The organism is Aquimarina addita (genome assembly GCF_039539305.1).
In the GTDB taxonomy this organism is placed as follows: domain Bacteria; phylum Bacteroidota; class Bacteroidia; order Flavobacteriales; family Flavobacteriaceae; genus Aquimarina; species Aquimarina addita.
This window is the reverse complement of sequence record NZ_BAABCW010000015.1, coordinates 1-57,671: the sequence shown is the minus strand read 5'-3', so window position 1 is coordinate 57,671 and position 57,671 is coordinate 1. Positions and strand designations below refer to the sequence as shown.

General features: G+C 30.7%; 52 protein-coding genes (1 of these 52 running past the window's edge). 29 read left to right on the top strand and 23 right to left on the bottom strand.

Annotated features, from left to right (window positions below):
- Positions 1-409, bottom strand: the 5' portion of a protein-coding gene (locus tag ABD816_RS16315; RefSeq protein WP_344929204.1) for a CIA30 family protein. The gene continues 116 nt to the left of window position 1, outside the view; the window shows 409 of its 525 coding nt (coding positions 1-409); the start codon lies at positions 407-409; its stop codon lies beyond the left edge, outside the window.
- Between the two features lie 268 nt (positions 410-677).
- Between ABD816_RS16315 and ABD816_RS16310 the strand changes: the two genes are divergently transcribed.
- Complete coding sequence (locus ABD816_RS16310) at positions 678-2,312, top strand: ABC-F family ATP-binding cassette domain-containing protein (RefSeq protein ID WP_344929202.1); 1,635 nt, start codon at positions 678-680, stop codon at positions 2,310-2,312.
- A gap of 91 nt (positions 2,313-2,403) precedes the next feature.
- On the opposite strand, the gene ABD816_RS16305 is transcribed toward ABD816_RS16310, so the two are convergent.
- The 12 genes from ABD816_RS16305 to ABD816_RS16250 all read right to left on the bottom strand — a co-directional run bounded on the left by ABD816_RS16305 (position 2,404) and on the right by ABD816_RS16250 (position 17,341).
- A complete protein-coding gene (locus ABD816_RS16305; protein WP_344929199.1) occupies positions 2,404-3,012 on the bottom strand; it encodes a fasciclin domain-containing protein in 609 nt (202 codons plus the stop codon).
- 155 nt (positions 3,013-3,167) lie between these two features.
- On the bottom strand, positions 3,168-4,787 hold the full coding sequence (locus ABD816_RS16300) for a M1 family metallopeptidase (protein WP_344929197.1): 1,620 nt from the start codon (positions 4,785-4,787) through the stop codon (positions 3,168-3,170).
- 114 nt (positions 4,788-4,901) lie between these two features.
- Positions 4,902-7,133 carry a VCBS domain-containing protein gene (locus ABD816_RS16295; RefSeq protein ID WP_344929196.1) on the bottom strand — a complete coding sequence of 744 codons (2,232 nt, stop codon included), beginning with the start codon at positions 7,131-7,133 and terminating at the stop codon, positions 4,902-4,904.
- Positions 7,134-7,553: 420 nt separating this feature from the next.
- Positions 7,554-8,894, bottom strand: a complete 1,341-nt coding sequence (locus tag ABD816_RS16290) for a M28 family peptidase (RefSeq protein ID WP_344929195.1) — start codon at positions 8,892-8,894, stop codon at positions 7,554-7,556.
- 292 nt (positions 8,895-9,186) lie between these two features.
- Positions 9,187-10,497, bottom strand: coding sequence for a short-chain dehydrogenase (locus ABD816_RS16285; protein WP_344929194.1), 1,311 nt, complete (start codon positions 10,495-10,497; stop codon positions 9,187-9,189).
- Positions 10,498-10,864: 367 nt separating this feature from the next.
- Positions 10,865-11,776 carry a hypothetical protein gene (locus ABD816_RS16280; protein WP_344929193.1) on the bottom strand — a complete coding sequence of 304 codons (912 nt, stop codon included), beginning with the start codon at positions 11,774-11,776 and terminating at the stop codon, positions 10,865-10,867.
- 283 nt (positions 11,777-12,059) lie between these two features.
- Complete coding sequence (locus ABD816_RS16275; protein ID WP_344929192.1) at positions 12,060-12,455, bottom strand: hypothetical protein; 396 nt, start codon at positions 12,453-12,455, stop codon at positions 12,060-12,062.
- A 904-nt stretch (positions 12,456-13,359) separates the two neighbouring features.
- The gene (gene tssD, locus ABD816_RS16270; protein WP_344929190.1) at positions 13,360-13,755 is read right to left on the bottom strand and encodes a type VI secretion system tube protein TssD; all 396 of its coding nucleotides are present in this window, start codon (positions 13,753-13,755) and stop codon (positions 13,360-13,362) included.
- A gap of 157 nt (positions 13,756-13,912) precedes the next feature.
- Positions 13,913-14,299, bottom strand: coding sequence for a type VI secretion system tube protein TssD (tssD, locus tag ABD816_RS16265; protein ID WP_344929189.1), 387 nt, complete (start codon positions 14,297-14,299; stop codon positions 13,913-13,915).
- Between the two features lie 561 nt (positions 14,300-14,860).
- A complete protein-coding gene (locus ABD816_RS16260) occupies positions 14,861-15,733 on the bottom strand; it encodes a TssN family type VI secretion system protein (protein ID WP_344929187.1) in 873 nt (290 codons plus the stop codon).
- On the bottom strand, positions 15,730-16,656 hold the full coding sequence (locus tag ABD816_RS16255) for a hypothetical protein (RefSeq protein ID WP_344929185.1): 927 nt from the start codon (positions 16,654-16,656) through the stop codon (positions 15,730-15,732). Before ABD816_RS16255 ends, ABD816_RS16260 begins: the two co-directional genes overlap by 4 nt.
- Before the next feature lie 37 nt (positions 16,657-16,693).
- Positions 16,694-17,341, bottom strand: coding sequence for a C40 family peptidase (locus ABD816_RS16250; protein WP_344929184.1), 648 nt, complete (start codon positions 17,339-17,341; stop codon positions 16,694-16,696).
- 199 nt (positions 17,342-17,540) lie between these two features.
- Here ABD816_RS16250 and ABD816_RS16245 point away from each other — a divergent pair, with 199 nt between their 5' ends.
- The 7 genes from ABD816_RS16245 (at position 17,541) to ABD816_RS16215 (ending at position 25,131) form a co-directional block, all read left to right on the top strand.
- Positions 17,541-17,972: a GPW/gp25 family protein gene (locus ABD816_RS16245; RefSeq protein ID WP_344929182.1), complete on the top strand. Its 432-nt coding sequence runs from the start codon at positions 17,541-17,543 to the stop codon at positions 17,970-17,972.
- 8 nt (positions 17,973-17,980) lie between these two features.
- Positions 17,981-19,816: a type VI secretion system baseplate subunit TssF gene (locus ABD816_RS16240; protein WP_344929179.1), complete on the top strand. Its 1,836-nt coding sequence runs from the start codon at positions 17,981-17,983 to the stop codon at positions 19,814-19,816.
- A 24-nt stretch (positions 19,817-19,840) separates the two neighbouring features.
- Positions 19,841-20,866 (top strand): PKD domain-containing protein, encoded by a 1,026-nt coding sequence (locus ABD816_RS16235; RefSeq protein WP_344929178.1) that lies wholly within the window; start codon positions 19,841-19,843, stop codon positions 20,864-20,866.
- Between the two features lie 125 nt (positions 20,867-20,991).
- A complete protein-coding gene (locus tag ABD816_RS16230; protein ID WP_344929176.1) occupies positions 20,992-22,017 on the top strand; it encodes a PKD domain-containing protein in 1,026 nt (341 codons plus the stop codon).
- A 1-nt stretch (position 22,018) separates the two neighbouring features.
- On the top strand, positions 22,019-23,176 hold the full coding sequence (locus tag ABD816_RS16225) for a hypothetical protein (protein WP_344929175.1): 1,158 nt from the start codon (positions 22,019-22,021) through the stop codon (positions 23,174-23,176).
- A 27-nt stretch (positions 23,177-23,203) separates the two neighbouring features.
- Positions 23,204-23,716 carry a type VI secretion system TssO gene (gene tssO / locus ABD816_RS16220; RefSeq protein WP_344929173.1) on the top strand — a complete coding sequence of 171 codons (513 nt, stop codon included), beginning with the start codon at positions 23,204-23,206 and terminating at the stop codon, positions 23,714-23,716.
- A 239-nt stretch (positions 23,717-23,955) separates the two neighbouring features.
- A complete protein-coding gene (locus tag ABD816_RS16215; protein WP_344929171.1) occupies positions 23,956-25,131 on the top strand; it encodes a DUF4861 family protein in 1,176 nt (391 codons plus the stop codon).
- 61 nt (positions 25,132-25,192) lie between these two features.
- Here ABD816_RS16215 and ABD816_RS16210 read toward each other — a convergent pair whose 3' ends face one another.
- Together ABD816_RS16210 and ABD816_RS16205 are read right to left on the bottom strand one after the other, a co-directional pair.
- Positions 25,193-26,083, bottom strand: a complete 891-nt coding sequence (locus ABD816_RS16210) for a dienelactone hydrolase family protein (RefSeq protein WP_344929169.1) — start codon at positions 26,081-26,083, stop codon at positions 25,193-25,195.
- A 214-nt stretch (positions 26,084-26,297) separates the two neighbouring features.
- Entirely contained in the window at positions 26,298-26,693 is a 396-nt protein-coding gene (locus tag ABD816_RS16205; protein ID WP_344929167.1) for a ribosomal maturation YjgA family protein, read from the bottom strand.
- 355 nt (positions 26,694-27,048) lie between these two features.
- Between ABD816_RS16205 and ABD816_RS16200 the strand changes: the two genes are divergently transcribed.
- From ABD816_RS16200 to ABD816_RS16175, 6 genes are all read left to right on the top strand, one after another.
- A complete protein-coding gene (locus ABD816_RS16200; RefSeq protein ID WP_344929165.1) occupies positions 27,049-27,216 on the top strand; it encodes a Lacal_2735 family protein in 168 nt (55 codons plus the stop codon).
- Between the two features lie 3 nt (positions 27,217-27,219).
- Positions 27,220-27,849 (top strand): flavin reductase family protein, encoded by a 630-nt coding sequence (locus ABD816_RS16195; RefSeq protein ID WP_344929163.1) that lies wholly within the window; start codon positions 27,220-27,222, stop codon positions 27,847-27,849.
- 5 nt (positions 27,850-27,854) lie between these two features.
- Positions 27,855-28,274, top strand: a complete 420-nt coding sequence (locus ABD816_RS16190) for a hypothetical protein (protein WP_344929162.1) — start codon at positions 27,855-27,857, stop codon at positions 28,272-28,274.
- A gap of 100 nt (positions 28,275-28,374) precedes the next feature.
- Positions 28,375-29,859 carry a cryptochrome/deoxyribodipyrimidine photo-lyase family protein gene (locus tag ABD816_RS16185; protein WP_344929161.1) on the top strand — a complete coding sequence of 495 codons (1,485 nt, stop codon included), beginning with the start codon at positions 28,375-28,377 and terminating at the stop codon, positions 29,857-29,859.
- A gap of 1 nt (position 29,860) precedes the next feature.
- On the top strand, positions 29,861-30,142 hold the full coding sequence (locus tag ABD816_RS16180) for a TIGR03643 family protein (RefSeq protein ID WP_344929159.1): 282 nt from the start codon (positions 29,861-29,863) through the stop codon (positions 30,140-30,142).
- Positions 30,142-30,543, top strand: coding sequence for a DUF2452 domain-containing protein (locus ABD816_RS16175; protein ID WP_344929157.1), 402 nt, complete (start codon positions 30,142-30,144; stop codon positions 30,541-30,543). The genes ABD816_RS16180 and ABD816_RS16175 overlap by 1 nt, the downstream gene beginning before the upstream one ends.
- A 62-nt stretch (positions 30,544-30,605) precedes the next feature.
- Here the strand turns inward: ABD816_RS16175 and ABD816_RS16170 are convergent, their stop codons facing one another.
- Positions 30,606-31,694 carry a DUF748 domain-containing protein gene (locus tag ABD816_RS16170; RefSeq protein ID WP_344929155.1) on the bottom strand — a complete coding sequence of 363 codons (1,089 nt, stop codon included), beginning with the start codon at positions 31,692-31,694 and terminating at the stop codon, positions 30,606-30,608.
- 3 nt (positions 31,695-31,697) lie between these two features.
- Positions 31,698-33,266 (bottom strand): DUF748 domain-containing protein, encoded by a 1,569-nt coding sequence (locus ABD816_RS16165; protein ID WP_344929152.1) that lies wholly within the window; start codon positions 33,264-33,266, stop codon positions 31,698-31,700.
- A 243-nt stretch (positions 33,267-33,509) separates the two neighbouring features.
- Between ABD816_RS16165 and ABD816_RS16160 the strand changes: the two genes are divergently transcribed.
- From ABD816_RS16160 to ABD816_RS16150, 3 genes are all read left to right on the top strand, one after another.
- Positions 33,510-34,424 (top strand): serine hydrolase, encoded by a 915-nt coding sequence (locus ABD816_RS16160; RefSeq protein ID WP_344929150.1) that lies wholly within the window; start codon positions 33,510-33,512, stop codon positions 34,422-34,424.
- 13 nt (positions 34,425-34,437) lie between these two features.
- Positions 34,438-37,290: an Npt1/Npt2 family nucleotide transporter gene (locus ABD816_RS16155; RefSeq protein ID WP_344929148.1), complete on the top strand. Its 2,853-nt coding sequence runs from the start codon at positions 34,438-34,440 to the stop codon at positions 37,288-37,290.
- 153 nt (positions 37,291-37,443) lie between these two features.
- A complete protein-coding gene (locus ABD816_RS16150; RefSeq protein WP_344929146.1) occupies positions 37,444-37,611 on the top strand; it encodes a lmo0937 family membrane protein in 168 nt (55 codons plus the stop codon).
- Positions 37,612-37,737: 126 nt separating this feature from the next.
- On the opposite strand, the gene ABD816_RS16145 is transcribed toward ABD816_RS16150, so the two are convergent.
- Positions 37,738-38,286 carry a mechanosensitive ion channel domain-containing protein gene (locus ABD816_RS16145; protein ID WP_344929145.1) on the bottom strand — a complete coding sequence of 183 codons (549 nt, stop codon included), beginning with the start codon at positions 38,284-38,286 and terminating at the stop codon, positions 37,738-37,740.
- Between the two features lie 404 nt (positions 38,287-38,690).
- On the opposite strand from ABD816_RS16145, the gene ABD816_RS16140 reads away from it, so the two are divergent.
- Positions 38,691-39,653: an ROK family protein gene (locus ABD816_RS16140; RefSeq protein WP_344929143.1), complete on the top strand. Its 963-nt coding sequence runs from the start codon at positions 38,691-38,693 to the stop codon at positions 39,651-39,653.
- A 123-nt stretch (positions 39,654-39,776) separates the two neighbouring features.
- On the opposite strand, the gene ABD816_RS16135 is transcribed toward ABD816_RS16140, so the two are convergent.
- The 3 genes from ABD816_RS16135 to ABD816_RS16125 form a co-directional block, all read right to left on the bottom strand.
- Positions 39,777-41,036, bottom strand: coding sequence for a serine hydrolase (locus tag ABD816_RS16135; RefSeq protein ID WP_344929141.1), 1,260 nt, complete (start codon positions 41,034-41,036; stop codon positions 39,777-39,779).
- Positions 41,037-41,040: 4 nt separating this feature from the next.
- Entirely contained in the window at positions 41,041-43,950 is a 2,910-nt protein-coding gene (locus ABD816_RS16130; protein ID WP_344929138.1) for a PEP/pyruvate-binding domain-containing protein, read from the bottom strand.
- A gap of 243 nt (positions 43,951-44,193) precedes the next feature.
- Positions 44,194-44,625 carry a PepSY-like domain-containing protein gene (locus ABD816_RS16125; RefSeq protein ID WP_344929137.1) on the bottom strand — a complete coding sequence of 144 codons (432 nt, stop codon included), beginning with the start codon at positions 44,623-44,625 and terminating at the stop codon, positions 44,194-44,196.
- Between the two features lie 369 nt (positions 44,626-44,994).
- Here ABD816_RS16125 and ABD816_RS16120 point away from each other — a divergent pair, with 369 nt between their 5' ends.
- Positions 44,995-46,281 (top strand): MFS transporter, encoded by a 1,287-nt coding sequence (locus tag ABD816_RS16120; protein ID WP_344929136.1) that lies wholly within the window; start codon positions 44,995-44,997, stop codon positions 46,279-46,281.
- A 267-nt stretch (positions 46,282-46,548) separates the two neighbouring features.
- Positions 46,549-47,079, top strand: a complete 531-nt coding sequence (locus ABD816_RS16115) for a DUF421 domain-containing protein (protein ID WP_344929135.1) — start codon at positions 46,549-46,551, stop codon at positions 47,077-47,079.
- A 359-nt stretch (positions 47,080-47,438) separates the two neighbouring features.
- Here ABD816_RS16115 and ABD816_RS16110 read toward each other — a convergent pair whose 3' ends face one another.
- Entirely contained in the window at positions 47,439-47,822 is a 384-nt protein-coding gene (locus ABD816_RS16110) for a hypothetical protein (RefSeq protein WP_344929134.1), read from the bottom strand.
- A gap of 947 nt (positions 47,823-48,769) precedes the next feature.
- Between ABD816_RS16110 and ABD816_RS16105 the strand changes: the two genes are divergently transcribed.
- The 9 genes from ABD816_RS16105 (at position 48,770) to ABD816_RS16065 (ending at position 55,773) form a co-directional block, all read left to right on the top strand.
- The gene (locus ABD816_RS16105) at positions 48,770-49,105 is read left to right on the top strand and encodes a single-stranded DNA-binding protein (protein ID WP_344929132.1); all 336 of its coding nucleotides are present in this window, start codon (positions 48,770-48,772) and stop codon (positions 49,103-49,105) included.
- 73 nt (positions 49,106-49,178) lie between these two features.
- Entirely contained in the window at positions 49,179-49,628 is a 450-nt protein-coding gene (locus ABD816_RS16100; protein ID WP_344929131.1) for a JAB domain-containing protein, read from the top strand.
- A gap of 3 nt (positions 49,629-49,631) precedes the next feature.
- Positions 49,632-49,829, top strand: a complete 198-nt coding sequence (locus ABD816_RS16095) for a hypothetical protein (RefSeq protein WP_344929130.1) — start codon at positions 49,632-49,634, stop codon at positions 49,827-49,829.
- 50 nt (positions 49,830-49,879) lie between these two features.
- Positions 49,880-50,116 carry a hypothetical protein gene (locus ABD816_RS16090; protein ID WP_344929128.1) on the top strand — a complete coding sequence of 79 codons (237 nt, stop codon included), beginning with the start codon at positions 49,880-49,882 and terminating at the stop codon, positions 50,114-50,116.
- Positions 50,117-50,271: 155 nt separating this feature from the next.
- Positions 50,272-50,670: a BfmA/BtgA family mobilization protein gene (locus ABD816_RS16085; RefSeq protein ID WP_344929126.1), complete on the top strand. Its 399-nt coding sequence runs from the start codon at positions 50,272-50,274 to the stop codon at positions 50,668-50,670.
- A gap of 10 nt (positions 50,671-50,680) precedes the next feature.
- Entirely contained in the window at positions 50,681-51,709 is a 1,029-nt protein-coding gene (gene mobB / locus ABD816_RS16080) for a MobB family relaxase (RefSeq protein WP_344929124.1), read from the top strand.
- The gene (locus ABD816_RS16075; protein ID WP_344929122.1) at positions 51,706-53,145 is read left to right on the top strand and encodes a type IV secretory system conjugative DNA transfer family protein; all 1,440 of its coding nucleotides are present in this window, start codon (positions 51,706-51,708) and stop codon (positions 53,143-53,145) included. The genes mobB and ABD816_RS16075 overlap by 4 nt, the downstream gene beginning before the upstream one ends.
- A gap of 66 nt (positions 53,146-53,211) precedes the next feature.
- Positions 53,212-54,654 carry a hypothetical protein gene (locus ABD816_RS16070; protein ID WP_344929119.1) on the top strand — a complete coding sequence of 481 codons (1,443 nt, stop codon included), beginning with the start codon at positions 53,212-53,214 and terminating at the stop codon, positions 54,652-54,654.
- Positions 54,655-54,798: 144 nt separating this feature from the next.
- The gene (locus ABD816_RS16065; protein ID WP_344929117.1) at positions 54,799-55,773 is read left to right on the top strand and encodes a hypothetical protein; all 975 of its coding nucleotides are present in this window, start codon (positions 54,799-54,801) and stop codon (positions 55,771-55,773) included.
- Between the two features lie 210 nt (positions 55,774-55,983).
- On the opposite strand, the gene ABD816_RS16060 is transcribed toward ABD816_RS16065, so the two are convergent.
- Positions 55,984-57,015, bottom strand: a complete 1,032-nt coding sequence (locus ABD816_RS16060; protein ID WP_344929116.1) for a bestrophin family protein — start codon at positions 57,013-57,015, stop codon at positions 55,984-55,986.
- Positions 57,016-57,671 lie beyond the last annotated feature (656 nt).

Genomic DNA, 57,671 nt, shown 5'->3' with positions numbered 1-57,671 from the left:
GTCCTCTAAATGTAGGATACATAGCATGCAAGCTGATTTCTATGGTTTGCCATTCTCCGGTAGTCTCAAAATATGTGATATATGCGTGACGGTCAGATTGAAATGTCTTTGTTCTAAACTGATATCTATTGCCATCACCTTTTAAACGAATGTTTATTTTATCATACGTATTTGTTTTTAGCGTTTGGAAGCGATGTCTAACAGAGGTAAAGCCCCCACTATTTTCTAGTGATACAAAACCTGTAAATGTTGCATGCCCTTCTTGATTAATATAAAATTCACCCTGAGACCTACCTCCCATAACGCCATCATTAACCACATTCCAATCTGAAAGTGTACTCTGTTTAGTAAAATTAATAAGTGGAAGGGTGTTAATCATCACAAAAAAGTAAATTAGAATACTATGCATCTTATCGTATTTTTTAAAATAATAAGGTGTCGAATCTATCACAAGGTAAAACAATTCTATGTAATCTAAGCCATCTTCATATAGTTCTTTTGCTAAAATAAATTAGTTGCAAATTTATTATTTATCATAGGTGGAGCTTGGCAAATACTGCCAAAAAGAAAAAGCAATATTTTCTAATATCTCACAATAATTAGCATTGTAATATAAAGAAGTATTCCTTTGAAGAATGATGCTTTTTTTTAGTTTTGCATCATATAAAATATAAAGTATGATTTCTGTAGATGGAATTGCAGTAGAGTTTAGTGGTGAAACCTTGTTTAGCAACGTTTCTTTTGTCATAAATGAAAATGATAAGATTGCATTAATGGGTAAGAATGGAGCTGGTAAATCTACAATGATGAAGATTATTGCAGGAGTACAGAAGGCAAATCAAGGTAATGTTAGGGCTCCTAAAGAGACTGTAATAGCATATCTCCCTCAGCATTTGCTAACAGATGATGACTGTACTGTCTTTGAGGAAGCATCCAAAGCTTTTAATCAGATTTCGGATATGCAGAATGAAATGGATCGCTTGAATAAGGAGCTGGAAACCCGAACAGATTATGAATCTGATGAGTATATGGCGATTATACAAAAGGTAACGGATCTCGGAGAAAAATTTTATGCAATAGAAGAGGTTAATTATGATGCAGAAATAGAGAAGGCATTACAAGGATTAGGTTTCAAAAGAGAAGATTTTGCAAGACCCACAAGTGAGTTCAGTGGCGGATGGAGAATGCGTATTGAACTTGTTAAAATTTTATTGCAAAAACCAGATTTAATTCTATTGGATGAGCCAACTAATCATGTAGATATAGAATCTGTAATTTGGTTAGAAGATTTTTTACTTACTAAGGCAAAAGCGGTTATTGTTATTTCTCATGATAAAACATTTATAGACAATATTACCAATAGAACCATAGAAGTAACTATGGGTAGAATTTATGATTATAAAGCAAACTATTCTCATTATCTCCAATTACGTGAAGAACGAAGAGCGCATCAAATAAAGGCATATCAGGAACAGCAAAAATATATTGCAGATAATCAAGCATTTATTGATCGATTTAAAGGAACTTTTTCTAAAACTAATCAAGTAGCCTCTCGTGAGCGTATGCTGGAAAAATTACAGATCATAGAGATTGACGAGATTGATAATTCATCTCTAAAACTTAGATTTCCACCATCAATAAGATCAGGAGATTATCCTGTAATTGCAAAAGATTTATCTAAAAGTTATGGTGATCATATCGTATTTAAAGAAGCCAATTTATCTATATCCAGAGGAGAAAAAGTTTCTTTTGTAGGTAGAAACGGAGAAGGAAAATCTACGATGATTAAGGCTATTATGAATGAAATTACGTATGAAGGACAATGCGATCTCGGGCATAATGCTAAAGTAGGTTATTTTGCACAAAATCAAGCTTCTCTATTAGATCCTGACTTGACGATTTTTCAAACTGTAGACGAAGTAGCAACCGGAGATGTACGAACACAAATTAAAAATATTTTAGGTCAGTTTATGTTTGGAGGAGATGATATTGACAAAAAAGTTAGTGTATTATCTGGTGGAGAGAAGACCCGATTAGCAATGGTTAAATTATTGTTGGAACCCGTAAACCTATTAATTTTAGATGAGCCTACTAATCATTTAGATTTAAAATCAAAAGGTGTGTTAAAAGAAGCATTACTAGCTTTTGACGGAACCTTGATACTGGTTTCTCACGATCGTGACTTTTTACAGGGATTATCAGAAAAGGTTTTTGAGTTTAAAAATCAACGAGTGATCGAACATTTTGAAACCATAGATGCATTTCTCGAACGAAACAGAATAGAAAATCTTAAAGAAATTGATCTAATATGATTTTGATCAAGCTTTAGTTTACAAAAAAAAAGCTGCTACCTATCAAGGTAACAACTTTTCATAGCATTACTAAACAGTCTTTACTTATGTTTTAGGGCATCACAACGGTATCGATAGCGTGAATTACTCCATTTGATGCTGCCACATCAGTCATTATTATTTTAGAAGTACCACCTTTGGCGTCCGTTAATATTACATTTTCTCCATCTAAAGAAGCTGTTATACTACTTCCCTGAACTGTAGGAATTACAAATGAACCATTGTTGTCACTTATAGCTTTTACTACATCAGCTGCTACAAACTTACCGGAAACCACGTGATAGGTAAGAATACCAGTTAATTGTTCTTTACTTTCAGGCTTTAGTAAACCATCTACAGTACCTTCAGGCAATTTTTCAAAAGCGGCATTTACCGGAGCAAATACAGTGAAGGGCCCTGTGCCATTTAAAGTTTCTACTAATCCAGCTGCTTTTACAGCTGCCACTAAGGTCGTGAAATTTTCGTTTCCTGCAGCTACACCTACAATCGTGCCTAATTCTTTTTCTTGGCTTACAACCTCTTCTTTAATATCCGGGGCTACTTGAGATATTTCTTCTGTTTCTACCTCTGTTTTTGCCTTTTCTTTTTTTCCATTGGATCCACAAGCTACAGTAGTCGTTAAACCAATGATAGCTAGCATCATAAAAATCGTATTTTTCATAATTATTTTAGTTTTTTCAAAGATATGGCAAGGATTTTTAGTTTTTAATGTAACATTGTTTAAACTTTAGTTAAAAATGATAAACAAAATAAAATTGAGCAGATTTTTTAATGCAAAACTTGCATCTTTTCTGAATGAATAAGTATGGCTACCTATTAAAGAGATTGTACTTTAATATAAAAATTAGGGTCAATATTAATCTCTTTAGCTTTTAATGTGGTTGTTTGCCAGGTAGCGTTTGGTGTAATCCATTGATCTTTTCCATCCACTTTTAAACGAATCGGCATATCAAAATTTTTAACAATATCTACATACCTGTATTTTAAACCAGTCTCATTAAATTCATACTCTAAGGTAGGGATTTTTGTATCTCTAAGGTATTGATTAAAAAAAGCTGTAAGATCAATATTAGTATGTTTACTTATATAATCTTCAATCTGTTTTGTAGTTACAGTTTGATGATAAAAATCTTTATTTAATCCTCGTAAAATGATTCTCCATTTTTCATCATCTTCTATGAGTTGACGCAAGGTATGTAGCATATTAGCACCTTTATAATACATATCTCCTGATCCTTCGTGATTCACATGATAAGTACCTATAATGGGTCTGTCATTTTTGATACCTTTACGTGTACCAATAATGTATTCTGAAGCTGCCGTTTTGCCATAATAATAATCAAGGAATAAACTTTCAGAATATGCAGTAAAACTTTCATGAATCCACATATCTGCAGCATCTTTATAAGTTATATTATTAGCAAACCATTCATGACCGGATTCGTGAATGATGATGAAATCAAACTTTAATCCCCATCCGGTACCAGAAAGATCATTACCTAAATATCCATTCATATATTTATTACCATACGTTACAGAACTTTGGTGTTCCATACCCAGATAAGGAACTTCTACTAATTTAAAACTATCTTCATAAAAAGGATATGGGCCAAACCAATGTTCAAAAGCTTTCATCATTTTTGGAGCATCTTTAAATTGCTTTTTAGCAGCATCTAAGTTATTCCGCAGTACATAATAATCCATATCAAGAATTCCTTTTTCTCCTTGATATTTTTCCCCAAAATGGACATAATCTCCAATATTAATATTCACTCCATAATTATTGATAGGATTGCTCACAAACCAATGAAATGTCTTGGTGTCATTATCATGTTCTTCTACTTTTTGAAGTCTGCCATTAGAAATATTCATTAGTTTTTTTGGGACATTAACACTTACTAACATGCTATCCACCTCATCATACATATGGTCTTTATTAGGCCACCAAACACTGGCTCCCAATCCTTGACATGAAGATGCAATAAAGGGATTTCCGTTTTCATCTTTTTTCCACGAAATACCTCCATCCCAAGGTGCACGAACAGCTTCTCTGGGTTTTCCACCGTAGAATACTTCGATGGTATTTATGCTACCTTTCTTCTGTTTTTCAATTAAGGTGATAAAATGAGCATTTCCATCCGTTCTTATTTTTAGCTCTTTATCGTTTTGAGTTACCTTATTAATAATTAATGGCGATTGTAGGTCGATTTGTAATACTTGATGATTTTCTAAAACTTTATAGTGGATTGTATTTTTTCCTGTAATAGATTTAGTATCGGGATGAACCGCGATATCCAAGTGGTAATAAGTAAGGTCCCACCACGCTCTTTCTTCAGTAATAGAACCTCTCAGTGTATCTTGATGCGTAAATTGTTGTTTTTGCGCATAGGAAGAGATACTCAAACAAAACATTAAGAAGAAAAGAAATTTATTCATTTTTGATTTTTTTTTAATTTTAAAAGTAAATAAATTAATTGAGTATATGTACCAAAAAACAGATCCTTCTTTTATAAAAGAAGGATCTGTGAAAATAGTATTGTATTCGTATTTCTAATTTTTAATCAGTTTCTGTATTCCGATACCCTTTTCTGTTTCAATAGAAACAAAATAGATTCCTGAAGCTAAGGATGCTACATTAAAAGTATTTCTATGTGTTTCCATTACTTTTTTTCCTAAATAATTATGCAAAATCACTTTTTTCACAGTAGTATTGATATTTAAAATTCCTGAAGTAGGATTAGGAAATATATGTATTGAAGATAGCTCCGTGTCAAGATCGTCAACACTTAGAGCTTGGTCATCAACTCCGTGAATAGTTATTACAACAGTTTCTGTGGTAACATTATCTGCATTTGTTGTCGTAAATGAGTCGATTATAGTGTCTCCAGTGTTCAGCTCTTGTATGGCGTTCTGACTATTAACCGCATTATACTCCCAATCACCGTTTATAGTAATACTTAAAGTTCCATAAATACCTGTAAGAGTCTCTGGTATAAATTCATCTTCTCCAGCATCTCCGCCCACAGCATCTAAATCTCCTGTGCTGATTAACATGGGGGCTTCATCTTCTGTTACAGATCCTTCTGTGTCACCTGTAATTATTGGTATATCATCTTCCTCAGCAACTATAAAATTTGCTGTGGTACCTATGGTCAATCCTCCTTCATCTTCTGCTGTAAATGTAATAGTTTCTGTACCACTAAAGTTGGGAATACTTGAGATGGTTGCAATACCATTAGCATCAATAGATATTCCTATATTAGTATTTCCTGAGACGCTATATATTAAATCGTCATCATCTGTTTCTGCATCGTCAAACAAATTGGTAAGATCAATGGTGTAGTTGGTAAAATCTTCAATGAGATTTTGATCACCTAAACCGCTTGTAGTTGGGGGATCATTATCTGCAGCAACTATAAAATCTGCCGATGTATCTACGGTCAATCCTCCTTCGTCTTCTGCTGTAAATGTGATAGTTTCTGTACCATTAAAGTTTAGAGTGCTTGATATAGTTGCAATACCATTAGCATCAATAGATATTCCTATGTTAGTGTTTCCTGAGACGGTATATATTAAATCATCATCATCTGTTTCTGCATCATCAAACAAATTGTTCAGATCGATGGTGTAGTTCGTAAAATCTTCTATTAGGTTTTGATCCGCTAACCCAGTTGTTGTTGGAGTAGTATCATCATCTATAATAGTATATGTAAGTTGTTGTGTACCGTTTTCGAATCCGTTTATAACTCCAATAATATCAATAATAACTGTCTCATCTACCTCGTCTAAGGTATCAGGAGTGTTCTTAAGGTTACTATTATTAGAAAGTGATCCTGCACTAATTATAATTGATGATGCACTGGATGTGTAATCAGATATATTCAATGCTGTACCACCAAAACTAAGATCAATAGTAGTATCTTCTCCGTAAGCATTAGATAATGTAGCAGTGATTGTATTATTAGAAAGTATTGATTCAAGATTACTTGAATCAGCAATTGAAAGAATAACGGTAGGAATTGGAGTAACATTTAGAGTTGCAGTATATGCAGTGTCACTATAATCAAATCCATCATTTACCTCAAAATTAAAAGATGAATTTGTTGAAACAGAGGTAATATATTGAAGATTACCTGCGTCTAAGTTCATTTTAGATACAACAGTCCCATCTAATAACTCTTCACCTGTATCAAATGTATCATTATCGTTAGCGTCTACATACAGAGTCCCCGTTGCTGGTATATCAGTAATTCTTATATTATTTAAAACATCTCCATCTCCATCAGAATATCCAAAATCTGTAGTACTAAAAGTATAGGTTAAACCTTGAAATAGGGTATTCATTACTATAAATGAAGAAGCCGTTGGTAGGTGCAACGTACTTTGAACATCTCCACTAAGTGCAGTTATAGTATTATTGCAAGCACTCAAGGTTTTTACCCAACTGCCTAAGGATAGACTTGGTGGATTAGGAGAAGATGCAGAAGAATTTGTATACAAGAAAACCTGATAGGTAGCACCATTATCATTACTTAATAGCACCTCCCAGTTACTGGTAGCATCATTCCATATTATTCTATAACCACAATTTCCGAAGGTACATCCAGCAGGGGATGAGGTATAGATGTTTCTTATGATTCCACCATCATTAGTAGTTCCTGTTTGAAATAACGTTGTACTGCCTGGTGTAATTGCATTTTCGCAACCTGTAAAATTAATTTGCGCATCAGCAAAATTATTTCCTAAAAGGAAAATAAAAGTAATTAGTATAATTTTTCTCATAAAAATAATTTAAGCTCAATGTAAATACTTAATTTAAAATAGGATACCAGATGACAATTCAATCATATGTGATCCACACTTTTTTAGTTATAGAATATCTAACTAAAAAGAAGTGATTTATTTAAATTTAAAGCTTCAGTTTTTAATAATACAACATTTTTATAGTGTTTAATAAGTTTACAAAACCACAACTTCTCACGTATTTACTGGGCTAAAGATACAAAATTATTTTTTTTAACAATAAATTAGGAAAATATTGAAAGGTTTAGAAAGATTTAGGTAAGTTTTTATTCTTAAATGAAGTTAGTATTCTGTTATTCAGTGTCTTGAATTAATATTCTTATAAAGAACTATTAATACATAGTAAAAATCAGATTGAAAATTTGAATTGTTTTATAGTTCTATTATATATATTGAACCTTATTCCTTAAAAATATCAGACGGAAATGCAATAATGCTTTCATGTCCATTTTTGCCTACAGTTGCCATACCAAAAAAATAATTATCAATGACAATACCTTCTAATACAAAATTGTCTACATCTCCTATAAAACGACTATAGTCCCATGTTGGAGAAGTGGTATCTCTCCAATAAATTTTATACCCCTTCACATCAGGGTGATTACTTTTATTCCATTTAAATTTTGCTGATGGTTCTACGATACCACCGATTTTCATTTCAGTGGGAGGAGGAGGTGACCAAGCCAGACTTGCTAAGTTAATAGCATTAACAGCCGTTAATTTTGCTGCATATTCAAAATTAACATGTTCAACTACGTCTCCATATTGAATTCCATTTTCTTCTCTAATATTTTGATGCTGTTGTGTATAGTTTTCATGGGTTTCCATAATCCGAATTCCTGCAAATCCTAAATCATTAAAAGGTTTATGATGACCCCCACGACCAAAACGATCCAGACGATAAATCATCATCGGGTTCATTTCTGGCATATAAGTTTGTACTGTTTTATGTACATATCGGGCAAGCTGTCTTGAGACTCCATCAACCTCTCCGCCATAATAGCGTCTTCTATTAATTTGTTTTTCTGTATCAATAGGGTTAGTAGGTTCTGAGAATATTCTGAAAGATCTGTTGTCTATAACACCGTCTACTCCTTTGATATTACCAATCATATCATTATTAAGTACTCCAATAATATCCCAACCTTTTTCTTTAGCATATGTTGCTAATCCTTTGCCTCCAAATAGTCCTTGTTCTTCTCCAGACAGCCCAACATATATGATACTATTATCAAAAGAGTATTTTGATAATACTCTTGCTGCTTCTAGAGTACCAGCCATACCACTTGCGTTATCGTTAGCTCCAGGAGCATCTGTGGTAAAGTCCATAGTGTCACTGGCGCGAGAATCAATATCTCCACTCATTATGATATATCGATTGGGGTGCTTCGTTCCTTTCTGTATAGCAACTACATTCACAACCCAAGCATCTTTAGGTACACGAGCCCCCATTTCCTTAGTAACAAAGTCTTTCTGATAAAAGGTTTGTAAACAGTTATCACAAGTTTTCGAAATACTATCAAACTCAGATTTTATCCATCTTCTGGCAGCTCCAATTCCACGGGTATCAGAAATAGTATCACTAAAGGTATTACGAGTTCCAAAACCTGCTAATTTTTTAATATCCCTTTCTATATGATCAGCAGAGACTGCATTGATAATATCATAAATTCTAGAATCTGTCTGAGCACCTAAAACGATAGATGTTAAGAGTAGGGCAGTGGTAAGCAGTCTTGTCATAAGAAAAAGTTTGATCGTCTAATGTAAAAAAAAGCAATCAACACTTGTTTCATCTTAACATATTTATAAGACGATAAAGTGCATTAATACCATTACTATTTATAAATTGAAGGAATTTTATTTTTCTTACTAAAAATTAACGTTGAAAAAAGTCTCTATTTAGTCAATAAAATTCCATGAGGTTTTGCCTCGAGTATTGTGAATATAATCAGGGTTAAGAGATCTCGTTTTCTGATTCTTGTAATTAAGCGATCTTGTTTTTGGTACCCCATACCCTTAGATCGAGGTTAGTTTATTTAATCACATCTTTTGCTTTTTCCCAAAGTTTGGTTCCTTCTTTTTGCAACTCTTTTCCGGTTTCTTTGATGGCATCTCCACTCGTATAGGTATCCATATTTTTCATAAACTCATCAAAAGCGTCAATACTACCAAATATCTCTTCAGTATGTGGTACATTTTGATCTTTCATTATTTTTTCCCAATTAATTTTTGAAAGGATAGAAAATATATATTTTGAAGCTATTTTGGTCAAAAAATATTTGTCATAAAACCCATTTAAGACTTTATCAGGTCGTCTGTCTTCAAGGTATTTAATAGATTCTTCTATTCCTTTCTTTTCATCAAGAGAGAGTAAGGGGCTTGTTTTTAATTTTGATAATGCTACAATAGCCTTTTCATTATCTTCTTTTTTCAAATATAAAAATGTTTCTATTGCCCAGATTGCTTCGTTTTGAAGTCCTAATTTTTTAGTGTCCTTTATAAATATTTCAAAATCATCTAATGCTCGTTGTTCATCGATCTCTCTTTCCATTGTTAGCCTGTCTAATCCCCTAAAAAGATGGTTGATACCGTGAAAACCAATATGTGTTTGGGTATTATCAAAAGTTCCCCATTGAAACATTTTTTTTACTAAAGGCAAGGCTACTTCCGGATGCTTTTCTAACCAACTAATATTTTTGGATATTTCATCTTCTGACAGGTAGCGCAATCCTTTTTCAAAAAACAAAAAGCCTCTAAAGAAACGTATCAAGGGTTTTGATTCCTGGTCAGGCAGAAGCTCGGGATAAGTTTTAGAGCACTCATATAATGCGAGTTCTTTTCCCATATCTCTACTACTTACTAATATGGTACTAAGAAAGGCGTGTTCTAAATTTTGAATATAAATTTTTACAGCATTTTCCAGCTCCGGATAGGGTTCTAAAGAAGTGTTATTAACGCCATAGACAGTTCTAATAGCTTCTGATAAGGTAGGAAACTGATCTTCATCGGTCTTCTGAATAAATTTACTCATATCTCGATAATCTCTATAAATGGAAAGATATTCTAAAACTGATAAGCTTTCATCTGGGTCATGATGAACAATAGTACTAAATACCTTTTTCATTTTTGACCGGAATGCTTTGAGTTCGGGAGAAACGGTATCATTTACTACCGATGCTCTAATACATACTTTACCAAACTTATATATTAGTACCTTTTGAGTATCAAGAATCTCAATTAATTCTTTTCTGTCTTTTTCTAATAAGGCTTCATCTGTCTCTTCTGAACAAGAGGTAGTTATAGAAAAAATGATTGCAATAATGATAATAAGGTTAATTTTCATATTCAGTTTTGAATCTCTCTAAAATACTTAAAATTATAATTTTATTCAGGCTATTAATGTAATATTTTAGATTGAGTATATTAAATGTTAAAGGAAAAGATTCCATTTTTGATTTTAAAAAAAATGTATATCAGAATAATGAGAATAACAAATAAAATTTAAGACGTATTTTAAATAAGCTTTTCTTCTCTTTCAGAAAAAACAAGATAGAATATAGTAGGATAAGAAAGAGATTAACACGACCAAATAATGTTATTTCGACAATACCATAAGGAACATGTGTTTATAATTAGTAGGGTAACTATAAGGTGTATGAATAAAAGTCTGGAGTAGAGATATCACAGGCATTAAGAGTTACTTTAAGGCTTTATTCATCCGGTTCAGTTGACTTAATGATACCTCCATTTTTAGTAAAATCTTCAACCTCCTTGTCAGTCATTTCGATAATTTCGATATGATTAGGGTCTGATACTGGTGATTTATCCATCGAAGAATTATTAGTTGTCTTTTCTTTGATTGAATCTTTTTTGAATAGCACAACCATTTCTAAGGCATTTTGATATTCGAGATTCATCTGCTCCTCATCATATTTTTGTAAATAACTATATAGCATTAAGTATTGGATTAACCTTGTATCTATATGGTTAAATAAAGCACTGGGAAACTCTTTATTCAAAACATAAAGTAGGGTGTTATTTGGGTATTTTTTATCCAGTTCACCACTTTCTGCGAGTTTATAAAATTTATTGATTTTATCGATTAAAATATTTATTTGACTCTTTTCAAATCCTACCTTTTTTGATTGAATTTTATAGCATTGATTAAGCCTATCTTTAAATTTTTCAGCAGATTTGATATGTGCTTTTAAGGTGTTTGCTATTTTTAGTTTATTTTCAAAATATTTTTTACTTCCTTTATGTATGGGAGCAGTATTGTAAAGACCAAGTTTTGAAGATTGTACATATTTTATAAAAAAATCTTGATAACCTTTTTGGGTTTCATTTTTTAGGATGTTTTGTTCTATTAAGATATTTTCCATAGCTATAAAGGATTGTTTTTTATGGGTTAGATTTTCATAAAAACAATCTGCTAAATAACTAGTGGTGTCAATAATACTTGGATGTATCGTTTTACTAGATACATTGATTATTGTAGGTTCTGCTTTTTCAATTATTTGTTTAGGATCTAATTCTGCTTGCTGATCAGATCCTTTTGTGTTGCAGTTATAAAATAGAATACTGCTACAAAGTAAAAATACGTATAAGAATTTGTTTGTCATAGACTTTAGTTTTGAATAGAATAACTATTACGATTAATTGGTTTACTATTATCAAATGCAATAACCATTGCAATTGATGTATAAACAATAAGTTTTCTTTTTGCTGTAAATGTATAGCATCTGCTTCGAAAACTGTAGTTACTTTTTTTTCGCAAAATAAACGGTAACAATTTCTGCTTCTTCCACATCACTGATATTTAGTATTTCATTAAATGAAAATAACTTACCAGCAATATTAATTTGAACTATGGTTAATTTATAATCTATATTGCAATTTGGTTTTTTAAAGATAAGTAAGCTCTACGTGTTCGCCATTATCGGAGTATATGATATTCAGTAAATTAACGTTTTCATTGTTAATAATAAGATACTTAAAATTAATTGTTTTTTTATGGTGTTGTAATGAGTTTATAGTATTTAAAATTTGATATAGAGCTTCTAAATTTAAAGCATCTGTACTTAGTTTTAATTTGTATTCTCTTCCTGTTAACGTTGCATTGATATTTAATGTAGCGTTGTTGTATTCTTCTCCTATTTTATAATGGACAATAATGTCTTTATCCGCTACTGGATCTAAGGACCATTCACTCGGAGGCCTGTACAAAATAACATCACTTGCGGTTAGTGAAAATGAGTTTTGATATAAATGGTCTTCAAAAGTTACAGGTCTATCATCCATGTAGCTTTTAGAGTTTTTAAAGAGTCCACAACATACTTGTTTCTTTCAATTATTTCTAATACTTAATTATGATTTTTTTTTAATCTCTTATCGGTATTCTCTAAGTTAAAATATAATTTTCATATATATCGTTACGCGAAGTGTAACGTATATCCATTATTTCTTTTTCAGTAACACAACCAACTATACCAAAACTTATTAAAAAAAGCTGTAGTATTTTTATGATGATAATTCTATATTTAACAGTATTACAATAGGTGGATGTTTGGTTTTGTACTTTACTTTTTTAAAGTGATGAAGACAAAATATAATTAATAAACCAGGATAACTATTATTTGACCATGCTTTCAGCACATCCGTAAAGACATAATTTTTAGTTTTTAATAATTTATAATATTATTAAATCAGCATAAAATAGAGTGCTTAATTTCTTATATACCGTGAATTATTATAAGGATTCAGAGGGCATTACTATTAGTTAGTAACATTCATAAGTGAATATTACCTGAAAAAACTAGTTGCAGTGCTAAGATGTGTTATATTGAGTGAAACCAAATAATATTTGTGAGTGTGATTGCTTTAGAATCCTGTTATTAAGAGTAAAATATTTACTCTTTTAGTATAACTAAAACAAATATCAAAAAACATCAATTATTTTTACCTCATTAAGAATTAACTACTGTAACAAAATAATGATGAATGGATCATTCATCATTAAGTGAAACAATGTCAATAACAAAGGTTGTTGTACTAAACATCTTTAAATCTGTTATCAGCGCTAGTTTTGGGATTTCTATTTACTTTTACAAATGAATACTATCAACGGTATGTTGGTCTAATACAAAAGAGAGTAAAACATCACTTACTAAAGTTCTGGTGACATCAAAATATAAAATAAATTTGATTACACCTTAGAAGGCCAATTGTTAATAAACGTAGTGCCTTTTACTGAGATTTCTTTTGCTGACAAGAGTAAATGGATTTGTAAAGGTTTATCACTATCAGCGTTAAAATGTTCTGAATATTCAATACAATAAGCTTCAGAAAACTCTACATTTTTAAGACTAGACATGTTATCTCTTCTAAAAAAAGTAATGATTCCTTTTTTTACTATAGAAGGAGATATCATCCATTCCAGAAAATCTGTTTTAGAAGTAGATTCTATAAGTAAGCTAATTTGTCCGCCTTGAGGTTTTGCACAAGGTCTTCCTGTATAATCTGTATCTTGTCTAAAGGTAAAAGAGCAATCAAGTATATTGATTTCTTCCCCATCAAGATCTAATTTTGCTAAAAAAGACATAAGTAATATTTTTTAAAGGATTACAATTAAAAAATTTAATTACATTAAGATTTTCAAAAAGAATGAATGATGTAATTAAATAATAATTTAAGAAAAGAAGGGGAGTGATAGAACACTCCCCATTATTATTATAATCTTGTTAAATAAAATAATGGACTTATACCCATTCGTTGATATGTTCTCCGTTTCCAACAGAGATTTCTCTTGCAGAAATAGTAATTCTTTCTGTCATTGGATTTTTACCAGTAGAATCAAAATTTTCAACATACTTTACAGCATATCCATCAACAAATTTTAATTCTTTTGCAGTTGCTTCAGTATCTCTTTTCAAAAATACAATAGAACCACTTTGTTGCTGGAAGTTGTTGAACATCCAATCAGACAATGTAGTATCTGCTGTTGATTCAACCTCGATAGTAATCATACCTCCTCTGGTAATAGATGATGGACGACCAGTCGCGTCAGTTTCTTGGTGTAATCCATACGTACAATTAAGTACATTATACTCGTTTCCACCTACTTTAAATTTTGCATTAAATGACATAATAAATAATTTTTAAGTTAATAATAATGATAATAATGATTATAATAAACGCAATAAATGCGATGTAAAGATATAAAAAAAAGAGATTAGAAAAAAAATCAATAAACTATTACTAGCAAATAAAAGCTCTAAAAAAGAAGGAAAAAAGCTACAATTCGTTACGGGTTTAAGGTTGGGAATATGAGTTATATCTGTAAAATTGAGTAATTAAAAGAAATTTAATATTAACATTTATTTAACTTTTGATTATGAAAATCTAACACTGATCATTAATTTTTATGAAGGGAATAATTCTTTTAAATGATTAAATATCAATAAAATTATTTGAATAAATCAATTATCTAGAACAATCATTTTAAACGTTTATTGTAATAATAGTAATAACATCTCAAAACTAATTAGAATACTTTAGTTAAGTAATAATAAAAATAGTAATAGATGTTTATATTATGTAGATTTAAATGCAATTACCGGTCTTTGAAACATATGACATATAGTTCATAAGTTTTCACGAGCGATTTTAATAGGATAGATAAAAATTGAAATAAAGAGTATTCAATATTATGCTCTTTTACAAATGATAACGTCGTCTTCTACTATATTATTAGACTCAACAGTTCTTGTGAAATCAATATGTTTTTGAGATCCAAACCATTTTGGTTTAGTATAGAAAATCCATCCATATGGGTTGTTTTTTTCGTCAAGAAACTGAATTTCTCCACCAGGATGTCTTTCATTATAATCATTGATGAAAAAATAGAAAAGCTTGCCAAATTCCATCTTTTCTGGGGCTTTAAGTCTGAAATTACTAAATTCTTTGGTTCTCTTTTTCTTATTAAATTCAAAAGATATCACAAGTGGATTTACTAATTCTTCATTTTTAGGGTCTTGCATTCTTTTGTCAATTGGGTAAAACCATTTTTTATATATAGCTACCGGCACGGCAATGGAAAACTCATAGAGTTTAACTACCATAAATGGAATAATAAACCATAAAGCAGAAGAAGTAAACATATATTGGTATTCTGGTTTGTACATGTCTACAATAAAAAGAAACCCTATTAATCCTACAAATACGGTAACAATTGTATATAAGAATTCTGTCCAGAAGTCAGAAAAGTTTTCTGATAAGTCAGGAAAAAATTTACGAAGCGTAAATACATGAAGGCTACCAAGAAGTAAAAATAATATCTGAAAAGCAATATAATTATTAAGCGGTATATCGTTTAACACTTTTTCATTGCTCAAAAATGCAGTAGCTGCAAATAAAATTACGGTAACAATTATATATAAGAAAAATTTCTTTTTATTTTTTGTAAATAGTTTTTTTAATCCGGACACCAGTCCCATAAGTATAGCACTAACTCCCAATAGTAATAATCCTATTTTTATAAAATCCGGATTTAATGATATAAAATGTAATGTCAAACTCATATTATAGTGGTTAAGCCCATTCGGGGGTTATTAGACTCGTTTAATGCAAAGGTATTCCCTTTATTTGCATATTCTATATTAATTTCTGTATCTATTTCCATTGGAATAAAATAGTCGCAAAAGATAGCAATAAATTTATAAGTAGCACTATTCACTAAATATTTATCTATATTTTCCTTCTCTACAGGACCGATAGTAATTTCCCAATAAGGGTAAGAAATAATGGATTCTTTAACTTCTAAGGTAAAGTTAACACCTAATTTATTATCAGGTTGAGAAGTGCCTGACTTTTCTTCAATAGTTTTATATTTTTTTTGAATAGAAACATTCTCATCTATTATTTTTTCCAAACTTAAAGCAGTGAGTTCAATTTCCCCTGATATTTTATGAGCATATGGTAACAATTGTAAAAGCTTAATGCTGTATTTAGCTGGTATTTTTTTATCTAATTTCCAGAATTTTAAAAGAAAATCAGTTTTTAGGTTTGTAAATTCATTAATAAGGTTTCGCTCATTCTGTTCGATATGAACTTTTTGAGTAAAAAACTCATTTTCTAAAGGGGCAAAGAAAGATCTCGCATCCTGTTCTTGCTTTTTTTGCTTTTGGTGCAGTTCACTGTAAGAAAGCGTGTTATTTTTAGTCTTTATAGAATCATGAAATAACCCTTCTGGTAATGTATCATACAAACTGTTTCTGGCTATTTTGAGTTGTAGCTTATCTTTGGTACTAGAGAAAGAATCTACCTTAAAATCAATGACATCTCTTCTATAAGATCTGGAAAAAGTACTTTGGTTAAAAACATCAATATCTGTAAGATCTAAGTCAGAATTTTCTAAAATCTCAGTTACATAGATTTCTGCTTTTAGATTTTGATAAGTTGTAAGTAACTCCTCATATACAGCTTGTACGTTTTTTTGATTCATTAATCTTTTATCTATAATTAATTATAAAGGTTATGGTTTAATTCTCAATATTCCTAATAGGATTTGGTTTTCTACCTGCTGCAACAAATAACTTCTGCCAGTGCTGTGATTTTAAGTTGCTTATCTGAACTCCGTTTTTTCCATTTGCTGCGCGTCTCGCAGTAGAATGAACAAACCTACCATTACCCAGATATACACCTACGTGAGTGATTGGCATGAATTCTGAGCCTTCTAAATTAAAAAATAGTAAATCACCTTCTACAAGATACTTTTGGCCAAGAAACTTACTTGTACTGGGGGCATCAAATTGTTTTTGTGCTGTGCGCTCTATCAGGTTACCATATACGTCGTGAAAAAGATATTGAGCAAAAAACGAACAATCAATACCACTCTTTGTTTCTCCGCCCATTTTATATGGTGTCTCTATCCATTTGTCGATAAATTTAAAAAGGGGAATGTTAATAGTTTGTGCTTCTACACCCATTACTACAGCGTATTTTCTCTGTATTGGCGCTATTTTTACTTGCTCTAGTTTATCGGCACTTTTCTCTTTTAGCTTAGCAAGTGCTATAGAGTCCTTTTTAGCTTGTGCTAAAGCCTCTTCTAATGCTTTTCTAGAGGAGCCGCAACTCATTATTCCTACAAATAAAATAAGTAAAATTAAAGCTTTATAAAGTATGTTCATTTAAAAGTGAAATTTTTGCAAATATAAAAAACTTATGTTTATTCTCTACCGTTATTCTGGTGTTAACACATAAATATAGAGATATTGTAATTTAATAATATTTTTTTTATCACTTTCTTTGATTACTAAGTGTGGATAAGTAAAATCTTTATTAAATTGCGGGGAAGTTAGGGGAGTATGTTTATAACATCAAAAATTCATGGTTACATCTTATTATAAATTACCATTAGATACTTTTAGAATTATAAAGAATAAAGAAATTGATGATTGCGAACTTAAGGAGTCAATTGTTAATTTTATTCATTTAATAACTACTTCCTATTTTGGTGAATGTAGTTTTGATGAATCCTTTGGTTGTTCCATCTGGAACGTTGATTTTGATAATCTAACAAGTACAAATAAATTAAGAAATACAATTACCGAGTCTCTTTTAGATAGTCTTGTCGCTCAGGAAAAACGTCTTAAAAGAATACATATCGATGTAAATATTAAACAAGAAGAGTTTAAAAACAGGGGTGCACTTAATAGAATCAAAAAACGTATTGATATTAAGGTAGAAGGTGTAGTTAGTCAAACTAATGAACCGTTTTTTTGTGTTGAAAGTTTTTATATCGCTCCACTTTCATTTTAATAGAGTTTATGAGTTCAGAAAGTAAAGTACAGATAAAGAATAGAATGATAAAAAAAGCGGCTTCTCTTTGGGGAGTTTCGCCTAATGAAATTGAAAGTTCTTTTGATCCTGTAGTCGCTCTTCTTATAGGAGCTTGTGCGGCAGAAATAGAAAAGATATCAGGAGAGATTGATAGTTCTCAGACAAGGATTACAGAGCGATTGATCCAATTAATGACTCCAGAAACATTGTATGGTGCCAGACCGGCTCATGGGATTGTGTATACGGAACCCGTGGAGAAAAAAATGACAATCACTCCAGAACATTTGCTGTATTACAAGAAAAGAGTCAAAACTAAAAATGCGAATACAGAACTGAAAAATATTTATTTTTCACCTGTTCAAGAAAATAAGTTGATTGATGCTCAGGTAAGTAAGATGATATGCGGAAATTCTATATATGAGATAGAAGGAAAGCGAAAAACTCCTGATTCGTTGTCTTTAAAAAGTAGAAAAGGATTACCACCTTCTACCTTATTTTTAGGATTAAGAACGGAGCAAAAAAAAATTGATTTAAAAGATGTTTCGATTTACTTTGAGTTATTAGATGTTCAGGAAAATGAACTTTTTTATCATCATCTAAAAAATGCAGAATTCTTTTTTGAAGGTAAGTCTGTAAAAACATTACCAGGATATTTTAATAGCGATGTTTCTAACCGGATTCATTTAGAATCAATTTTTGATTTTAAACCGAATAAAACGAGAAATATTGAAGATCAAATAAAGAAATTATACAAAAAGAATTTTATTTCGATAAAATCAGATATTTCATTGCGTTCTAAGGCAAAGATTCTTGAGGATTTTTCTGAATGTATAAATCTTAAGGATCACGAAGATCTTGAAGAGTTAAACTGGATAAAAATTGTTTTTCCAAGGATAATTGATGATGAAGTTTTAAAAAGTGTATATAGTACAGTGAATGCTTTTCCGGGGATGAATAGAAAGTGGGAAAGTATGTCATATCAATTAAAAGATTATATTGATATAATTCCATTAAGTACTCAGGAACTTTTTCTTGATGTAAAAAGTATTTCTAATACATCTGGAAAGGATTATAGATTGAGAGAAAATGATTCTTCAGTTGATCATAAAGGTACATATGTAGTTAGAAGGGATAATGTTAGTAAGCTCGATTCTAGAAAAGCAGGAGAGTATTTGTCGCATTTAATAGAGTTACTAAAAGATGAGAGTGCTTCTTTTTCTTTTTTTGGTAATGACTTTTTACAATCTAATATAAGTGAGTTGAATCAAAATATATCCATGCTAGAGAAAAAAGTAGCGGATATGAAGAAATCCTCTGATGAAACTAATTATATATCTATAAAACCTTATAAGAAAAAAGATACACTCTTAGTAGAATATTGGACAACTAATGGTGAAGAAGCGAATCAGATCAAAACAGGTAATGCACTTAGTATTTATCAAGGTAGTGATCTGAAACAAAAAGGTAGTATGTTTCTGACTTCTACGTTTCAGGGAAAAGATAATCTTGAAATGGTTGAACGATTAGATGCGTATCGCAGAGCATTACTATCCAGAAACAGGATTGTTACAAAAGAAGACGTGAAAGCACTCTGTTATGAGTTATGTAGCAATAAGGTTACCGAGGTAAAGGTTAGAAAAGGATTTAAGACTGATATTCAGGTTGTAAAAGGAATTGTACCTTGTATTGAACTTGTTTTGTATGTCAATAAAGCTGTTAAAACATCAGATATTGAGTGGGATTCTCTAAAAAGTAATATTTTATCAATTTTAGAACAACAGTCTTTAAATGTATTTCCGTATAAAATTACATTTGTAGCATAGATTTAAGTGATAAAAAATGTAAGTATGGAAAAATCAAATAATATAGCAAATTATCATTTAGATAAGAATTTAATCTTGTTTTTTGCTTTCACCATATTAATTACGGCTTCCATATTTGCATATAAGTTTATAAATTATGCCCCTTGTAGTATAGAAGCTTTTAATTATAATAAGGGAATTCTTAGAGTTGATGATAATATTCGATTTAAAGATAATACTAAAGGTGTCACAAATAGGGTGTGGGATTTTGGAGATGATTCTAAATTAGAAAAGACAGCAAACCCTTTTCATAGATATACCAAGCCTGGAGAATATATTGTGAAATTAAAAATTAACGGTTCTTGTAAATGGGAAGAAAAACTAACAATTAAGCAGAAAATAGTACCCTTAGATTCCTCCAGAATTGCACGTTTTAGTATGCCGGATCGAATAGAAGTTGGTGAAATCATACAATTTTTGGATCAGACAAAAGGTGCTACTTCCTGGAAATGGGAGTTTGGAGAAAGTGGTAGAATAGATTCTAATGAAAAAAATCCTGGATATGTGTATGAATCATCTGGAGAAAAGACAATTTTATTAGTTGTAAATGATGAGCCTCGATATGCATTTAAAACTGTAATTAATGTCGTTGAGAAAGAAAATGAAGATATTTTACCGCCAGGTAATGATAATACGGTCATAGTGAATAATAATAATACAGGTGTGATTCCTATAAAACCTCCAGAAGGGATGGGTGGAATTGTTATAGAAGACCCAGAGCCTCCTGAAAATGAAAAAGAAGATGTAGAGTCTATAACTAAAGAAAGATTTATAAAGTTATTATCCCTGGTGTCCGATAAAAAAGCGACAGCAAATAATTTTAAACCATATCTTTGCAATGATCTTAATATACCTATGAAGGTTAATAATGAAGAAACAACGCTTGAAGAATTTGTAAATAAGGTGAAGCAAAAGAAAGTAAAGGTTAAAAAAATTAAAACTAAAGATTTAGAAATTAAAAAAGGAGATCGTAATTGTATAACAAGTATTAAAATTCAATTTTCTAACTAGGGATATTTTAGTTAAAAAATATAAATTAATGTCAAAAAGCAATATTTTATCTATATTAGGATATCCTATTATAGTCATTTTATAAAAATACACTATACTTTTATATATGTTACAAAAAAAGAGTAATGATGGAAGAATCAAATAATACAGCAAATTATCATTTGGATAAAAACTTAATTTTACTTTTTGTCTTTACCATATTGGTAACAGCGTCAATATTTGCATATAAATTCATAAACTATGCACCTTGCGAAATAGAAGCTTTTAATTTTAGTAAAGGGAATCTGAGAGTTGGCGAAATTATCAGATTTAAGGATAATACTAAAGGTGTTATAAAAAGAGAATGGGATTTTGGAGATGGTTCGAGACCTGGTAAGATTTCTAATCCATTTCATACCTACACCAAATCCGGAGAATATATTGTTAAATTGCAAGTAAATGGATCTTGTAAATGGGAAGAAAAGTTAACGATAAAAGAAAAAGCTTTTGTATTAGATTCTTCAAGAATAGCAAAGTTCGATATACCTGATAAAATAGAAGTAGGAGAAAAGATACAGCTCTTTGATAAAACAAAAGAAGCAACTTCTTGGGAATGGAGGTTTGGAGAAAGTGGTAGAGTAGATGCTACACAAAAGAATCCCGAATATGTTTATGAATCACCTGGAGAAAAAACAATTCTTTTAATCGTAAATAATGATCCCAGATATGGTTTTAAAAAGAGAGTAAACGTATTTGAAAAAGAAATAGAAATTGTGGCTCCTCCTAGGGGTAATCCTCCTGTAAGAAGAACTGATCCACCAGTAATACCGGATAGACCTGATATAGATCCAATTAGTATTGATCCACCGGTACCATTACCGCCACCACCGCCTACCAGAAAAAATGCACCAAATATTGGTGAAGAAAAATTTAAAACTTTATTAGCTTTGGTTTCTGCAAAAAAAGCAACAGCAGATAATTTTAAAGAATATCTTTGTAATGATGTAAATCTGCCGATTCAGGTAAATAATAAAGACACGACCTTTAAGGAGTTTTGTAAAAAAATTAGAGGTAAAGGAATTAAAATCAAGGAGCTAAATATTAAAAAAGGAGATTATAATTGTATAACGAGTATTGAAATTAAATATTCTAATCTAAGTATTTTTAATTAACATGGAATTAACAAATAAAAATCATCATCGAGTTAACTGGATTGACGGAATGAAGATTAATAAAAATCATTTTATTGAAGCAGATAACGCATCAACTCAGTTTGCACAGCTTATCAGTTCTAAAGATTTAAACGCTGTTAACTATGGATTGCTGCCTAGTATAGGTGGTGATGACGCTGTTAATATTGTTTTCTCTATGGATGGTCAGGATACTATAAAAGTAGAACTAAATAGATGTAGAGCAATTACTGTAGGTGGTTTTTTTATCAATATAACCCCAGAGATATCTTCCTCAATGCTGCAGAAAGGAAGTATTATAAGTACAGAATATAAGATTAATAGTACAGAGGATGAATGTTATATCGTACTAAGTGTAAATCCTTATGGGAGAATGCCTGTGGGAGATGCAGACCCAGAAGAGGAACCACCCAGACACCCCTTTGTATTACCAGAGTATAATCTTAATGTTATAGGAATTGCAGAGGCGAATGAGACAGAATTTGGAAAGCATCATGTGACTATCGGAAAGATTCAATTCTCTGATGGAGTTGCATCATTAGCTGAAGATTTTATACCACCATGTGTGTCTATACAAAGTCATCAGGATTTGAAATATATTTATACAGAAATTCATACTTTTTTTAATGCAATAGAAAAGTATACTATGAATATTATTCAAAAAATATATCAGAAAAAACAGGCTAATGACTTAGCCAATATGGTTTCTTCTATGACGCATAATACGCTTCAATATCTGGGAGGAATGTTACCTGAATTTAGGCTCTATGATAGACATATGCCTCCGGTAATTATGATTACTAAGTTAATGGCTCTAGCCAGAGTGATTAAAAATAGTATGGATGTGTATGCTGGAACTGGTAAAGAAGAACTACTAAATTATTTGTCAGATTGGTGTGATCTGAATCAAGGAGCTTTTGAAAATGTTCTAGTAGAAATGATGGATTTAGAATATCAACATACTGATATAAACAAAGCATTGCATAATGTTTCTAGCTTTACCAAACTAATGCTTTCTCTTTTTAAGAAATTAAATGAGCTTGATTATATTGGAAAGAAATCAGATTCTAATATATTTGTCAAAGAAGAAGTGATTGCTAAGCCAGATGTTAAAAACAGACGTAGCTTCTTATTAGATTAAATGTCCCATTAATTATAGTTTATATAGATGAAATCTAAAAATAGTGTAGAAAGAAGAAATAGTATTTTAAAATTTGCATTGCTGTTCATCGTTACAACAGCACTAATAGTAGTAACGTTCTTTTTTGATTTTGACAGAATTCTTTTTAAAGAGAATGAAGTTTTGAGAGAACGTGCTATAGCCGTGAATAAAGATATTGCATTTCAGAAAGAGTTTTCTGAAGGAATGAAAAAAATAAAAGGACTTATAGACTCTCTTGATACTCAGGGTCAGGATGTTTCCTTTCTAGCTCAAATTATTAATAAAGATATAGCGGATTTACAACGTTCCATACCAACAGAAGATGATACCTATCGATATGATATGTATACTAATATCATCAATTCATACTTAGAATTAAAAGATACAAAAATCAAGATGACTAAATTTAAAGGAGTTGATGAGACAATCTTACAGTATAAAACAAATGTTTTACAATTGAAAAATGAATTGAATGCTTGTGAAAGACGTCTTGATTCTTATCAGCTTTCTAGTCAGTAGACATAAGCTTTTTTCGAGCACATACTTTTGGATATGATTCGAAAGTAATATAAATATAAAACCTCATTGGACAATCCAATGAGGTTTTTCTTTAGTGATTAGAAATTTTTAAGCAGATTGATAGCATATAAGTATTGTATTAAGCTCAATTTGTACGAGAATAGGGGTTTTTAAATACAATGTGTTTCCTGAATACTATTAAAAATGTAAATTAGTAATAGAGGTTAAAATTAAAATCAATGAAAGTATATAAAATTTTAGTTGTAATCGTGATGATAATATCATCATTGTCTAGCTGTAAATCAAAAATAAAGGCAAAAACATTTACAGTTACAAACACGCTGAATATTGAACGATCTTATGAAACGTTAACATTACCTAAGGATTTTTTTAAAGTTAAAAATTTAGATAGTCTGGGGATTAGAGATCTCGAAACGGGGACTTTTATGATTACACAATTGGTAGATATTGAAGGAGATGGTATAATGGACGAACTATTATTTCAGCCCACACTTGCACCAATGTCAGAAAAGGTATTTGAAATCGTATCAATATCTAAAAACGAGCGACCAGAAGCCAAAGATTATTGTTATTCTCGTTTTGTACCAGAACGTACTGATGATTATGCGTGGGAGAACGATAGAGTTGCATTTAGAACTTTTGGACCAACAGCTCAGAAAATGGTAGAAGATAGTATTAAAGGAGGTACTTTGACCAATGGTATAGATGCCTGGTTAAAAAAAGTCCCATATCCTATTATTAATAATTGGTATAAAAAGAATAGTATTAAGCAAGGAGCATATCATGATGATAGCCCTGAAGGACTCGATAATTTCCATGTAGGAACAAGTAGAGGAGTAGGTGGAATTGCAGTAAAAAAAGATAGTATCTACTATTCATCAAAAAATTTTATAAGTCATAGAACAATTACTACAGGGCCTATTAGAACCAGTTTTTATCTTACTTATAAGGATTGGGATGCAGGTGGTGCTATGATAAAAGAGTCAAAAATTATTAGTCTTGATCTAGGGAGTAATTTTTCTAAGTATGAACTATCGATAGAAGGAACAGACTCATTATCTGTAGGGCTTACATTGCATAAAAAAGAAGGAATTGTCTCAGGTGATATAGAGAATAGCTGGTTAAGCTATTGGGAGCCTCACGATGATTCTGAACTTGGTATGGCGATCATTGGTTTGTCTGATAACTTTTTAGGCTATGAAACTTACGATAGCAATCAAAAGGATACAAGCCACGCATATGCGCATCTCAAAGTTATTGATGCCAGTGTTATTTTTTATGCTGGTTTTGGCTGGAAAGAAAGAGGTCAGTTTACTACCAAAGAGGCATGGGAAAAGCATGTAGCTATTTTTTCTAAAAAAATTAGTAATCCCATGACGGTAGTATATAACTAACTCCAATATTATTGTCATAATAAATAATAACAATAATATTGGAGTGAATATCAAGTTTAATTTACACTGAAAGTTTTTTCTTAAAAAAATCAATTGTACGTTTCCAGGCTAATTCTGCAGCATCTTTATCATATCTTGGAGTAGAGTTGTTATGAAATCCGTGGTTTACCTTTTCGTAGAAATAAGCAGTATATTCTTTGTTATTATCTTCAAGAGCTTTTTTATATTCAGGCCAACCTTCGTTAACTCTCGTATCTAAACCTGCATATTGAAGTAATAAAGGAGCTTTAATCATTTTAGTTTCTTCTGCAGTAGGTTGCCCCCCATAGAAAGGGACTGCAGCAGCTAATGATGGAACTTTTACTGCCATCATATTGGATATCCAACCCCCAAAACAAAAACCTACAACTCCTACCTTCCCATTACAGTTCTCATGAGTACTTAGGTACTGATAACCCGCAATAAAATCTTCTAACATTTCATTACGATCTCTCTTTTTTTGAAGTACTCTTCCTTCCGCATCATCACCAGGGTAACCGCCTAGCGGAGTCAGTGCATCTGGAGCTAAACTAATGAAGTTCTCTAATGCTGCACGTCTTCCTACATCTTCTATATAAGGATTTAAACCGCGATTTTCGTGAACAACCAGAATGCCTGGTAATTTTTCTTTAATTTCACTAGGTTTAGATAATAGACCACGGATATCACCACCTCCTTTTGATGATGTATAGGTAATATAATCAGAGGATAATCTTGGGTCATCCGGGTTGATTAACATTGTATCCTTATAATTGGGCATTATAAAACTAAGTAACGACGGAATTGTTAAACCACCAACAGCATATAATGATAATTTTTCCATAAACTGTCGTCTCTCTAACTTATTATGAGCATATTGATCATATAGATCAAAAACTTCTTGTTTAATATCTTCTTTTTTAACAGTTTTCATAAGTGCTGGGTTTAGGTAATAATAGTATAAACTTTACATTAGAATCACAATTTAAATGAAAATTAAATAGTGGTCATTTAAAATTATGCTAAAACTTAAGGTTACAAGTGATGAGAGGAAAAACATCTTCTTTTTGAATTGTATTCTTTTGTTAAAATTAAAAATTATTTAATTCGGTTTACATTCTTGTTTAAGACTCTAAAGGCTTTTAGTTCTAAACGATCTCATCAAACTGTTTTCCTCTTATGCAAAAGGTTTCTATAATAAAACCGGTTATACCTCCAAAAGTATAACTTATAATATCACTCCATAAAAAGCCCTGTCCTAAAATTAGAGCACCTAGTTTATAATTACGGATGGTAGTAATCCAATGGGCCTGATATAATTGAAAAAACTCTATTATATAACAGATCATAATGCTTATGAGCATCACTCTAAAAGATTTTATCTCTATATCAATAAAACCAACGATAAAAAACCACATGAGAGCATATAGATAATCCCCGGCATATGGATATAAGAGTTCTGGAATTAGAGAAGTTCTTGATAGAAAACCAGTCAATATAGTAAGTAAAATTGCAACAATAGATACGTTTCTATTTCTTTTCATTTTTATGTACATCAATTTTCTTTTTGTCGTGATATTATAAGGAAAATATAACAACGTGGGTGTTATTAGTAATGGTAACAGTAACTGATTTAATTAAAATAAACATAAGAAAACTTTGTAATAGATTGATGATGTTATTCAGCTTCTAAGTATAACTAATCAATAAACATTATAGCGCTATGTTAATTATTGTTTAACTAATAGTAAATATGGTTAAACAATTTTGTAAATTTGAAATCAGTATTAGAATGAGTTTTATAAGATAGTAATATTATTTTTTAATAATTTACAATAAGACGTTGATATATAGTGCAAACCACAAGTTATTTATGTTTTATTAATATACAGATGAGATATGTTTGGTTTATTTAAGAAGAAGAATGAGAAAGAAATATTACAAAAGAAATATGAAAAGCTAATGAGTGAATGGCACAAGCTTTCTAGTATCAATAGAACAGAAAGTGATAAAAAATATGAGGAAGCTCAGCAAGTTTTAACAAAAATAGAATCTTTAGAAAACTAAAAGATGCAGTATACAAAAGCAGAGATAGAAGAAATGGATTCTGTAAAACGTTTAAAAATTATAAACGCAGTTTCTGGTATTAAGCCAGCTAATCTTATAGGGACAATCTCTGGTCAAGGAGAGACAAATCTAGCCATTTTTAGTTCTGTTTTTCATTTAGGAAGTAGTCCGGCATTAGTAGGATTTATAATGCGACCTGTAGGAGAAGTTCCCAGGCATACTTATGAAAATATTATGCAAAATGGGGAATATACAATTAATCATATTCATCAATCTTTTACTAAAAATGCACATTATACATCTGCCAAATTAGATAGAAAAATATCTGAATTTGAAAAATGTAATTTAATAGAAGAATATATAACCGGATTTAAAGCCCCTTTTGTAAAAGAAAGTAAGTTAAAAATAGGGATGCGTTTTGTACAGGCGATAGATATACCGCTTAATGGAACTATATTAATGATTGGAGAAATACGTCATTTAATACTACCAGATGGCTGCATGGATGATCATTTGGATATAGACCTAAGTAGTATGGATACTGTTGGAATATCTGGATTAAACACTTATTATTCTTTGAAAAAGATTTTAGAATTCCCTTACGCAAGGGCAGAAGAGATCCCTGATTTTTAAGGAATATGAGTATAGACTTCTTACGTTTGGTATTTGATATGGGATTAGTAGTATTAATCTGGCTGGTTCAATTAGTTATTTATCCAAGCTTTAGTTATTTATCAAAACAGGAGTTAATACTATGGCATGAGAAATACACTATTCGAATAGGATGTGTTGTAATGCCATTAATGTTGAGTCAACTTGTGCTGGCGATCATTCAATTTTCACGAAAACCAGAACTTTATAGTAGTGCTTCATTAGTTTTAATAACGCTGGTATGGTCTTCTACTTTTTTACAATTTGTTCCTATTCATAAAAAAATTTCTAACAGAAGAATAGATAAAAAGTTATTAAATAAATTGGTGAAGTTGAATTGGATACGTACAAGCTTATGGACAATTATATTTTTATGGACTCTATATAAATGTATAGATCATACTTAATTAGAGATAGATATAATTTTATTTTTTAATATAGAGGTAGTTATTCAATAGATAGTAGAAATTTTAAAAGATTTTCAATAAAAAAGAAACGTTTTGTATAATGGAACTTGCTAAAGAACATGTAAATATTGTATGGTTTAAACGTGATCTTCGACTGGAAGATAACGAAGCTATTTTTGATGCAGTAGCTTCAGGTTCGCCAACATTATTATTGTATGTTTTTGAAAATTCATTACAAGAAGATAGACACTATAGTCAACGCCATTGGAATTTTATTAAGCAATCTCTGCAAGATTTAAATGAGCAACTTCTACCATATAATACAAAAATATTGTGTGTAGCATCAGAAGTTATACAAACGATAAGTACCTTACAACAGTTTTGGAAAATTGAACAAGTGTTTTCTCATCAGGAAACAGGTTTGAGGATAACTTATGAAAGAGATAAAGGTTTTGCGAGATACTGTAAAAATAACTTAATTACTTGGAATGAAAATCCTAATAACGGTATTCGGAGAGGATTAAAAAACAGGGAAACCTGGAAAGAAGATTGTAATCTTTATATGGAACAAGCTTTATTAGATTTTACCCCTAATCCTGATAGTTTTATTTCAATTGAAAAAATAGCTGAATTAGAAAAAGTCTTTAATACTGTTGATCTGACAACTATAGAAAATAAAAATTTTCAACACGGTGGAACGACCATGGCTAAAAAATATTTAGCTTCTTTTTTTGAAGGACGTTATAAAAATTACAGTTTTTATATTTCTAAGCCTCAACTAGCCCGCAAGGGATGTAGTCGTCTATCACCTTACATAGCATGGGGTAACCTTTCTATCAGACAGATTTGGCAATATGCGATGAAAGAGCGTGAGAAGTCGACAAGTAAGAAGCAGATTGATGCTTTTGTTTCCAGATTACATTGGCAAGTACATTTTGTTCAAAAATTTGAAATGGAAGATATTATGGAGTTTAAAAGTATTAATAAAGGGTACCGTAAACTTAAAAAACAAATTTCAAATACATATCAAACCGCTTGGAAAAACGGACAGACAGGATATCCATTAGTAGATGCTTGTATGCGTTGCTTAGAGGAGACAGGATATATCAACTTTAGAATGCGTGCTATGGTTGTATCTTTTTTTACGCATAATTTATGGCAGCCATGGCAGGAAGCTAGCGCACATTTATCTGGTCTGTTTTTGGATTTTGAGCCAGGAATTCATTTTCCTCAATTGCAAATGCAAGCAGGAGAAACAGGAATTAATATGTTACGAATTTATAATCCAATAAAAAATAGTATTGAGCATGATCCACAAGGAGAGTTTATCAAACAATGGATACCAGAATTACAGAATGTACCGGTAGCATATATACATGAACCGTATAAAATGCCACCTATGGAACAGCAATTTACAAACGTAGTGCTAGGTAAGGATTACCCTTATCCTATTGTAGATATGAATAAAACTCGCAAAAAAGCAAGCGATACATTGTGGGATATGAAGGATGATCCATTAGTAAAGGAAGAAAGTTATCGGATTTTAAAAAAGCATACTTTACCTAATCGAAAAAAACTAGAGTAATATGAAGAAAGAATTTTCTATAAGAGAAATCGATAGAATTATTGAAATGGCTTGGGAAGATCGTACTACATTTGATGCGATCAAAATGCAGTTTGGTTTAAAAGAACAGGAAGTAATTGATCTTATGAGAAGAGAGATGAAACTTTCTAGTTTTAAAATGTGGCGTAAACGAGTGCAAGGTAGAAAAACAAAACACCTAAAGAAAAGGGTGTTTGATGATGGTAGGTTTAAATGTACCCGCCAGCGGCAGATAACCCATAACAAAATATCAAAACGAAACTAATGAGTACTAAAAAACCAGATCAGGTTGTTTATAATGAACAAGAGCAGCGCTATGATGCGGCATTGAAACCATATGCTACGGATACAGGAGCTCCGGTGATCACTATACCAGATACTATAGCCTGGAAAAACACGAATATTCATAAAGTCAATAAACAGGTCAAGGCAAAATATGAAGAGTTAAAAAAACAGTATGATCTGTTGATAGAACAATACGAGTATAATGATTTAGTATATAACGCAAAATTTAGTTTTGAACCTATCGTAGGAGAAATCTATAACTTATATAGAAACAAAAATAAACAACCATTTCTATCAATTTTGTCCCCTTCAGAATGTAATTTTGATCATTTAGGAACCTTTAGATTAAATGCAGATAAAATGTGGGAGCGACTTAACTAGGTTTGGTCTAATTATTTATTAATAAGTTTTTTATTTTAGAATAATCTCTTTTAATGATAAAACTATTTTGACTTTTCTGATGATTTTATATCTTCAAATTCTATATCATCATCCACAACATTTTTAAATGCTTGAATCCATGCATTTTTAAAAATATTGGTGATAGAAGGCCAGATTTTTGTCTTAACATTACTTAGATCTCCTTCCAGTGGTACCTTTGTAGCTAAGGTATTATTTTTTTGATTCTTTAAAATGAATTTGAAAAAGCCTACAAAACCTTCCCATAGGGTTTTTAGAAATCCATCATCTTTACCTATTAGTTTGGCATCCTTTAATAAAGGTTTCATATATCCTTTCATATAGCTATCTGCTATTGCAATTTCACTATAAAGATTAAAATTGCCTTTATCAAAATCAATACCGGCGTAGTGATTAGTAAAATCATTTAAAGCTTTTGCGTTAGCATTTTCTAATGCAAATGAAATATCCATATCCGGTATTTGTTTAAGTAAGTTTAATTTTCCATCTAATTTCACACTTCCGTTTCCAATCGATGTAGCTGTAGCTTGTAGGGTAGAAGGTAACTTTTGTTCCTTTTCTACAACGTTTCTTAAATTAGTTGCTGTAAGTTCTATTCCATTTAGATGTAAATCAATAGTAGGTTCTGCGGTAACTTCAACAAATGCTATTTTACCATTATAAATAGTTAGTGTGTTTATTTCTATGGGGACTAAATCTGTAAGCGCTTTTGTCCAATCTTCTACCTCTGCTTCATTTTCTGTTTCTTTCTGTTGATCTTCAAAAACATAAATAATTTCTGGTTTTTTTAAGATAATTTCACTTACTATCTTACCTTTAAAAATGGATTTCCACTCTATAGAAATATCCGTTTCTGCTAAGTTAATAAAAGGAACTTGCGTACCAGCATTTACCTTATTCAGATACAGTCCATTGATAACATATGCGCCTCTAATTAAACCAATATCAATGCTCTCAATTTGCCCATAATACCCAGGGATATCTGCTAATACCTGATTAACATATTTTTTTACAATAGTAGGAAGCATAATCCTTATGACAAGTAATGTCAGAATAATAAATACAGGTATGATATATCTTTTCTTTTTATATATTTTTCTTTTTGTGCTCATAACTTAGTTTTTATCTTTTTTACCATTGCCAGCAACCGTATTTAAAATACCATCCTGCAAATTAATCCATAAGTAATTAAAAAAAGACTTATTTAATTCTCTTTCTACGCTTATAGTACCATATCGATATCCATCTGCATCACTTTTAGAACCGTCATTAATAAAAAGATTTCCTATTTTAGAAAGGGTCTTATTAATATGCAAGCGATCTTTGTGTAAAATAATGAATTCAAAATCGTCGTATTTCATTTTTATATCTCCCCTAGATGCATAATTTGTTCCGCTTATAGTAAAATATAAATTCTCTACAATTCCTTTTGCTTTTGCTCTTGCATTAGAAGTAAGAAAAGGATTTAATGTTGATGCGTTTAATTGATGTAAAGATCCACTAATCAAAAATTCACTTTCTTTATTAAGTACATCAAACTCCCAATCTAATTGTAAAGGAGTACTGTTCATTAATTTAGCCGTTAATGAAATGTTTGTTTTTTTCTTTCCTAAATTCGAAATATTATTAAGCTGACCTTCTATTTGATTAAAAGTAATCATTTCTGGTTGTACAGCATCATCAATTTTTTCCTGATATCCTACAAAACCATTTTTAATATTTAAATTTTCAATATCTAAGTTGAAGTTTAGTTTCCGTAACATTTCACTGTATAATGGTCTGTAATTTTCATTATCCTGAACTAACTTATCTCTATAAAAATTTGCAGAAGGGTTTAATAAACTACCGGAAGAAGCACTGATAGAAAAATGATTATTAAGAAGGCCAATATCAAAATTTTGTAATTGTATTATGGGAATCGATAAGGTAACGTGGTCTCTTTCTGTAGTTAATTTTTTAGATAATACTGTTTTACTATATTTAGAAACCAACAATAGCGAATCTAATTTTAATTTTTTCTTATCTAAATTAATATTTCGGACCGTCATTTTTTCAAATCTGCTGGTATTTAGAGCTAAATTTTTAGCATCTAGCGATACATTTTCAAAATAGAGAGGTATCTTATTGTGAATTGTATTTTTGTTTATTTTAGTATTATTCAAGGTTAGATCAAAATGCTCAAGATGTAAATGAATAGCATTTTTATCATTGTCTAAAATTGTAAAACTTCCATTATTAATGTTAATATTATTAATATCGATTGTATTGGTAAAAGAACTCTTAGTCGAATCTTGTGGATTTTTTTTGCTAACTAAGTGAGGTGAATAATGGATTAGTGGAGTATCTATAAATAGAGAAGATACCCGTAATTTCTTATTTATGAAATAGTCCCAGTAGCTAAAACCTGATGTTTCTATTTCTTCAATGGATACTTTTGTGTGAGTTTCAGATATAGTATTCGAAAATTCAATAATGACCTGATGTAAACTAACAGAAGTATTTAATAGATTAAGATCCAGATCATCGTATTCTATTTCAATATTTTTCGGTAAATTGGTGGAGATAAAATTATGGATGCTTTTTTTTATAACATAATGAGCTCCAATAAATAAAAGTAATAGGAAAACAGCAGTTAAAATCAGATATTTTATCCAATTAGTATGTTTAGATGCTTTATTCCTCATATAAGAGCTATAACTATTTAAAATATAATATTATAGTTCAAATATATAGAAGTTAAATACGTTATAGGTGCTGTAATGATAAAGATCTAGCTTTAAATACTAAAATAGGGAGAAAGTACGAGTTGATGATTATAAGTCGATTTATAAGATTTTTCTTTCAATTAATTTTTAGTTTTAGATGTTTTCACATAATTTTATGCTTTTTAATTTTGAATAATGAATTTCAACGGTTATAATATTAAAATGACAAAATATATAATTACCTATGTAAGTATTTCTTTTTTAATATTTCCTTTCCTGCTTTTTGCTCAGGAAGCTTTACCTATTTCTTGTCCCGAAGAGATCGTTCCTTTAAAAGAATTAGAAGATCAAAATCTTCAAAAATTTTTAGAGGTGGAGATAGATAAAAATCCGCAGTGGAAAGCACTGGTTGATAAGAAAAAAATGTCAGTTGGCTTAGTGGATTTGAGCGATGAACGATTTGTAAAATATGCAGGACTCAATGATAATTTCATGATGTATGCGGCAAGTTTACCCAAAATTGCAATACTACTAGCTGCAATGGATGCGTTTGAGACGGGAGAGTTATCTGAGTCTAAGGAAGTTTTAAAAGATTTACGTTTAATGATTAGTAAATCTGATAATAAGGCGTCTACCAGAATGATAGATCGACTGGGATATGAAAAAATTGAGTCTGTCTTAAGAGGTCCTAAACATAAATTGTACGATGAAGAAGTAGGAGGAGGACTTTGGGTCGGAAAACGCTATGCCGCTGGTGGAAGAAGATATCCAGAACCTATGAAAGGACTAAGCCATGCAGCAACTACTTTACAAGTTTGTAGCTTCTATTATCAATTAGCCATGGGTAATCTGGTAAGTACAGAACGTTCTGCGCAGATGCTTAAAATAATGAAAGATCCTGCTTTACATCATAAATTTGTGAATACACTAGATAAAATTGCACCAAATGCAAAGTTATTTAGAAAATCAGGTTCTTGGAAAAATTTTCATTCTGACTCTATTCTTGTTTGGGGACCTAAAAGAAAATATATATTAGTTGCTTTGATTGATGATAGTTATGGTGAACAGATTATTCGAGATTTAGTAATACCATTAGAAAAAGTTTTAAAAAAGTCCTATACATTGACCAGCAGATAGTATATTAGACTGCATGTATCAGAAATTACGTAGTTTTTTTAAACAGACATTTGATATACGAGATGGTGAAATATTCATCTCGTTATTAATGCAAATGTATATCTTTTTGATTATAACGGTTTTATTAATTGTAAAACCTACTATTAATGCATTATTTCTTTCTAAGCTAGGTGCTGATCATTTACCCTATGGGTATTTAATTGTAGCGCTCGTAGCCATTATCAGTTCCTATTTTTATAATGGTATTATTCGTAATTTTTCAATTAAGACAGTTGCTGTTTTTACGTTAATAGGCTTTAGTATAAGTTTTACTGCTTTAAGTGCGCTCATGTTCTTTTCTATTTTAAATAATTGGGTGCTCTATTTTTTTTATATTAATGTAGCTTTATTTGCGGTATTGGCAACCTCTCAATTTTGGATATTGGCAAACCTCGTTTACAATGCCAGAGAAGCAAAACGATTGTTTGGATTTATAGGTGCAGGTGCCATTGCTGGAGGTGTTTTTGGTGGATATCTAACCTCAATTCTAGCATCACTAATCGGAAACCGTTTTCTAATTTTAATTGCAGCGATCTTAATTTTATGCTGTATCCCTATTTTGCATAAGGTATGGGGGATGCGGGTTAGTAAATTGAATACTTATGTGAGAAAACAACGTAAAGAAACGCTTAAAAACTCAGGAGAATCTTCTTTTAAAATTATTGTCAAATCAAGGCATCTTTCTAACCTTGCCTTAATTGTTGGTATAAGCGTTATTATTGCCAAGCTTGTAGATTTTCAATTCAGTGATTTTGCGCACAAAGCAATTTTAGATTCTGATGAATTAGCCTCTTTCTTTGGTTTTTGGTTTTCTAGTTTCAATGTTATAGCCTTACTTATCCAATTATTTTTAACCAATAGAATTTTAGGAGTTCTTGGTGTAACTTCTACGTTGTTAGTGTTGCCACTAGGAATTGCTTTTGGTTGTTTGGTATTTCTCACCTTTCCAGAACTTTGGGTTCTTATTATTATAAAAGGAATGGATGGGAGCTTTAAACAATCAATTAATAAGGCAGCTACTGAATTGTCAATCTTACCTATTCCATTTTTACTTAAAAATCAAGCTAAATCATTTATTGATGTAGTAGTAGATAGCATTGCTACAGGTATTGCAGGGTTCTTATTAATCTTTATCATCAGGAAGTTAGATTTGAGTACTTCCTATATTACAGTTATTATCCTTTTATTTTTATTTGTCTGGATTTTACTGATATATAAATTAAGAGAAACTTATTTTAATTCTTTCCGTTCTAATCTTCAAAAGTCAGTTTCTTTTACACCTGATGCTATGAAGGATTTTAAAAAAGAAACGACACTGGATTCTTCTATTAGAATTTTAACTTCTGGTAATGATGATGAAATTCTTGTTTTGATGGATCGATTGGATCATTTTAAAATGAAGCCTTTAAAGCAATATATATTGCAATTATTGGATCATTCTTCTATAAAGATAAAAGCAGCTGCGGTTCGCCAACTATATAGATATGATAAAGGAACCGCATCGGATAAAGTACAATCCATGCTTCATATCCCAGATGATACTTTTGTTCTGGTTGCGATGGAGTATTTAGTACTACACACTAATCTAAAAGATACCGATATTTTTAACACATATCTTGATCACGAAACAGATTATATTGCGAATGCAGCCTTATTATGCCTGGCAAAAGAGTCACATACGAATCAGAAAATTGGAGTTAAATATAATTTAATAACAAGAATAGAATCCATTATAGCTTCGTTACAAGAATCTAAATCGGATTTTAGAAAACAAGAAATAGGTGAAGTTTTAATAACCATAGCTTATTCAGGTAAACCAAAGTTTTATTCTGTAATCTGGCAATATCTGGAACACCCTGATTCTTATGTGGTAATGAGTGCTATTAAAGCTGCTGGTATTACAAAAGATGAACAATTTGTAGAAGTACTTGTGGATTTTTTAGAATTTAAGCAATATCGAAAAACGGTGATCAAAGCACTTAAAAATTATGGTGAAGAGATTACAAGAACTATTTTTAAATATGATCGTGAAGAAAATATATCAGATAAAGTACGTAAATATATTCCGAAAGTAATCGAGGTTTTTAAAACCCAAACATCAGTTAAAATGTTGTTTCGATTATTAACAAGTAAAGATGTGTTAATCCGATTACAAGCTTCTAAGTCATTGAGTACCCTAAAACGAGGTAATTCATCATTAGTATTTAATCAACGTAAAATTAATAATCGAATTTTTAAAGAAAGTGAATTTTATAAAAAGACAATTAGTTCTATAGCAACTTTACAATTAAAGTTAGATTCGTCAAAACTTCAAGATGAGATGTTAATAGATACCAGTACTTCATTGTCTATGGCTAGAGAACAATTGATAGAAATCCTCAATTCTCAATTAGACCAGTGTTTAGAGTGTATTTTTAGATTATTAAGCCTTAAATATGATAAGACAGATATGGAGTTTGTGTATTATGGAATTAAGAGCGATTCCAGAGAGGCACAGATGAATGCTATAGAATTTTTGGATAATTTATTACAAATTAAATTAAAAAGTACATTACTGCCTCTTATAGAATATCATATTCTAGAGACAGATAATGAGTTTATCAAACGATCCGAATTTCTTCACATATCTGAAAAGAGATGCTTGACATTACTTATGAAAAATAGAGGCAAGAAAATTAAATTGGCAACAATAAAAGTGATGAGATATACGGGGGATTCTGACTATGCTAAACTATTAATACCATACAAAAAGCATAAAAACATAGAAGTACAGGACGCAGTAAAACAAGCTTTATTTTCCTTAATTAAGAGTAAGATTGCAGTGTAGGTAATAATAAAACAGTTTTGTTATAATATGATTCTGTTTCATCTTGTTACTTTTTCTTCATTACTTGTAAATGAAATATAATTTGTACTGATTGAGTTAATAAAAGTAATATTATTCAAATACCTTGCTGTAAATCAATAAAAAACATTAATTATGAAAGGTATTCTTTGGCTTGTTGCCGTTATTTGTATAGTGATTTGGTTATTAGGTTTACTTGGGATTGTCCCGGGAATCGCTACTGGCGGCTTAATTCATATTTTATTAGTAATTGCTGTAATAGTAATATTGTATAACATTATATCTGGTAGAAAACCATTATAATATTACTCAGAAAATTAAAATAGGAATCTCATTTTTGTTTTGAGATTATTCTAAATAATTAACCTCATCTATATAATAGGTGAGGTTTATTGTTTGGAACACTTCTAAGCTTTTAAATAATAGTTTTTAATTTTCATCATATAAAATCGTATCTGATGCATGTATTGCTTTTTTATTCACTTGTTTATCTAAAATTTCTATTCCTTTTTGTATGACTAAAGAATTAGGTAATGTAATATTTCTGTTGTCATCAGTTTTCATAAAAAGATAAAAACCTGTAATATCTTTGACCACACCTGTCCAGTCAAAATCTTTATCCATAATTCTTATACGATCACCTATTCTAACAGGATGGCTAAAAAATAAGATAACACTGGCAGTGAGGTTTGATAAAATAGACCATTGTGCAAAAAAACCAACCCCCAATACAGCTAAAACAGACGAAATAAACACAACAAATTGCTTATGATCTACTCCCCATATTATAGCCAGACAAGATCCTGTTAAAATATAAATAAAAAGATAGCTCAAGTTAGAAATTACTTTTCGTCTATTTATTTCTATTGATTTTACGAAACTAAATCTTTTGATCGCATTTTTAGTAATTAAAATAATAACAATCATTAATCCAATTAATATCAATGTATACAGCAATTCTTTTTGATAAATAATCATTTCATTCTAATTTTATTAAATCGCAAAACTATTTTAAATTTATATACAAAAGAGCAAAATTTTTATTAAAAAAAGTATTATTTTTTAGATTGACTTTGTGATTGGAGAATTTAAAATAGTTGTTTTCAGTTTTTTTAAATCTGCCAATTAATATTTTGAAACTAAGTTGGTTTTTGGACACAAAATATTTTACATACTTTCTCTTTGAAGAGATTAAATAATATATTTTTTGAAAAAACAGCTAATTACTCTATGATTAGCTCATCTTAGCAATTATAATAGAATACAGTAGTATTAGCCAAACCATTCTTACTTTATAATAATAAATACGGTTAAAAAATTGAATAGTTACGCTCTGCATTCTTTTTATTAATAACTTATGCACTATTATTAAAAAGATACAAATGAAAGTTGTCGCAGGTATTGATATTGGAGGGACAAAAACTAAAATAGGTTTAGTAGATAAAGATGGTAATAATCTTGTACAAACAGATTTTTATACTAGAGAATATTTTGATCTGAATGCCTACTTATTACATATTGTTAATACAATTAAAGAGTTGCATACTCAATTGCCAATACCAGGCTATACATTAGTAGGTATAGGTATCGGAGCTCCTAATGCATCGAGCAGAAGAGGTACTATTGAGCATGCTCCTAATTTAGTGTGGAAAGGTATTGTTCCTTTTTTGGACGAATTAAAAAAATTAATAGATCTTCCGGCAAAAATTATGAACGATGCCAGTGCTGCGGCACTAGGTGAAATGCTATTTGGTCATGCCAAAGAAATGAAAGATTTTATTGTAGTCACCTTAGGTACCGGATTCGGCAGTGGTATTGTAGCTAATGGTCAATTAATTGAAGGTTTTGATGGATTCGCAGGAGAATTAGGGCATACGGATCTTACCCTAGGAGATGGTCGATTAACAGGTCTGGGTATCAAAGGAGGATTAGAAGCCTACGTTTCTTCTACTGGTCTGAAACGTACTATATTGTACATGTTATGTAAATATATGGACGATAGTAAGTTTAGATCTTTTTCTTATGATGACCTTCACGGAGAAGATATTATGAAGGCAGCAGAAGAAGGGGATCCTATTGCACTTAAAGCATTTGAATATACAGGTAGAATCTTAGGCTTTGCACTTGCTAATTTCACTGCATTTACTCAACCAGAGGCTTTTTTTTTAATGGGGGGACTTGCTAATAGTGGTTCTTGGATTTTTGAACCTACAAAAAAATATTTGGAAAAACATTTATTGGAAATTTATAAAGGAAAAGTAAAAGTATTACCTTCTGGTATGATTGGTAAAAATGCAGCAATTTTAGGCGCAGCAGCACTTATTTGGGAAGATTTTAAAAAGTAATAAAAAGTGCTTGCTACGGTAAATTAAATTTTTTGTTAAGAAAATCATTCAATCAGAATTACCTCCATACAAGAAAGGATATGCAGTTAGGTACTATTGCAATTTGTTCTTAGTTGATTATCACTAACTCTCTATGGGATTAATAATTTCATCAATTTTTCCTGCAATATACATATGTGCTCCAGCAGAATTTTTGTTCAATACATTGGTCATTAAGCAAACTATGTATTTTGCGCCACTGGGTTGTTCAACAATAATTACAGAATTCATATAATTAAATACATTACCAGCGTAGCTTTTACAATCGGGATCTTTTTCACGGTCACATTTGTAGAAACTTCCGGATTTAAAATATACTGATGCTTCATCTAATCTAGGTGATTTGGCATATCGAATTCTTCTGTCTGTCATATACAGTAAGCGTTTCATTTCTAAGCTTGATTTTTCATCGATAATAGTACCTTGCTCTAATTGTACAAAATATTTCATCAATCCTGCTGGGGTGCCTATACTTCCTCCTTTATCGCCTACATATTTATTAGAAGCTGAAGTAAAAAAACTTCCTAACCTCCATTCGTCTTCTGTAATACCAAGATCTCTTAATGGTTGGTTCACTACAATATTAGCAAGGTTAGTTAGAGAATCTCTTGGTGTTTCTTTAAAATATACCTCTGCTGCTTCTTCTGTTAGTGCTTCATACTTTTCGCCAAAAGCTGCCATTAATAAAGCCTCTCTCCATACTACACTTGCTGCTCCATTATTACTAACAGAGACCATGTGATCTGTCCATTCATACAATGAAAATTCATCACTTGCAACCACCCTTCTTCTTGTTAGCTTATCCGATTTTATATCATAAATAGGAATAGTGTGATGATCGCCAGTTCCCCAATACCTTGCTTGTACTCTCTTATTACGTAACAAAGCAGTTCTTGCATCCCAGGAGTCAGGACATAATTTTTGTAATTGTGTAAACAATGCTGTTAACACTGCAATTTTACCTACACTTCCCGGCTGATATCCTGCATTTTCGCGATATGCTGCATATTTTAAACTATCAGGATTAGTCATATCTAATACAGTGGCAGAGTATCCGCTTCCGGGTAAATATCGTCGTATCTCTTTCGAAAAATCGTCATCTTCCTTAAGAAGAGAGGATACACTATCATTTTTTCTTGATAACAGATTTAGTTGTATATCATTAACCCCTTTATAGCCTCCTTCAGGAATTCTTTTGTTCTCAATACTATCTTGATACATTTTTTGTAATTGGTACAATCGGGCAATCCCGGTTGATTCGTATCCATCGATAGGGTAAGTAATTGTAAATCCAAAAGAAATGAAAATACAAGTAATCATAATAATTTGTAAAATCTTATACATACATCTATAATTTTGAAGTAAGTTTTATTTTTTGAGTATCATCAATTTTTGGAGTAATTGATGTTAAGTAATCAGAGCTTTTTGCTCTTTTGTTTTCCACAAAGGGTCTTATTTGGAATAACCACAAGGTATCATTTTTAAATCCTAACTCTACATCATAAGCTCCTTTGTAATCTGATTGAGTTTTTGCAGGTAGTGTATCTCTAATCGTCTGCGCCAGAGTACGAATATTCTGAATATTTTTTGGGTTTAGGATCGGTTGTTCAAAGGTTGTAATCTGTTTAGAGGTTCCTCCTGTAACTGGCAATCTAAGGTAATCTGACTGTCTGGCAGGAGAAAGGAGTCGACTTGTATTCTTAGAGATCAGATGAGTTTCTGCAGATTGCCCATCAACGGCTCCACCAGCTCCACGGCTAAAGGCTACGGTAAGATCCTCCTCATTTCCTACATTGATTCCTTTGGTGATCATAACTCCAGAATAGGCTACATCAACACTTGGAATAATTAGAATAGAAGGAAACACATTTTCTGGGTTTAATAGATATTGCTGACGCCATTTAAAGCTTCGCTCTGTATATGGTGATGCCCACACATTTTTAATACCTTCAATAATTTTATCTTTAGAAAGAATATTGAAAAGGGTTAAGTTGAGTCCAGCACCAGTAAACTCTTTTAGATCTTCCATATTAGTATCACTTCTTAAAAATACGGGTATTGTACCAATGGCACCATTAAAAACCTTCTGAAATTCGTTTTCTAACTCCGTAATAAAGCTTTGTTCTAATGGCATTTTTTTGATAGCCTCTTTGAGAATATCTAATTTTGCCAGTTGATATACTTCGATTTCTTTTTCTGGGGTATTTGCCACTCTCATACGATCGGCTTCTTTAAAAATATCATTAAGAAATTCCCAGTATGATTTTATACCATCAGGCATTTTTTGATCCATATGTTTCCTGAAAATTCCAAAAGGAATAACCAAGCCTTCTACTACCTGTTCAGGAAACATAGATTTTAACTGACCTAGATTAGCCGCTTTTGGCCCACATAACTTGCCAGAATCATTGGCATTTACATTTGCCATATTTAAGATATTTATCTGATCTAATCTTATTTCATCTACAGGTACTGTAATTTTATTTTTGTTTCGTTCGGTCTTAGAAAAGAGTGCTACCTCTATTAGGGTCATCTCGTTTTCGGGTTTAAGAATAACATTTCCTTTATCTGAAACAGCATAGAATATTCGTTGCCCATCATAAGAAAGTAATGCTTTTAAATTTTCATTTGATAATGCTGCATTGGGAATACCCAGATTACGTGCTAACAATTGTACGTGTGATACCAGATTGCCTTCAGAAACTGTCATAATACCTGCTACCGGCTTAAGATCAGATGGTGGTTTTTGAAAAATATAGATATTCTTTGTATCAACTTCTACATTTTCAGGAGAACCTTCTACCACGACTAATGTTCCTAATGCATAACCTGGATTGAGTCCGCGTACTGAGCTCTGATTATTAATATTCATAACAGCATTAGACATGGATGATTTTACAGCAATAAAAGATCCTAATGTACTTACAGTTTCACCCAGATCAAGTGCAATTGTCGATCTTATTCTATCATCAATAAAGCCATATGCTTTTGGTTCAAACGTAGTATAGATATCTACGATTTCTTCATAATTTGCTTTACCCATTGCAGCACTCCATTCTACAATACTTCTGGTGGTATACAGGAAATCATTTAAAGAGGCTATAGATAATTCATCTTTAGTTGAATACTTCTGAAGATCATTATGTACTGCTTCCCATTCCCATAGTTCTATTAGTCCTGTAGCGGCAGCAGTATGACTTAGGGTATAAACTTTTTGCATTAATTCTTTAACTGTATCTGGTTTCCACTCTTGTGTTTTTTTCAAAAGAATACTTTCTAACTCATTAGAAAGATCCAGAGTCAATAATCGATCATTACTATCAGTAACAGTTGTAATATTTTTACGTATTTCATAAAGTATGGTAGCAATTTGTGGTACTGATACCTGAACAGCATCTGTATCTTTATACAATTTTAGAAAAGACGCTACTTTCTTTTTTAATGAATCACCCGTTTTTATTCTATTTAATTTTTTTTGTAAAGTCGCAACATCAACTGGCTCATAAAATTTGGCAAGCGTTGCATTTAATTTAGTAAATGATTTTTTTAGCTCAGGAGACAATTTATTTTCATACTTATTCCTGAAATTAGTTACCAATTGTATATCTGTTTTATCTGGTTTGCCATGAATTTTAATTCTGGCATCCATAAATTCAGGGAACTCATCTGCAATAATTTTTGATTGACTTCTCATTGCCTGAGCAATATTATTGTCACCATCGTGAGGAATATCCCTTAGAGATTGTCTAATTAAAAAGTAATGTGCGTCAAGATTAGTGTCAGTCTTTAATAACCATTTATAGAAATCAACTCCCCATGTTTCCTCATCTTCAGATTGCACAGCACCTCGATAATATTGACCTTTTCGCAATATCCAACCATTATCAACACTAGAAAGATATTTACCAATTTGATATTGTTTCAATCTACTATGATTATTTTTTTGATCCCAGAATTCAGTAGGGTTAGTGTGGGCAAGAATTTCACCAAAAAAGATATGATGTTCTTTACCTAATTTGATCACTTCTTCTTTGTAACTGGCATGTTGGATACCTCCGCCTATACTATCCGGACATGGATCTTTTGGTGCTCTAATGGTGCCATTTTTACAAAACCATTTGATTCTATAATAAGGACCACGAATATCATTTTTATAATCCGCAATTTGTTTTTTTATGTTAGAAACTGGAATTTCTTGTGCATTCATCACAAAAAAAATCAAGTAGAGAGGAAGTAAGAAGTAAAGTTTTTTATTCATTGATATAGATATTTGTAATCTGTTATAAATATTATATATATAAAACAGACATTGTCTTAAGGCAAATATAGGATTTCATAGCTTCTGTTGTGTTCATAATAATTTTAAATTCATTAGCGAAAAAAATATTTAGACCTGCTAAAGTGGTATTTCAATCATGAGTAAAGGTATTAATCATTTTAAGTATCGTGGGGGTTTAAATATTTGTAAAGGTTTAAGAAAATAGTATGAGAGTGCTTTGTATCAATTTATGATTGTACCTTCAGCATTAAATTCTATGTCCTGTTTTTTTCCATCTTTTTTGATTTCTACATCATAAAACTTTCCTTTAGTATAATGATCTACTTCTTCAAGCTCAACAATTTTATATTCTTTAAAATCAGTTGCAATTTTTTTTCTGATAACCTCTGGAAGATCCTCTTCTTTAATACTCGATTCTGTCTCTATCCATTGACCTGAACTATCAAAATCTGCGCGATAATGAATTCCCTTCTTTTTAAAATTAGCTTCATAATATCCATTTTTATCCTGGTGCCAATCCGGATCGTTTTCGCCTGGATATTTACTTTGAAAGGATTTTTTTACAGATTTGGGTGCTTTTTCTTGTGCAAAAGAAGTACAGGCAAAAATAGTTAAAAAGAAGATTGACAGGGTAGAGGATAATACGTAATTCATTTATAAGTTTTATTTACTAAATAGAGTTGCCAAACTACTAAAGAATATAATGTCTGACTAACTTTATTCATAAAATTCTTGACCGTATTCATATATTGTTAAAATATAAGTCTTTTTATAAGTGAGAAACGTTATTATTATTTTGTAAATAATTATCTCTTTTGTTTGGATACATCGCCATATGTGTAATTATAATATTCATAGAATAAAATTGTAAAAAAGTGTATGGATTAGAATGTTAGAACTCTTGTCAATAAAAAAATGAAATTTATATGAGATTGATAGGTATAATTAATTAACCATTATATTTATAAGATGATTATAAAATCGCTGACTTCATTTTTTACATCTAAAATATTCCCGATTTTAATGGTTAATTTCATTGGGATTTTAGGATATAGTATTGTGGTACCCATATTGATATTTATTGTTACCGATTTTGGGGGTAATGGTTTTATTTATGGGATATTAGGAGCTATGTATCCCTTTTTTCAATTTATTGGTGCACCTATTCTCGGGCGTTTATCGGACAGATTGGGAAGAAAAAAAGTATTAATTATTTCGCAAGCAGGTACATTTCTGGCTTGGATGCTATTTCTTTTGGCGTTTATGCTCCCTAAAACAGTATTATGGTCCCAATCTATTGAAGCGACGGGTAATTATGTAATGACCTTACCGCTGCTGATCATTTTTGTAGCGAGAATATGTGACGGTTTTACGGGGGGAAACATATCAGTCGCTAATGCATATATGTCTGATATCTCAACCGATAAGGACAGAAATGGTAATTTTGGAAAGATGGGAGCTTCCACAAGTCTCGGATTCGTTTTAGGGCCAGCGGTAGCAGGTATTTTAGCTAGTACTATTTTTGGCGAAATTCTACCGCTTATTTTAGCTGCTATTATATCATTGATCGCTATTTTTGTTATCAGTTATAGGCTAAAGGAGAGTGTACCTTGTGTTGTGAATACAGAAGGTATATCTTTTAAAAACTTTCGTAGGTTTTTTCAAGTTGAACACAAAGATTGTTTTGCAGAGGGCGAACTGAATTCGAATAGCAGATCAAAGATAGGATGGAAATCTATTCTCAAAATATCTGGTATACCTTTGCTATATACTATATATTTTTTAACGTTTTTTTCGTTTAGTCTCTTTTATGCAGGTCTTCCAATTTATGCCAATACACTTTTAAAATGGTCTGCAACGGAGTTAGGTCTTTTCTTAGCATATTCCAGTCTTATTATGGTTGTTGTGCAAGGACCAGTATTATCAAGGTTATCAAAAAAAGTTTCTAATTATACGCTAGTTCTTGCGGGATCATTTCTTTTAGGTGTAAGTTTTTTATTGCTAAGTAGAGAAAATAGTGTCTTGCTGTATGTAGCTAATACATTACTTTCTGTAGGAAACGGTATTATGTGGCCTAGTTTTCTATCAATATTATCATCAACAGGTTCAAGAGCTTCACAAGGGACAATACAGGGATATGGGACTTCTATGGGCAGTATTGCAAGCATGCTGGGTCTTATAACTGGCGGCTTTCTTTTTGAAAGTATCGCAACCTTTGTATTTTTAATTGGTGGCTTTGTTTTCTTTATTATTACAGTTCTGATGCTTATTCATAGAATCAATCATCAATCCAATCTGCAAAATAGTTAAATGCTATTTAATTTTATTGATATGATATCACTTTATATAAAAATCGCTTGAGGATAATAATATAAATTTTATGAGCTTTAAGAAAAGTTTATTAAATACTTTTATCTTATAAATAATTATTAGTATTTATGTTTTTTCCAGGTTTTAAAGCAATTAATTTTATCATACATCAATTTTTGATTAAACAAAATTCAATAAAGAACTTTTTAAAACCATTACAGTTAAATAGGTTGTTTTTATAAAATTATCTTTCACAAAAATGTTTTTATGGAAACCTGGATATATGCCAATGCACAAACTATTTTAAAAGTATTTATTTCAATAATTTTAATTTTTAGTATAGTAATAATTATAACCAGAATTTCAGGACTTAGAACCTTTGCTAAGATGTCTAGTTTTGATTTTTCCTCTACTATTGCCATAGGCTCAATAATTGCAGCAGTAATTATGAATAGTGGACAATCTATTGTAAAAGGGGCAGTTGCACTAGGGGGTATTATTTTATTTCAGGCATTGTTTTCATTTGCCATACGCAAATCAAAATTTCTTCAATCACTATTCACAAACAAGCCACAACTTCTAATGAGAAATGGTGAGATTTTATACGATAATTTATCAAAGTGTAATATAGGAGAACACGATCTAATTGCTAAATTGAGAGAAGCAAATGTGTTACATTTTGATGAGGTGTTAGCAGTTGTATTAGAGTCAACCGGAGATATATCTGTATTGCATAGTTCTGATGACACGCAGCTGATGGATAAAATATTACTAGGTGTAGACTTGGAAAATGAATAATAAAGTTAGATTATAATGTTGCCTACATAATAAATTCCACAATTTTCGGACTTGATTCCATATTAACCTACTAATTGTATTTTGTGTACGATTTGTATACCTTTTTTTAAAGCTCTCAAAATGCCCATCAATAAGGCGATTCAAAAACTTTGCGGAGAATGAGGAACTATCCAGAATTCTTACTTTATCAGTTTTTAAAGGGCTTCTAAGAGGTCTAAAAATTTAGTGACTCCGAATTAGCCCCTTTTTAACATTAGTTTAACTAAAACTCTAAAATTTGTTGCTGTTTAGGGTAATTTGGACTAGTAATGGTAGTCTAAATGATTACCTCCATTTTTGTTATTCTTCAATAAATATTTTTACTTACTAATTTTATATTTTAATTTTAAAGTAGTTTTTAAATGTGTAATTCTTTTCAAAAATATTTTCTGCTTACGATATTTTGCATTCAAAATATCCAAGATTAAATAATCGCTATATAATAGTAAGAAAATAAAAAGGAAAAGTAATAAACTATAAACAAGAACCAATTTAGAATCTAATATAAAGTCTTTGGAATTACTCAAAATTAATGTGGTATAAATCCCAAATAGAAGTGTAATAATTGGGAATGACTGTTTAAAGAGACTTTTTAATCCATATTTAGTAATTGGAACCAATTGATTATTCTTTGCCTCTTCCTCAATGATTTCTAACAAACCTATATCCTTCTTATTTCCAAAAAGATGTCCTTCTAAAACCATTTTTTTATAAAATAGTTTACTTATTTTTTTTTCATATTTATGTGAAGGGAATATTCTTAAAAAACCTTTCCGCTCTGATTTCATTTTTAGCTTTTTACATATCAATTCGTTTATGTAACCAAATAGGGTAAATTGAACAACAGTTATGATACTACCCCATATCAAAAACACATACTGGATTTTAGTAATGTTCAAGAATAACAACATTGGAATGGATATCAATACAAGAATAGTATGGTGTATATATGTGGGATTATTGTACCATTTTAATTCTTTAAAAATGAAGTTTTTATTTGAAAATTCATTGTGAATTTTTTCTGCTTTTAAACTTAAAGTGTTCATGATAATATAAATTTATAGGTTATGAGCTTAAATTACAATTTAGTTTTTAATCTACTCACAGCACATTCCCTTTCATTTCGTTACTCTTCATTATAGGCAAAGAGCTTCCTTACACAGGTCTTGAACACAATTCCCAATTTTTGCTTTCCATTCCGTTAACCCTTCCCGCTATGCTAGAAAGTAACACTTCATTCTTGAGCCAAAATTGTGAATCAAGTCCTTCAAATCGAAATTCCATTAATACTTAGCCTCACTTCCTTCCATTTTGAACTTCACCTAGTTTTTTAATTCACTTACCAAGCTCTCATCATCACCTTTTTTTGTCAGCAAAACAACAACATTCAGTTTTGAACTACGGCATAAACCAGGCTCGTGCCTCGCTCTTTTTTATACGTCTTATCAAATCTGAATATTGAATCACACAGGGCATCAAAAAAAGGTAACAACGAAGGCTCTATGGGAAGTAAATCAAAATATCGAACTATGAAATCATCTCAAAATATCCAAAAAGAAAGTGGTACTAAAAATCAAAAAAAGGAAAACACTCTGGATATAATAAGTAAATCACTTTAAAAAAATGAATATTAATCTTTAAATATATAATTATGAGTACTCTAAAAAATCATGTACAGTTAATTGGAAATGTTGGACAAGAACCAACCATTACAAACCTTGAAAGTGGTAAAAAAGTGGCTCGCTTTTCTTTAGCTACCAATGAGAATTACAAAGACAGCAAAGGCGAAAAACAAACAGATACCAATTGGCACACGGTAGTTGCTTGGGGCAAAGTTGCTGAAATCATTGAAAAGTATGTAGTAAAAGGCAAAGAGGTTGGAATTGCTGGAAAACTAAAAACAAGAAGCTATGAAACCGAAGAAGGCAATCAACGCTATGTTACGGAAGTTGAAGCAAATGAAATCCTGCTTTTAGGCAGTAAGTAAACAAAAATAAAGAGGGCATCTCTGTGGAAAGTTCTGCCCTCTTTTTCATTATTAATCTCTAAAGAAAAGAACAATGAAGAACAAAGTTAACGAAATACAGATTAGTTACAAAGAGCGTATAACATCACCTTTTTGGAAAAAGATAAATTCATCACAAGATGCTAGTGAATTAATATATGAGCATTGGAACAAAAACACCATTGAGGTACAAGAATCCTTTAAAGTTATACTTTTAAATAATAGTAATAAAGTAAAAGGGATTTATGAACTTTCAAAAGGTGGGATAACTGGAACCATGATTGATTTAAGGATATTATTTGCAGTAGTACTAAAAACATTATCAGTAGGAATTATATTAACTCATAATCATCCATCAGGAAAATTATTTCCTAGTGAAGCCGATAAAAAGATTACCGAAAAAATAAAAAGTGCAGCTATACTTTTTGATATAAAAATTCTAGACCATTTGATTATCACACCGAATGGAGACTACTACAGTTTTGCAGATAATTCAATTCTTTAAGCCATGGTCTATTTGAATTATAACAACCTCGATAATGAAACCCAACAGCGATTATTAAATATTTCTAAAGAAGATGTTGAAAGTAAAAGTGGAGAAGATTTGAAAACTTATGCGAAAGAAAATCATATTGAATACGATACTATTCTATATGAAGAAGCTGTAAAAAATCTCTACAATTATAAGTATGTTTTTAATATTTAATTTTTAGAATTAACCAACTAAGACCTTTGAACTTTCAGAGGTCTTTTTTTATGCCTAAAATTTGGGTGACTATTTCAAAACTTGACGTTCAAGTTCCTAATTTATTTTGGAATCATAGAAACTATAGTGAAAACAAGGTATTTGATAACATTCTACGTTTCAAAATGGCATCTCAATTAGATACATTTATAAAGCTCAGTATGAAGATAAAAGCAACCGACTTTTTAGTCAGGTTGTTTGGAATTTTGTTCGCTTTTGGCGAACGAAATGGAAAAGCAAGAGGGTAACACGCGTTGCGATGTTTCAGTAAGGCTCTTGTTTTTTAAATAACTGAAAAACAGTTATTTAAAAAATTAAATCATACGATTAATAATAATTGAAGCTGGTTTTTAGAGTAAAAACGAAATCAGCCCAATAAAATCAAGGAATTTTTAGAGTAAAAATGGATAGCGGATACGAAAAAGAGCAGTTTACCACGATTAGTTTTAAACACTCCGTTGCTAAAAAATTTAGAAGTTTTAGCAAGAAAATGCAGGCGTCTAATTCTATGACATTATTAATGATGCTCGATTTTTTTGAAGCCAATAACCTTTCCCCAAATGAGTCTATTGGTCCAACAATTCACACCCTTGAAAACTTAATTAAAAAACGAGTGAGTGCCGTTATCGCTATTTTAAGAGATATGGAAAAGAGCCAAACCAGACCAACAGTAGCCATGATGCAATCGCTTTTTCAAGAAATAGAACCCAAAAATAAACCCCTATTGGTCGAGAAGAAAAATTTAAAGGAAGAAGGAAAAATTCGCTTTCAAGAAAAACAAAACAGGAATAACGAATTATAAAATTAAGGGCATGTATATAACCATTACACCACAAAAATTAGGAGGCTCATATTCTCAGAGTGTAGGTGATTATGTGGGTTATCTAGAGAAAGAAAATCAAGGTTTGGAACAAGAGGAAATGGAGCATTTTTTTAATCAATATGGGGATAAAATAAATGCTAAAGAAGTGGTTAGAGAAATTGATGGAAATGGAGGAAAACTTAAAAAGACAGAACCAAAATTTTATTCCATTACAGTAAGCCCAAGTAAATACGAGTTGAAGCAATTACAAAATAACAGCAAAGATTTGAAAGTTTACACCCGAGAATTAATGAAAGATTATGTTCAGTCTTTCAATAGAGAAATCAATGGCAAACCCATAACTATTGATAACATAAAATATTTTGCCAAAATAGAACATCAACGCACCTTTAAAGGAACGGATATTCAGGTGAAGGAAAACCAACCTTATGCTACAAAAATACTTCAGTTAAAACAAGATATTCGAAAAATTGAAAACGGTGAACTAAAAGGAAACATCAAAAACCTGAATCAGAAAATAAGTCGATTAGAAAAAGAAGCACCCCATCAACAAAATGGAAAACGCATAGTACAAGGTATGCAAAAGGAAGGAAACCAGAGCCATATTCATATCATTGTAAGTCGTAAAGATGCTTCTAATTCTGTGAGTTTATCTCCTGGAAGTAAATACAAAGCTTCGGATGTTATTATGAATGGTAAGAACGTAAAACGTGGTTTTGATAGAGATAGATTTTTTACAAACGCTGAAAAAACTTTTGATAAACAATTTGGCTATAAAAGAAATTATGCTGAATCCTATAAAGCCAAGAAGGATTTTATTAAAAACCCAAAACTCTATTTTTCTGTATTAATGGGCTTACCTGCAAATGAAAAAGCAGCAGCTTTCAAAATTTTAGGCAAATCAGGAGTACCGATGATGAACATTCCAACTAGTAAGGTTCAATTAGCTATAAGAGCAATAAAACGACTTAAAAAGGGAGTAGATATAGCGATTAAATCAAGTTCTATTGGTATATGAGTTGGTCGTTAGCACATACCATCCTTTATGCTATAGTTCCAGTACTGTTGCTCATTACTGTCTTTTATGTATTCTTACATAATGACCAAAGCACAAAATCAGATGAAAAATATCTGGTCAAATTCAAGATTAAATCGGGCAAATTTCAAATCGATAATATTAAGAGAGGAGCATCTGTAATAGGTTCTGCAGGCAGTGGAAAAACGGAAAGTGTAGTCTATAATTTTTTACAACATTTTAGTAAGTACTCGTTTTGCGGAGTTATTCATGATTACAAACATTTTGAACTTACGGAAATGGCATTTCCGCTATTTGAAGGGCATAAAATTCCGTTTTATATTGTTTCGTTCGATACAATTTTTCATCGGGCAAACCCTATTGCACCTCGCTATATACAAAATGAGGAAAGTGTTAATGAAGTTTCTAGAGTGTTAGTTGAAAATTTATTAGAACACAAAGAATCTGGTAGTTCTGGAACTTCAAAATTTTTCACTGATGCAGCTGAAGGATTGATTAGTGGTCTTATTTGGAAACTGAAAACCTCATATCCTAATTACTGTACTCTTCCTCACTTAATAGCTATCTATCAAATATTAGATACAGAAAGTTTAATTGCATTTTTAGAAAGTAATACAATTGCTAGAGCCATGGCAGATGCATTTATAAGTGGTAAAGATTCAGACAGGCAAACAGCAGGAGTAAAAAGCACCTTAGCTAATGCTTTCAAAAAAATAAGTACACAACGCATTTTTATGACATTATCAGCAGATGAAGCACCATTGGATATTAATAGTCAAGAAAATCCAGGTGTCATTTCAGTAGTAAATAATCCTAAATATGAATCTGCTTATTCTCCTATAATCGCAACCGTTATACATACTATTACTAAACAAATGAGTGTTAGAAATGCTAAGCCTTCTTTTTTAATGATGGAAGAGGCTCCAACCATTCGATTATTAAATATGCATCGTATTCCTGCTACATTACGTAGTTATAATATAGCAACTGTTTACGTTATGCAGGATAAAATACAGAATGATATGATGTATGGAGATAAGGCAAGTAAAGCTATTTTGAGCAACTTATCCTATCAGTTTTTTGGAAAGGTAAATGACCCTGATACAGCAAAATATTACGAACGTTTTTTTGAGCTTATAAAACAACCTACAAAGAGCATTAGTAAAAGCAGTGGATTGAGTTTGGAGAGTCGTATTACCAGAGGAGAAAAGGAAGTTTCTAAACGTAGAGCAGATATTTTTTTCAGACTAAAACAAGGTGAATTTATAACATTTGCTGATGGTAAGGATAAAAAAGTACAGTTTAAACTTTCTCAAATTGAAAAGCGATTACCAGCACCAAAAAACATTTGTTCTAAAGAAGATTTACAAGAAAATTTTGAACAGATTTATAAAGATGTTAGGCTAATTTTTAAATAAACTACTTTAAGTTAATATTATGTAACTATTTAATTTTCTTATATTTATAATAAAAATGTAATTTTTATGAATAGAAAATACCTTAAAATAATACTGATGTTACTATCCACATCAAGTGTAGTATGTCAAGTTGAATATGACAGTATACTTAATAATGAATTAAAAAAGTACAAAGCTAATAATAGTGTTATCCAATCAAAGTTGTTTGATGAAAATATGTCTACTGCATTTAGCAACGTAATATTTTCTAATTCTGACTTAGTATCCAACACATCTGCATTTGGATATTCTCAAAATGAAGAGAAAACCAATGTTTCTATTAATACCAATATTAAGCTTAAATCTACTAAATACTTACGTATTGGGGCTTCAGCAACAGGTAGCAAGAGTGTTTTTGAATTTTACTCAAATGATTCATGGAATAATAATGTATCCTTTAATATTGGATATGTTTTTAAGGTTTTGAAATCAAGCACTTCTTATTCTATTAGTCCAGAATCTAAACAACTATTAAATGAAAGGAGAAAAATAAGTGCCAGTAAACCTATTTATGAAAAAAAATGGTATACTAAAGATGTTTTGGATTCATTGAAAGATTTCAAAGAAGATGTGTTAAACAGAGAAACGGGGCTTAAAGAAAAGTATACTAACATCTTGAAAAATAAACCCCATTTTAAAAAATTTATAGAAAACAAAAATTATGAAGCTTTATACAAAGCTATTCATGAAGAAAAAGAACTTATTAGGAAGTATCTAAAAGTGGCTGAATTTGGAACAAAATCAGAGATGGAATCGTACATCAAAAATAAACTTTACGAGTTTGATAAACAAAATGATATTACTTATGGTTATAGTTTGAAATGGGTAGATATAAATCTAAGTTTAGGAAACGGAACCTATAAGTTTACAGAAGACAATATCGAAATGGATATTGTTAATGATTTTGAAAATGAATTTGACTTGTCCGAAGATTTAAATCGATTGAAAACTACACTTTCGTTAAGCTTCAATCATACTAAAAATGTAAATAATTTAGTCTGGTATTATCAATTAGGAACATCATTTTCATCTGGTTCTTTCTTAGAAAACCCTCTCATTAACGGGACACCAAAAATAGTTCAGAATGACTCTGGTGAGTTTACGATAGAGGATGAAGATGAAAAGGGATTGGGTAAGTTTTCAGATATCAAAGACAATTTACAAACAGGTTCATTTAATGCCTATGGTGCTTTATTTTTTACCAAAAAGAAAAATTTTGGATTTAATGTTGCAATAGCACATAATTATCTGATAGATAAACCTAGTGAAGTATTTTATAAAAATAACTTTACCACTCTATTTGGACCAATATTCAGAAAAGTAAAGGATAATAAAACATCTCTGACTTTTGGTATAGATTTAGGATGGAATAATGCAATTTATAATACAAAAGTAACGGGTGATTTTACTGGAAGGATAAGATTGGGGATTCCATTCAATATTTATGAAAAGAAGAAGACTAAAAAATAATTTATGACTTCAGAATTTGATTTGAACAAATTATAATTATGCAGCATTCATAAAGCAAAAGAAATAACACATCTATACTACACAAATACTGTCGCAAACATCAATAAATTTCTTAGAATTAAAAAAACTTAAAATTTCAGAAATATGAATATATCAATTCCTTTAAAACTTTACTACGATAGTGAATTAATCAGTCTTGAGAAACCAAAACATCAAATTTCAATAGAATTAAAGAACGGTAATAATAAAATAACTTCAGAGCCCATTGAATGTGGAGTAGCTAAAAACATTGAGGGCGAAACTAAAAAGTTATTTGCAACATTTAGTTTCAATTATGATTTTGATGAAATCAATTCTAAGCTAACAATAGTGTCAAGTGAACTAAACACTCCAGATTCAATCAATTTTAGAATTGGACACCCTGGATATCCTCAAATAACCACTTTTAAGAAGGAAGAAAGCTTGAATTCAACAAAAAAATTAAATGATATAACGTACAAGTCTACTTTATTTATGGGTTTGGAATCAATTATAGATAAAGAGAGAATAAATATTAAAAATGCTATAATAGACGAGTCAAATAAAAAAGGAGTTACAGTTTTTGTTAAATCCCCTTTCCCAAAAATGAACTTGGAAGACTATCAAAATCTTTCTCTAGTTTATGATGTAAATGAAAAAACCATTGAACCGTTTAATTTCAATAAAGTATACGATGTAACAAAGAAAATTTTTCATATTGAGTCCTACTTCAAAGACATAGTATATTTTCCTTCTAATCAAAAATTTGCGAATGTTATAGGAAGTACACACGACCCAGATATTAAAGGTCAATCTTGGTTAGAATTATGGAGAAATTCATTTAAAGCGAAGTCAAAAATTTGCGCCTCTTTTGAATATAATGGCTTTAATTGTACAAATGGTTCTGATAACGGTAAACACTTAGTTGGTGGACACGTAATCTTAGGTGATAAAGCCAGCAAAGTAGAAGTTGGGTCTGACGATGTTTATATTATCCCAATTTGTAAGGCACATAATAACAATAATAAAGTTTTTATGATGCCTATCCATGTTAGAAGAGCTGTTAGGCTTGGAGGTTTCATGCAAGATAATTTTGTTTAATATTCTATGAATCATAAAAAAATATAAAAGAGTATAAAATCCTTAGTTTTTAATTTCAAGACACTCATAAAACTAAGTAAATAATACGCTTATATAACTAAAAAAACAGTTCTTTATAAATAATTTTTATTAAGAAGCCTATCTTGAATTGCAAAGTAGGGTTCACACTTTTTACTTCATATAATTCCTCTGATACTTATTCACTATACATTACATTAATACACCATTCTTAGCTTCAATTGTAAGAGGTAAATTAGTTTCTCCTAACATTTCTCGTAAATCTATTTCTATAGTTCTACAGAGCGATAACATAGGTATATCATTACCTAATCCTTCAAATGGATTTTCAGAATAGTCACCTACAAGCTCCATCATTAGAAAAACCCAAGCAACTAGAATTGTAAAGGGTATAGATAACCAAATACCATATTCACCAAAACTATTAAATTCTGATGCCATTCCGAATGGAAGTAAAAAGATGAAAATAGCAATAAAAACGAAACTCATACTACCATATTGACGGGGTAAAGGGAATTTTTTAATACGCTCACACTGACCTTGAAATGTATAAAAATCGTTAAGGATTTTCTGTAGCTCCATATGACGAAAATCGTCAATCAAGTTATTACTTCTTGCTTCTTTAAGGTCTTGCGACTGCTGGTCTATAATTTGGGTAGCTGTATTTTTAGAATTAATAAGGCGTTCTAGTTCATTTTCTGGTAACAATTCTCTTAATTCTTTCTCTGTAATCGCATCACTATAAAGACCAACCCCAAATTTTTTGATTTGCCCTTTAATATGTTTTTCCATTATTTTTCCTTGTCTAATATGCTCCCAAGGAGTAGAAACAAGTAACTGACTACGTAGGGTATACAACCAAGCAATGTGCCTATAAATAAGTCTTTCTTGTACAGCCTTTAGAGTAGCATCGTCTGAATTTGTAAATTGATTACTTACATACCCTCTAATATTTGAACCCCAACTACGGCTAGAGTTAACTATAGCTCCCCATATTTTACGCGCTTCCCATAGTCGGTCATATGCGCTGTTATTCTTAAAACCTACATAAAAAGCTACAGCTGTACCAATAAGTGATAAGGGTAGCCAAGGAATCGATAACCATTCCCAACCAGTAAATTTTACTACACTAACAACCAAAGTAACCCAAAGAGTTAACCATATTAAATGCCCACCACTAAAAACTAGTATTGACTTAATTCCAAAATTCTTTTTTATGTACATATTTTAAAACTTGTTTGTTTTGGTCTTACTTTTTTGTAACAGCTGCTAATTTATAAATAAGTATTTATAGAATAGTAAAATATGATAAATAGAAAAATGAGGAGTAAAAATTCATCAGATACAATGACCATTTTATACAATTATAACAAATTAACAAAATATAGATTTGAAGAATTATTTAGACAATGTAATCCCATTCTATTAGCATTAAAGAATACTATACTTTAAAATTATAAGGCTCACAAAACAAAAAGCAATTATGAAAAATTTGATAGGAATAGATAAAAACAACAAAGGAAACCTATAATTTAAGCAAACAAATATTCTTATCTGCTAAAGAAGAATTTAATATAAGAACACTACTATACAGTGAACTTCTTGAAAAAGAAAAAACAGTTATCAATGCGCAAACTAACTACATAAATGCTGTTTATAATTACTTTGTAGCTAAACTTAATTATGATGTTGCTAAAGGTGTGTATTAGTTAGGTCATTGTAAAAGGTAGTATCCAAAAAACTGTGTAAAAAGAAAAGAGGCTGTCTAAAAAGGCAGTCTTTTTTTTGTATAAAATTTCGGTTATTTGTAAATTTAGATTATGAGTCGCAAAGTAATCTTCAAGACTTACGATCAAGATCAGTTAAGTCTTTTACCACCT

What these genes read in the sequence shown, in the direction of transcription:
- ABD816_RS16065 (WP_344929117.1), top strand. Translation starts at nt 54,799, where the DNA reads ATGAATATATCAATTCCTTTAAAACTTTACTACGATAGTGAATTAATC.
- ABD816_RS16075 (WP_344929122.1), top strand. Translation starts at nt 51,706, where the DNA reads ATGAGTTGGTCGTTAGCACATACCATCCTTTATGCTATAGTTCCAGTA.
- ABD816_RS16215 (WP_344929171.1), top strand. Translation starts at nt 23,956, where the DNA reads ATGAAAGTATATAAAATTTTAGTTGTAATCGTGATGATAATATCATCA.
- ABD816_RS16250 (WP_344929184.1), bottom strand. Translation starts at nt 17,341, where the DNA reads ATGAACATACTTTATAAAGCTTTAATTTTACTTATTTTATTTGTAGGA.
- ABD816_RS16225 (WP_344929175.1), top strand. Translation starts at nt 22,019, where the DNA reads ATGGAATTAACAAATAAAAATCATCATCGAGTTAACTGGATTGACGGA.
- ABD816_RS16140 (WP_344929143.1), top strand. Translation starts at nt 38,691, where the DNA reads ATGAAAGTTGTCGCAGGTATTGATATTGGAGGGACAAAAACTAAAATA.
- ABD816_RS16230 (WP_344929176.1), top strand. Translation starts at nt 20,992, where the DNA reads ATGATGGAAGAATCAAATAATACAGCAAATTATCATTTGGATAAAAAC.
- mobB (WP_344929124.1), top strand. Translation starts at nt 50,681, where the DNA reads ATGTATATAACCATTACACCACAAAAATTAGGAGGCTCATATTCTCAG.
- ABD816_RS16105 (WP_344929132.1), top strand. Translation starts at nt 48,770, where the DNA reads ATGAGTACTCTAAAAAATCATGTACAGTTAATTGGAAATGTTGGACAA.
- ABD816_RS16280 (WP_344929193.1), bottom strand. Translation starts at nt 11,776, where the DNA reads ATGACAAACAAATTCTTATACGTATTTTTACTTTGTAGCAGTATTCTA.
- ABD816_RS16235 (WP_344929178.1), top strand. Translation starts at nt 19,841, where the DNA reads ATGGAAAAATCAAATAATATAGCAAATTATCATTTAGATAAGAATTTA.
- ABD816_RS16145 (WP_344929145.1), bottom strand. Translation starts at nt 38,286, where the DNA reads ATGATTATTTATCAAAAAGAATTGCTGTATACATTGATATTAATTGGA.
- tssD (WP_344929189.1), bottom strand. Translation starts at nt 14,299, where the DNA reads ATGTCATTTAATGCAAAATTTAAAGTAGGTGGAAACGAGTATAATGTA.
- ABD816_RS16090 (WP_344929128.1), top strand. Translation starts at nt 49,880, where the DNA reads ATGCCTAAAATTTGGGTGACTATTTCAAAACTTGACGTTCAAGTTCCT.
- tssD (WP_344929190.1), bottom strand. Translation starts at nt 13,755, where the DNA reads ATGTCTTTTTTAGCAAAATTAGATCTTGATGGGGAAGAAATCAATATA.
- ABD816_RS16180 (WP_344929159.1), top strand. Translation starts at nt 29,861, where the DNA reads ATGAAGAAAGAATTTTCTATAAGAGAAATCGATAGAATTATTGAAATG.
- ABD816_RS16275 (WP_344929192.1), bottom strand. Translation starts at nt 12,455, where the DNA reads ATGGATGATAGACCTGTAACTTTTGAAGACCATTTATATCAAAACTCA.
- ABD816_RS16170 (WP_344929155.1), bottom strand. Translation starts at nt 31,694, where the DNA reads ATGAGCACAAAAAGAAAAATATATAAAAAGAAAAGATATATCATACCT.
- ABD816_RS16160 (WP_344929150.1), top strand. Translation starts at nt 33,510, where the DNA reads ATGACAAAATATATAATTACCTATGTAAGTATTTCTTTTTTAATATTT.
- ABD816_RS16295 (WP_344929196.1), bottom strand. Translation starts at nt 7,133, where the DNA reads ATGAGAAAAATTATACTAATTACTTTTATTTTCCTTTTAGGAAATAAT.
- ABD816_RS16300 (WP_344929197.1), bottom strand. Translation starts at nt 4,787, where the DNA reads ATGAATAAATTTCTTTTCTTCTTAATGTTTTGTTTGAGTATCTCTTCC.
- ABD816_RS16060 (WP_344929116.1), bottom strand. Translation starts at nt 57,015, where the DNA reads ATGTACATAAAAAAGAATTTTGGAATTAAGTCAATACTAGTTTTTAGT.
- ABD816_RS16175 (WP_344929157.1), top strand. Translation starts at nt 30,142, where the DNA reads ATGAGTACTAAAAAACCAGATCAGGTTGTTTATAATGAACAAGAGCAG.
- ABD816_RS16205 (WP_344929167.1), bottom strand. Translation starts at nt 26,693, where the DNA reads ATGAAAAGAAATAGAAACGTATCTATTGTTGCAATTTTACTTACTATA.
- ABD816_RS16190 (WP_344929162.1), top strand. Translation starts at nt 27,855, where the DNA reads ATGAGTATAGACTTCTTACGTTTGGTATTTGATATGGGATTAGTAGTA.
- ABD816_RS16070 (WP_344929119.1), top strand. Translation starts at nt 53,212, where the DNA reads ATGAATAGAAAATACCTTAAAATAATACTGATGTTACTATCCACATCA.
- ABD816_RS16310 (WP_344929202.1), top strand. Translation starts at nt 678, where the DNA reads ATGATTTCTGTAGATGGAATTGCAGTAGAGTTTAGTGGTGAAACCTTG.
- ABD816_RS16095 (WP_344929130.1), top strand. Translation starts at nt 49,632, where the DNA reads ATGGTCTATTTGAATTATAACAACCTCGATAATGAAACCCAACAGCGA.
- ABD816_RS16285 (WP_344929194.1), bottom strand. Translation starts at nt 10,497, where the DNA reads ATGAAAATTAACCTTATTATCATTATTGCAATCATTTTTTCTATAACT.
- ABD816_RS16305 (WP_344929199.1), bottom strand. Translation starts at nt 3,012, where the DNA reads ATGAAAAATACGATTTTTATGATGCTAGCTATCATTGGTTTAACGACT.
- ABD816_RS16115 (WP_344929135.1), top strand. Translation starts at nt 46,549, where the DNA reads ATGGAAACCTGGATATATGCCAATGCACAAACTATTTTAAAAGTATTT.
- ABD816_RS16200 (WP_344929165.1), top strand. Translation starts at nt 27,049, where the DNA reads ATGTTTGGTTTATTTAAGAAGAAGAATGAGAAAGAAATATTACAAAAG.
- ABD816_RS16260 (WP_344929187.1), bottom strand. Translation starts at nt 15,733, where the DNA reads ATGAGTTTGACATTACATTTTATATCATTAAATCCGGATTTTATAAAA.
- ABD816_RS16100 (WP_344929131.1), top strand. Translation starts at nt 49,179, where the DNA reads ATGAAGAACAAAGTTAACGAAATACAGATTAGTTACAAAGAGCGTATA.
- ABD816_RS16290 (WP_344929195.1), bottom strand. Translation starts at nt 8,894, where the DNA reads ATGACAAGACTGCTTACCACTGCCCTACTCTTAACATCTATCGTTTTA.
- ABD816_RS16165 (WP_344929152.1), bottom strand. Translation starts at nt 33,266, where the DNA reads ATGAGGAATAAAGCATCTAAACATACTAATTGGATAAAATATCTGATT.
- ABD816_RS16195 (WP_344929163.1), top strand. Translation starts at nt 27,220, where the DNA reads ATGCAGTATACAAAAGCAGAGATAGAAGAAATGGATTCTGTAAAACGT.
- ABD816_RS16125 (WP_344929137.1), bottom strand. Translation starts at nt 44,625, where the DNA reads ATGAATTACGTATTATCCTCTACCCTGTCAATCTTCTTTTTAACTATT.
- ABD816_RS16120 (WP_344929136.1), top strand. Translation starts at nt 44,995, where the DNA reads ATGGTTAATTTCATTGGGATTTTAGGATATAGTATTGTGGTACCCATA.
- ABD816_RS16085 (WP_344929126.1), top strand. Translation starts at nt 50,272, where the DNA reads ATGGATAGCGGATACGAAAAAGAGCAGTTTACCACGATTAGTTTTAAA.
- ABD816_RS16150 (WP_344929146.1), top strand. Translation starts at nt 37,444, where the DNA reads ATGAAAGGTATTCTTTGGCTTGTTGCCGTTATTTGTATAGTGATTTGG.
- ABD816_RS16110 (WP_344929134.1), bottom strand. Translation starts at nt 47,822, where the DNA reads ATGGTTTTAGAAGGACATCTTTTTGGAAATAAGAAGGATATAGGTTTG.
- tssO (WP_344929173.1), top strand. Translation starts at nt 23,204, where the DNA reads ATGAAATCTAAAAATAGTGTAGAAAGAAGAAATAGTATTTTAAAATTT.
- ABD816_RS16210 (WP_344929169.1), bottom strand. Translation starts at nt 26,083, where the DNA reads ATGAAAACTGTTAAAAAAGAAGATATTAAACAAGAAGTTTTTGATCTA.
- ABD816_RS16135 (WP_344929141.1), bottom strand. Translation starts at nt 41,036, where the DNA reads ATGTATAAGATTTTACAAATTATTATGATTACTTGTATTTTCATTTCT.
- ABD816_RS16240 (WP_344929179.1), top strand. Translation starts at nt 17,981, where the DNA reads ATGAGTTCAGAAAGTAAAGTACAGATAAAGAATAGAATGATAAAAAAA.
- ABD816_RS16130 (WP_344929138.1), bottom strand. Translation starts at nt 43,950, where the DNA reads ATGAATAAAAAACTTTACTTCTTACTTCCTCTCTACTTGATTTTTTTT.
- ABD816_RS16155 (WP_344929148.1), top strand. Translation starts at nt 34,438, where the DNA reads ATGTATCAGAAATTACGTAGTTTTTTTAAACAGACATTTGATATACGA.
- ABD816_RS16245 (WP_344929182.1), top strand. Translation starts at nt 17,541, where the DNA reads ATGGTTACATCTTATTATAAATTACCATTAGATACTTTTAGAATTATA.
- ABD816_RS16185 (WP_344929161.1), top strand. Translation starts at nt 28,375, where the DNA reads ATGGAACTTGCTAAAGAACATGTAAATATTGTATGGTTTAAACGTGAT.
- ABD816_RS16255 (WP_344929185.1), bottom strand. Translation starts at nt 16,656, where the DNA reads ATGAATCAAAAAAACGTACAAGCTGTATATGAGGAGTTACTTACAACT.